Consider the following 57,671-nt stretch of genomic DNA (forward strand, 5'->3'; position numbering starts at 1 on the left):
AGTTCGTGGGCGAGGGTGTGCCACAGCTCCTCCGACAGGCCGAGCCGCGGGCGCCGGATGTCGCCGGGCAGCACGGTCACCCGGCGGCGCACCTCGGATGACCAGGGCAGGCGGTAGCTGCGCAGTTGCTCGCCGAGGCGCGCGGTGGCCGCCTCCTCGTCGGCCGCGCGGACCAGGCAGCAGACGTGCGCGTCGCTGTGCCGCAGCAGGTCGAGCAACATGTGGCTGCCGAGGAACCCGGTCGCGCCGGTGAGCAGGATCCGGCGGGGCGGCAGCGGCTCGGGGACGTCCGTGAACGGCAGGCGGTCGGCGAGGGCGAGGTCGGCGAGGATCTGGTCGAGGTCCTCCTGGCGGGCGCGGGGGACGGCAGCCTCCGGGGGAAGCACGCCGGACGCCGAAACCGGCGCGGCGCAGGCCGGGCCGCCCGCGGCCGCGCCGTGCCCCGGCCCCGCAGCGGGCCCGACAGGCCCCGGCCCCGGCCGAGCGGCGACGCCCCGGTGGGCCGCCGGAGCCGCAGCGGATGACGCGGGGCCACCCGCAGCCGTCAAGGCCTCTGCCCCGCCCTCCCCCGCCACCAGCGGCAGCCACCACCGTGCCAGGCTGACCGGGCGGGCGTCGGCGAACACGTCGTCGAGATCGACCTCGATGCCGAGCGTATCCTCCAGTTCCGCGACGAGCTCCACCGCGTGGACGGACGTACCGCCCGCGTCGAAGAAGTCGGCGCCGGGTGCCAGGTGGCCGCCGGGCAGGTGGCGGCCCGCGGCCTCGGCGATGGCCGCGGCGAGGCCGTCGACGTCCCGCACCGGGGCGGCGGCCCGCGGGGGTGTGCCGGTCGCCGCCACCTTGGCCAGCAGGTCGGTGACGCCGAGCCCACCGTCGCCCCGTTCGATCCACTCGGCGGTCGCCCGCTGTCCGGCGTCGTCGTTCAGATCACCCATGAGAGCCCTTCACCTTGTGCACTGTCCCTTCCGTCACCGCTGTTCCTCACTGCTGCCAGGACCGGAACGCCCGCAGCTGTTCCGGCACGACCACGACGTCCAGCCGCTCGTCGTCCTGGTGGCCGCCACCGAGCGCGGCCAGCAGCCGGCGGGCGGGCGCGTTGCGCGGGGTGCGCTCCGCCGTCAGCCGGACCTTGGCGCAGCCCAGTTCCTCGGCGCGCTCGGCGAGCCAGCCGAGCAGGCGTTCCTCGACGCCCCGGCCGAGCGCCCGGCAGCTCATCAGCCAAGCGAGAACGTCGAGTTGACCGGCGTCGGCGCGGACGGCGAGCAGGGCGATCTGCCCGTAGTCCCCGAACCGGTCCCGGGCCGCCGCCGTCCACACCTCGCCGCGCTCCCGCCACCGCCCGAGGTCGCCGCCGTCGGCGGAGCGGGCCCGCAGGGTGAACTGGTTGGTGCGGCGCACGAGTTGCTCGGCCCGCTGGACGTCGTCCTCGGCCAGGGCCCGGATGTCGACCTGAAGGTCCAGCTGGGCCAGGAACTCCTCGAATCCGGCCTGCTCGCGTACGGCGTCCCGCTCCCGTTCCTGCTCGTAGAACCGCGCCCGCGACGCGTCCTCGGCGGTCGCCGCCGCCGGGACCAGCGGCCACAACCGGCCGAGGAACTCCTCCAGCCCGGCCGCGGGCGGGCAGGTCACCGACAGCACCTGCGGCAGCGCCGAGCGCATCCTGGCGATCTCCGCCGGGTTGTCGTCCAGGAACAGGAAGCTGTCCGGCCCGAGGTTGAGCGTGCGCGCCGCCTCCGCGAGACGCCCCGGCTTGGGCCCCCAGGCGGCCGAGACCACGCTGAAGTGCTCGGCCTTGAGCAGGCTGTCGGGGCGGTCCAGCACGGCCCGGACGGTGGCCTCGTCGTTGTTGCTGACCAGTGCCAGCAGGGCACCGGCCTCCCGCCACCGCAGCAGCCGGCGGGCGAGCAGCGCGCGGGGGCCGGTCAGATCCACCGCGCCGGGGCCGATCTCCCCGGCCACGCCGCCCCACAGGGTCTCGTCGCCGTCGACGGCGATCACCTTGGGCGCCGGACGCAGCACCGCGCGTACCACCTCGGCCAGGCGCAGGGCCACGGCGGCCTGGAAGGGCGGCGTGAACGGCAGGTGGGCCAGCCGCTCGGTCCGCTGGTCGAAGCGGTCCTCGACGGCCTGCCGCCGGGTCCAGTCGTCGGGGCCGAGCACCGCGATGCCGGGCAGGTCGGCCAGGTCGGCGGCGACCGCCCGCTCCCAGGCGAGGCAGCGCTCCTCCTCGCGGGCGGACGGCAGGAAGCCGACGATCAGCGGCTTGCGGGTCCGCTCGGCCAGTGCTTTCAGCGCCGCAGGGTAGGCGGTGCGCAACTCGGCGAGCAGCGCGTCGTCCACCGGGCCGAACCGCTCCAGATCCGCGGCCCGCAGCAGTACCACGCTCACCGCCGTACCGGGGTCGGCGAAGACGCCGGACGGGTCCCGGAGGCCGGCGAGCACCTGGTGGTACGGCGCCTCGGCGACGGTCACGCCCTCCGCGTCCATCGCCGCCTCGCACATCACCGGCAGGTTGCCCGAAGCGAAGGTGGCGGCGAGGGCGAGGGAGCGGCGCGGTGCTTCGACTTGCCCGCCGGTCACCGGAGTTGCGTTCGCCTCCGACGTCGTACCCACCGTCCCCGTCGCGTCCTGCGCCGTCTCCGCGAGCAGCCGCAGGAACTCCTCCCCCAGCTCGCCGGCGGTCGCCGCGTCCAAGATGTCCAGGCTGTGGTCGAGCCGGACCGTGCCCGCGTCCGGGATCATGGTGATCATCAGGTCGAGGTCGGTGTAGCCGGTCCCGGCGGGGAGCACCTCCAGGCGGTGGAGACGGCCGCTGTGGCGGACGAAGTTGAAGTAGACCTCCACGAGCGGCGCGTTGGCCCGGTGCAGGCCCTGCCGTGCCAGCGTGGCCAGGACGTCGGAGAACATCGCGCCCTTCGCCAGGACCTGCCGCAGCCGCCCGTCGGTGCGGCGCAGCACCTCCTCGACCGGCTCGCCGGCCGATGCCCGGGCCGGGAACGGCACGGGGACGCCGAAGAAGCCCACCGCGTCGTAGGCGTCGACGTGGATACGGGTGTCCACCGGCACGGCGAGCACGAACCGCTCGCGCCGCCGCTTCCTGGCCAGCAGCACGGTCAGGGTACCCAGGCAGAAGGCGGCGGGCGTGACGCCGAGGTCGCTCGCGGCGGCCAGGACCCGCTCCATGAGCCCGTCCGGCAGGGTCACGGTCACGCTGCCCGCCCGGTAGGACCGGGTTTCCGGGCGCGGCCGGGCGAGGGTCAGGTCGAGGCGCTCGCTGCCCCGGAAGGCCTCCCGCCACTCGGCGCCGGCTCCCTCGCCGCCCTGCTGGGCCTCGACGAGCAGGGCGATGTCGCGGTTGGTGAGGGTGTCGCCCAGGTGGGTGCCGGACAGTTCGGCGTCGATCTCCCGGGCGACGAGCAGCAGCGACTGCAGGTCGCTCACCACATGGTGGGCGCCGAACACCAGGATCTGGCCCGTCGGCCCGCCGTCCAGCAGCTCGAACCGCCACAGCGAGGGGCTCGCCAGGTCGAAGGGCGGCTCGAGCAGTCGGCGCAGCCGGTCGGCGGGATCCGGGTCCTCGTCGACCGTCCACCGCAGCAGTGGCTCCGCCAGGTCCCGGTCCACGCGCAGGTGCCGGCCGCCTTCCGCGCCGCTGACGATCGCCGTGCGCAGGGCCGCGTGCCGTCCGGTGAGCCGCGCGAGGATGTCGGTGAGCCGCTCGCGGGTGACCGGCTCGGTCAGGCGTACGGCGAGGCCGACGCCGTGGGCCGCGTCGGGCATGTCCGGCTGGGCGCTGCGCAGCAGGCGTACGACGTCCCGGGTCGCGGGCCGCAGCTCGGTCTCCGGCACCTCCGCGGGGACGGGCGCCGACTCCTGAGGGGCGGACGCGGGGCGCTCGGGCAGGGCCTCGCCCAGCGCGCGGGCCAGGCCACGGATGTCGGCCGCGGAGAACACGTCGGCGGCCGGGAGTTCCGCGCCCAGTTCGCGGGCGAAGGCGTTGCGCAGCCGGACCAGCATCAGGGAGTCGAGGCCGAGTTCCTTCAGGGCGGTGCCGGCGAAGACGTCCACGGCCCCGCCGGAGACCTCGCCGACCCGGGCCCGTACGTACGCTTCGAGCCACTCGGCGCGGTCCTGCCGGGTGGTCGCCGCGAACACCTTCCTGACGAGGTCGTCGGTGTCCGCGCTGCCCGTGGGGACGGTGACCAGGTCGCCGAGGATCGGGCGGCCGCGCACGGCGTCGGGGTCGAGGGAGAGTAGTTCCCAGTCCAGGGCGACGGGCGCGAGCTGGCGGCGGGCGGTGGGCAGCAGGCGTTCGAACAGTTCGCCGCCGTCCTGCGGGGAGAAGGCGACCAGTCCGCTGCGGCCGGTCTCGGCCTGCCTGGTGCCGGAGCCGGCGACCATGCCGACCCCGGACCAGGCGCCCCAGTCCAGGCTCAGCGCCCGCCGGCCGGCGTGGGAGAGGTGGTGCGCCCAGGCGTCGAGGAAGGCGTTGGCGGCGGAGTACGGGCTCTGTCCGGCCGAGCCGAGGAGACCGGCCGCCGAGGCGAAGAGCACCAGGTTGCCGGCCTCCGGGGCCAGTTCGGTGAGCAGGGCGGTGCCCAGCACCTTGGGGGCGAGGACGCGCAGGACGCGTTCGTCGGTCAGGTTGGCCAGGGTGGCGTCGTCGAGGACACCGGCCGCGTGCACGACCGCGGCGATCGGGCCGCCCTCACGGCGTACGGCATCCAGGGCGGACGCGAGCCCCTCGCGGTCGGCGACGTCGGCGCGGGCGAGGTGGACGGTGACTCCGCGCTCCTCGAGGCCCCGGATCCAGGCCGCGGCCTGCGTGTCCGGTGTGCCGCGGCTCAGCAGCGCGAGCCGGCGGACGCCCCGGCGGACCAGCCGCTCGGCGACGACCCGGCCGAGGCCGCCGAGGCCGCCGGTGATCAGGTGGACGCCGTCGGTCCCGGGGTCACCGCCACCGTCGTCGGGGCGGGTACGGGCCAGGCGTGGGACGAGACGGCCCGCGGCGCGCAGCGCCACGAGCCGTTCGTCGTCGGCGTGCCACAACTGCGTCCACAGCTCCGCGTCGCCGCCGGTCGGCGGCAGGTCGACGAGCGTGGTCGCCAGCTCCGGGTACTCCTGCGCCACCGCGAGGCCGAAGCCCCAGGCGAGTGCCTGCTCCGGGTGCGTGACCCGCGTGCTGTCCCCGGCGGCCTGGCTGCCCCGGACGACCACGAACAGGCGGGGCGCCCGGCCCTTGGGGCGGTCGGCGAGGGCGCGCACCAGGTGCAGGGTGCTCAGGCAGCACAGGCGGGCGGCCTCCTCGGCGCTACGGGCGTCGCCGATCGCCGGGGCGTCGAGCGCGGACAGCTGGACCACCCGGCCGGGCAGCGCGTCCGGGAAGGCCTCGTCGAGCAGCCGGGCCAGGTGTCCGGGATCGGCCGGGTCGAGGACGTACCGTCCGGGTGCCTCGGCGGCGTACTCCGTACCCCGGCGCGCGATGACGTACGGGGCCGAGTCGCCGAGCCGGGCGGTGAGTTCGGCGGCCACTCCGCTGTCGTCGGCGAGGATCAGCCAGCCGCCCTCGGTGGGCGCGTCCTGGGCCTCGGGGCGCCGCTGCCAGCGGGTCTCGAACAGCGCGCCGTCCAGCGGGGACAGCGCGGCGAGCCGGAACTCCCTCATGTCGAGGACGAGTCGGTCGTCCTCGTCCCACAGCCGCAGGTCCAGGGTGGCGGTGTCGCCGTCCAGGGACCGCAGGGCGCAGGTCACCCAGGCGGGGGTGGTGCGCAGCCCGGTGAAGCGCACCTGTCCGGCGCCGGCGGGCACGAACGCCCGTCCCTCGGGGGCGTTCGCGGGCAGCGCGGCCGTGTGGAAGGCGGCGTCGAGGAGGGCGGGGTGCAGCAGGTGCCCGGCGGCGGGCCGGGCGGCGAGCCGGCCCAGCGCCTCCGCGTCGGTGCGGTGGCCCTCCTCCAGGCCCCGGAAGGCGGGACCGTAGTCGATGCCGAGGGCGGCGAGCCGGCCGTACACGGCGGGCACGTCGGCCCGCTCGGCGCAGCGCTCGCGCAGCGCGGCGAGACTCTCGCCCTCCTCGGTGGGTCCGGCAGCGAGGACGAGCCGTCCGGTGGCGTGCCGCTCCCACCGCCGCTCACCGGCAGCGGCCGAGGCGATGGTGAACTCGCGCACGCCGTCCCCGGCGGTCCGCACGACCAGCTGGAGCCGCACGGGCCGTTCGGCGTCCAGGCGCAGCGGACGCACGAACCGGACGTCCGCCAGCCGTACTTCACCGTGGTCCGTCAGCGCGGTCGCGGCCTCGAGCGCCATGTCCAGGAAGGCCGAACCCGGCAGCCACACCTCTCCGGTGACCCGGTGGTCGGTGAGGTAGGCGAAGCGGCTGTCACGCAGGTCGATCTCGGTCTGGAAGATGTCCCGGCCGGGCTCGTCGCTGGCCTCCACGTGCGTGCCGAGGAGCGGTGAGCCGCCGGTGGGGCCGGCCGGGGCGGGGGCGAGCCAGTGGCGTTCGCGGGCGAAGGCGTAGGTGGGCAGGTCGAGCCGGCGGCCCCGCGGGAACAGGGCGGCCCAGTCGGGCGTGTATCCGGCCGTGTACAGCTCGCCCAGCCTGGCCGGCAGGACGTCCTGCCCGTCCCGCTGCCGGCGCAGCGAGCCGACGCCGACCGCGTCAACGCCGCGCTCGGCCGCCACCGCCTCCACGGAGGAGGTGAGCGAGGGGTGCGGGCTGAGTTCGACGAAGTAGCGGTAGCCGTCGTCGAGCATCCGCCGGATCGTGTCCGCGAAGCGGACGGGCTCGCGGAGGTTGGCGAACCAGTACGCGGCGTCCAGCCGGTCCCCGGGGACCGGTCCGGCCAGCACCGACGAGTACAGGGGTGTCGGTGTCCGCGTGCCCCGGACGCCGGAGAAGCGGTCGAGGAGCTCCGTGCGCAGCGGTTCCATCAGCGGGGTGTGCGAGGCGAACGGCGTCGACAGCGGCCGGGCCGGGATCCCCCGCGCGTCGAGGTGCCGGCGCAGTTCGGCCAGCGCGTCGGCGTCGCCCGAGACGGCCGTGGCGTGGGCGCTGTTGACCGCCGCGACGAACAGCCGGTCCGTATGGGGGGCGAGCAGCTTCTCGACCTCGGCCGGGGGCAGTTCGACGGCCAGCATTCCGCCCCGTCCGACCAGCGGTACGACGGCCTGGGCGCGCCCGGTGACCACGGCCACGGCCTCGTTCAGCGTGAGGGCGCCCGCACCGTAGGCGGCGGCGATCTCGCCCAGGCTGTGCCCGACGACCGCGTCCGGGGTGACGCCGAGCTCCCGCCAGGCGGCGGTCAGGGCCGCGTTGAGCGCGAACAGCACCGGCTGGAGGTACTCCGTCCGGTCGAGCGGCGAGAACTCCTCGGGCGCCCGCAGCACGTTGAGCACCGACCAGCCGGCCTGCCGCTGGACGGCCTCGTCGATCCGGGTCAGCTCCTCCCGGAACGCCTCCGAGTGGGACATCAGCCCCAGCCCCATCCCGGTCCATTGGCCGCCGTGTCCGGCGTACACGAAGGCGACCTTGCCGGTCTGCTCCTCGCGGGGCGCGGTGAGGGGCCTGCGTCCGCTGCCCAATGCCTTGAGGGAGGCCAGCAGTTCGTCCCGGTCATCCGCGACGAGGGCGGTGCGCCACTCGAAGTGGCTGCGGTGGCGGGCCAGGGTGTGGGCGATGTCCGGGAGCGCCGTGCCGGCGGTGACGTACTGGGCGAGCCGTGCGGCCTGTCCGCGCAGCGCGGTCTCGCTGCGCCCGGAGAGGACGAACAGGTTCCTGCCCGGCGGGAGCTCGGCAGCCGCTTCGGTGTCCGGCGCGGACGGCGCCTCCTCGACGATCACATGCGCGTTGGTGCCACTGATCCCGAAGGCGCTGACGCCTGCTCGCCTGACGCGACCCGGCGTCGACGGCCAGTCCACCGCCTCCGTCAGCAGCCGTAGCCCGCTGCCCTCCCATTCGACGTGCCGGCTGGGCGTGCCGGCGTGCAGGGTGCGGGGCAGGGTCCGGTGGCGCAGGGACTCCACCACCTTGATCAGCCCGGCCACGCCGGAAGCCGCCTGCACATGCCCGATGTTGGACTTCAGGGAGCCCAGGTACAGCGGGCGGTCCTGCGGGCGCGAGCCGGCGAAGACCTCGGCGAGGGCGTTGGCCTCGATCGGGTCGCCCAGGGTGGTGCCGGTGCCGTGGGCCTCCACGTAGTCGATGTCGGCGGGCTCCAGGCCGGACAGCTCCAGCGCCCGCCGGACGACCTGTTCCTGGGCCGGGCCGTTCGGCGCGGACAGGCCCTGGCTGCGGCCGTCCTGGTTGACGGCGGTACCGCGCAGCACCGCCAGCACCTCGTCCCCGTCGCGCCGGGCGTCGCTCAGCCGCTTCAGTACGAGCATGCCGGCGCCCTCGGCCCAGATCGCGCCGTCGGCGTCGTCGGAGAAGGAGCGGCAGCGGCCGGTCGGGGACACGCCGCGCAGCCGGCTGAACTCGACGAAGGTCTGCGGGGTCACCATCAGCGTCACGCCACCGGCGAGGGCGAGATCGCACTCGCCGGAGCGCAGCGCCTGCGCGGCCAGATGGGTGGCCACCAGCGACGACGAGCAGGCCGTGTCGACGGTCATCGCCGGGCCGTGCAGGCCGAGTGCGTAGGCGAGCCGCCCGGAGGCCACGCTGAGCGCCGAGCCGGTGCCGACGTAGCCGTCGAGCTGGTCGAGCCGGGAGCCGGACAGGTAGTCGCTGCCGAACATGCCGACGTACACGCCGGTGGTGCTGCCCGCCAGCCGGGCGGGCACGATCCCGGCGCGCTCCAGCGCCTCCCAGGCCGTTTCGAGGAGCAGCCGCTGCTGCGGGTCCATGGCGGCGGCCTCCTTCGGTGTGATCCCGAAGAAGCCCGCGTCGAAGGACTCGATGTCGTCCAGGAAGCCGCCCTCGCGGGCGTACGACTTGCCCGGGGCGTCCGGGTCGGGGTCGTACAGCGCCTCCACGTCCCAGCGCTCGGCCGGGAAGGGGCCGACCGCGTCCCGGCCGTCGGCGACCAGCCGCCACAGGCCCTCCGGGTCGGTGACCGAACCGGGCAGGCGGCAGGCCATGGCGACCACGGCGATCGGCTCGTCGACGGCCGGTCCGGCGGCGCGGGCCCGCTGCGGACCGGGGGCGGCGCGCCGGGTCGTACGGCCGTCCGTCGCGAGGACGGTGGTCAGGAGATGGCCCGCCAGGCGGTCGGCGGTGGGGTGGTCGAAGAGCAGGGTGGCGGGGAGCCGGGCGCCGATGCGGGTGCCGATGCGGTTGCGCAGTTCGACCGCCGTCACGGAGTCCATGCCGAGGTCGCGCAGCGGCTGGTCGGGGCGGACGGACTCGGGCGAGCGCAGGCCGAGGGCGCGGGAGACCTCGTCGCGGACCAGGGCCAGGACACGTTCGGCGCGCTCGGGCTCCGGGAGGCGGGCCAGACGGTCGGCCAGGCGGTCGCCGGTCTGCTGGGCGTCCCTGGGGGCGGGCAGCAGGGAGCGCCACAGGGCTGCCTCGGCGGCGGGGTTCTCCCGCAGGCGGGGCAGGTCCAGGGCCCAGGCGACCAGGTGCGGTGCGCCCTGCCGCAGGGAGAGTTCCACCAGGTCGCGGCCCTGCTCGGGCGTGAGGGCGCGCTGGCCGCGGCGGGCCATCCGGTCCAGGTCGGCGTGGGCGGCGGCGAGCCCCTCCCCCGCCCACGCGCCGAAGGACACGGACAGGCCGGGAAGACCCGATGCGCGCCGGTGGTGGGCGAGTTGGTCGAGGAAGACGTTGGCCGCCGCGTAGTTGCCCTGGCCGGCGTTGCCGACGACGCCGGCGGCGGAGGAGACCAGCAGGAACAGGTCCAGGGGCGTGCCGGAGGTGAGCCGGTGCAGGTGGGCGGCGCCGTCGACCTTGGGGCGCAGCACACGCGTGAGCCGCTCGGGCGTCAGCTCGGTGACCACTCCGTCGTCCAGGACACCGGCGCAGTGCACGACACCGCGCAGCGGCGACTCCTCGCCGGCCGAGGTGAGCACAGCGGCCAGGGCTTCCGCGTCGGCGACGTCGCAGGCGGCCACCCGCACCTCGGCGCCGAGCGCGGCCAGTTCGGCGGTGACCTCGGCGGCGCGTGGGTCGCCGGGTCCCTGACGCGAGGTCAGCAGGAGGCGCTCCGCCCCGTGTTCGGCGAGGACCCGGGCGATGTGCCGGCCCACGGCTCCCAGGCCGCCGGTGATCAGGACGGTGCCGTCGGTGGGCACGAGGGCCGGGGTGCCGACGAGGTCGAGGACGACCGGGCGGTCGGACACGGCCCGGCGGCGGAGCGCCTCGCGGGCGGCGGTGACGGGGAAGACGTGGGGGCGTACGGCGTCGGCCCGGTCGGCACCGGCGGCAGCCGTGGTGAAGGGCACGTCGTCCGCGAGCACCGTGACCGCGACCGCGTCGGTGAGCACCTCGGAGCCGGGTGCGCAGTCGGCGGCGGCCACCACCCTGGCGCCGGGCGCGAGGCCCTCGACGTCGGCGGCGACCTCGGTCAGCACGCCGGCGGAAACGATCCGCCCGGACGCGTCGCCGGGTGCCGGGAGCGTGAGTGCGTGGACCTGGATCCGTACCTCGCCGGACGCCAGGTCCCGCGCCTCCGCGACGCGCAGGCTCGGGTCGGCCGGGAGGCCGGTCAGCTCCCAGCGGTCCCCGGACGGGACGCGCAGCACGTCCGTGGCGCGGGCCCGGACCAGGCGCGGGGCGAGCAGCATCCCTGACCGCAGGGCCAGTTCGGGTTCGTCGGTGTGCGCGGCGGCGGCGAGCAGCGCGTCCGCCGGATCGGAGGCGTCGAGGTCGAGCAGGGTCAGCCCGAGGTCGGGGTGTTCGGCGCGGGTGCTGCGGGCCAGGCCCCACAGCACCGACTGGGCGAAGGCGGGCACCGGGTCCTTCTCGCCCGCCGCGACCGCGCCCCGGGTCACCCAGACGGTCCGGGCGGGCGCCTCCGCTTCGGGCAGGGCGAGCAGCGCCTGCACCTCGGCCAGTGCGGTCGCCGTCAGTTCCTGGGCCACGGCGGCCGGTCCGGCGTCCTCCGCCGGGAGCGGCCAGAACCGTACGACGACGCCGGCGCCCGTGTCGCCGACCTCGGCCCCGGCGGCGGCGAGGCCGCGCAGGGCGGCCGCCACCTGCTGATCGGTGCGGTCGCCGACCACCGTCCAGACGGTGCCGGGCGCGGCGGCGGCCGGTTCGGGCACGGCCGTCCACGCCACCTCGTACAGGTGCCGCCCGTTCTCCGACCCGGCGTCGAGGCCGGCCGGGTCCGCGGCGCGCAGTCGTACGTCCTCCAGGCGGCCCGCCGGGAGGCCGTCGGCGTCCCACAGGGTGACGTCCAGCGTGAGGTCCGTGGCGGAGCCGCCGGTGCGCCGGACGGACGCGGTCAGATCGGTGGCGCCGCCGGGCGGCAGGACGCAGCGGCCCACCGCGACCGGCAGCAGCACGCGGCCGTCGGATGCGTCGAGGGCCGCGGTGACGTGCAGCGCGGCGTCCAGCAACGCCGGGTGGAGCGGGTAGGGGTCGGCCACGTCGCGGGCCACGGGCGGCAGCGACAGCCGGGCCAGCAGCTCGCCGTCGCCGGTGACGACCGCGGACCGTACACCCTGGAAGGCCGGTCCGTAGCCGAGGCCGAGCTCGGTCAGCCGCCGGTACGTCTCCGGTGCCCAGGCCTCCTCGGCCGTCTCCGGCCGGACCGGCGGCGCCCCGGCCGCCAGGGGGGCGGACTCGGCGGCCGACGCGGTGGCGTGCAGGGTCCAGCCGGGGGCGTCCTGGCCGCGCGGCCGGCTGTGCACGGTGATCTCCGGGACGGGCCCGGCGGTGACGACCTCGACGGAGACCTCGACCGTGCCGGACGGCGGCAGGACGAGGGGGACGAGCAGGAACAGGTCGGTGACGTCGGACGGGTCGTCGGGGCGGGCCACGGCGAGGGCGGCGCGGCACACTTCCATCAGGGTGGTGCCCGACACCACGGTCCTGCCGTGCACGGCGTGGTCGGGCAGCCAGTCGGCGGTGGCCGGGGACCACTCGTTGCGGAAGGTCCAGCGGGTCTCGTCGGCCGACTGGAGCTGGATGCCCAGCAGCGGGTGGGCGGCGCGGTCGAACAGGCCGGAGCCCCCGGTGGCTGACTCGGGCTCGATCCAGTGACGCCGGCCCTCCCAGGCGTACGTGGGCAGGTCCACGGGGGCCGTGCCGGTGACCAGGCGGCGCCAGTCGACGGGCCGCCCGTGGACGTGGAGTTCGGCGGTGGCCCGGTCCAGGCAGGCAGGGCCGTCCTCGGCGCGGCGCAGCGAGCCCACGGCGACGAGGTCGTGGCCGGTGTCCTCGCCGACGGTGCGCAGGGCGGTGAGGAGGGAGGGATGGGGACCGACTTCGACGAAGTGGCGGTAGCCGTCGGCCGCCATGCGCTCCACGGTGGACGCGAAGCGGACGGGTTCGCGGAGGTTGGTGTACCAGTAGCCGGCGTCGAGTTCCCCGGTGACCGGGGCGCCGGTCACGGTGGAGTACCAGGCGACGGAGGCCGGACAGGTGGTGACGCCGTCGAGTTCGTCGAGGACCGCGGCCCGGACCGGTTCGACCTGGGCGCTGTGGGAGGCGTAGTCGACGTCGAGGCGGCGGACGAAGACCTGACGGCGTTCGAGGTCGGCGAGCAGGCTCTGAAGGGGCTCCACCTCCCCGGCCAGCACGGTCGAGCGACCGCTGTTGACGGCGGCGACCGAGACCCGGCCGCCGAGTCCTTCGAGGGCGGCCTCCACCTCGGTGTGCGACAGGGCGACGACGGCCATGGCCCCGGTGCCGGACACGCCGGTCAGGGCCTGGCTGCGCAGGGCGACCACGGCCGCCGCGTCGCTGAGGCTGAGCGCCCCCGCGACACAGGCCGCGGCGACCTCGCCCTGGCTGTGCCCGATCACCGCGTCCGGCCGGACGCCCCGGGCCCGCCACACGGCGGCCAGCGACACCATCACGGCGAACAGCACCGGCTGCACGACGTCCACCCGGTCCAGGCAGGGCGCCCCCGCATCCCCGCGCAGCACGGCAGCCACCGACCACTCGGTGAAGGGGCGCAGGGCGGCGTCGCAGCGGTCCAGTTCGTCGGCGAACACCGGGTCCCGGTCGAGCAGGTCACGGGCCATGCCGGCCCACTGGGCGCCCTGACCGGGGAAGACGAAGGCCACTTTGCCGGTGGGCAGCGCCTGTTGGGGGCCGGTGGTCAGGTCCGGGTCGGGCTGCGCCTCGGCGAGTCCGCGCAGGGCGCGGAGCAGGTCGTCGCGGGTGGCCGCGTGCACGACGGCGCGCTGCTCGAAGTGGGTACGGTGCCGGGCGAGGGTCGCGGCCACCGCCGTGAGGGGGAACTCCGGCCGGGCTTCGAGGGCTTCGGCGAGGCGGGCCGCCTGGCCCTGGAGGGCGGGGAGGCTGCGGGCGGAGAGCGGGAAGAGGGCGGGGGCGGACGGTTCCGCGGTGGTGTCGTGCGGCGGCTGGTCCGGCGCCTCCTCCAGCACCACATGCGCGTTCGTCCCGCTGATCCCGAAGGCGCTCACGCCGGCCCGGCGCACCCGCCCGGCGTCGCGCGGCCAGGCCCGGGCGCTGTCCGTGACGCACAGGCCGCTGTCCGGCCAGTCGATGTGCTCGGTCGGCGTGTCGGCGTGCAGGGAGGCCGGGATCCGCTCGTGGTGGAGGGCGAGGACCGTCTTGATGACCCCGCCGATGCCCGCGGCGGCTTGGGTGTGGCCGATGTTGGACTTCAGGGAGCCGATGGCGAGCGGCCGGCCGGTGGGGCGGCCCGGCCCGAACACGGCGGACAGCGCGCGGCCCTCGATGGGGTCGCCGAGGCGGGTGCCGGTGCCGTGCGTCTCGACGTAGTCGAGGTCGTCCGGGGTCAGCCCGGCGGCGTCGAGAGCGGCGCGCAGCACCCGTTCCTGCGCGAGGCCGTTGGGGGCGCTCAGGCCCTGGCTGCGGCCGTCCTGGTTGATCGCCGAGCCCTTGACGACGGCCAGCACCCGGTCGCCGTCCCGGCGCGCGTCCGCGAGCCGCTTGAGCAGGACGAGCCCGCAGCCCTCGGCCCACACCACACCGTCCGCGCCGGCCGAGAAGGGGCTGCACCGCCCGGACGGCGACAGACCGCGCAGCCTGCTGAACTCGACGTGCCCGCGCGGCGTCACCAGCAGCGTGGCGCCTCCGGCGAGGGCGAGGTCGCATTCGCCGCTCGCCAGCGCCCGGGCGGCGAGGTGCAGTGCGACGAGCGAGGAGGAGCAGGCGGTGTCGACGGTGACCGCCGGTCCCTGCAGACCGAGGGTGTAGGCGATGCGCCCGGAGGCCACGCTGGACGCCGACCCGGTGCCGACGTGCCCGTCGAGCTGCCCCAGCGAGGCCGAGGCCAGGTAGCCGCTGTCGTACAGGCCGACGTAGACGCCCGTGGGGCTGCCGTTCAGCGACTCGGGGACGATCCCGGCGCGTTCGAGCGTCTCCCAGGCGGTCTGGAGCAGCAGCCGCTGCTGCGGGTCCATGGCCGCGGCCTCGCGCGGCGAGATTCCGAAGAAGGCCGCGTCGAAGCGGTCGATGCCGTCGAGGAAGCCGCCGCGCAGCGTGTACGCCGTGCCGGTGGTCTCCGGGTCGGGGTCGTACAGGCCGCGGGTGTCCCAACGGCCCGCGGGCACCTCGGAGATGGCGTCCTCGCCCGCGGCCAGCAGCCGCCACAGGCCCTCGGGGTCGTCCGCGCCGCCGGGGAAGCGGCAGGCCATGGAGACGATCGCGATGTCGTCGTCCGGCCGCGCGGGGGCGGGCCGGGCGGCCGGTGGCGTCAACCCCCTTGCGTCGGAGGACTGTTCGAGGACCGTCTCCGCTATCGCCGCGATCGTGGGGTGGTTGAAGACCAGCGAGGGCTCCAGAGTGCGGCCGACGCGCTCGGAGAGTTCGGCGGCCAGGGTCACCAACTGTCGTGACCCCAGGCCGAATTCGGCGATGGGCCGGTCCGGGTCGATGGCCAGCGGGTCCAGCCCGGCCGCCTCGGCGACAGCCGACGCCAGCCAGGCCCGTATGCCCTCGGCGGTCGTCGGGGACGGCTGGGGGGACTTCTTCGGCGACTCGTTCGCAGGCATGTGGGCAGGTGTCCTCGGGAACTCGGGCTCAGGCGGATTCCGTACGGCGGGTACGGCGGGTACGGCCGGACAACGGACACGGCCGGCACGGCCGCTGGATCGGCGGCGCGGAGACGGCGTGCGGGCAGGACCGACCGCCGCACGGCGGAGTACGGCTGCGGCCTGCCGCCCGGCGCCGGCGCGGACGCGCGCGGGTGGACGGGCGGTGTCATCCCGCGACGGGCGCGCCCATCACGGCGAGGGTGCCGTCGAGGTAGGCAGTCCGGGTGGCGTGGCGCTGGATCTTTCCGCTGGACGTCTTGGGGATGGTGCCTGGGTGGACCAGCACGACGTCGTGCACGGACAGGGCGTGTGCCTCGCCGATCGTGCTGCGGATCAGGTCGGTGATCTTCTCGGCCTCGCCGTCCGCGTCCGGGCCCACCTCGGCGACGACGACGGGCTGTTCGCCCTCCGCTCCGCCGTCCACGGAGAAGGCCGCGGTGCAGCCGGGGCGCAGCGCGGGGTGGCACAGTTCGGCGGAGAGTTCCAGGTCCTGGGGGTAGTGGTTGCGGCCGTCGATGACGATGAGGTCCTTCAGCCGGCCGGTGACGAAGAGTTCGCCGTCGCGCAGGAAGCCGAGGTCGCCGGTGCGCAGGAAGCGGCCCTGGCGGCCGGGCAGGGTGGCGCGGAAGGTCTCGCGGGTGGCCAACGCGTTGCGCCAGTAGCCCTTGGCGACGCTCGCGCCGGAGACCCATATCTCGCCGACCTCGCCCTCGGGCAGTTCCTCCTTGCGCTCGGGGTCGGCGATCGCCACGGTGACGCCGGGTCCGGGCCGGCCCGAGCCGACGGCCGCCGCGTCGGCGGCACCCGCGCGCGGGCCGCTCCCGTCGGTCTCCAGCAGCGTCGGCGGGGTGTCCACCGAGCCGCCGGTGACCATCAGGGTGGCCTCGGCCAGGCCGTAGCAGGGGTAGAGGGCCTCACGGTGGAAGCCTGCCGGGGCGAAGGTCTGCGCGAACCGCCGCAGCGTGGCGGCGCGTACGGGTTCGGCGCCGTTGAACGCGACCTTCCAGCCGCTCAGGTCGAGGCCGTCGAGGAGGTCGGGCGTGGCGTGCTTCAGGCACAGCTCGTAGGCGAAGTTGGGGCCGCCGCTGGTGTGCGGACGGTAGCGGGTGACGGCGGTGAGCCAGCGCGACGGCTGCTGCAGGAAGTGCAGCGGCGAGAACAGGGTGGACGTGGCGCCCAGGTGGACCGGGGTCAGGACCGGGCCGATGAGGCCCATGTCGTGGTACACGGGCAGCCAGCTGACGAACATCTCGTGTCCGTACTCCGCGATCGTGTCCGGAGTATGGCCCATCCGCTCGCTGATGACCCGTACGTTGTCCAGCAGGTTGCCGTGGGACACCATCACACCGCGCGGCGCGGCGGTGGAGCCGGAGGTGTACTGGAGGAACGCGACCGAGTCGGCGGTGAGTTCGGGCTCGCGCCAGGCCGTGGCCGCCTCGTCGGGGATGTCCTCGGTGGCGACGCGGGCGATGCCGTCCAGCTCGGGCAGGTGCTCCGCCATGGTCTCCAGCGCGCCGATCACCTCGCGGCCGCCCAGGATCACCTTGGCGTCCGCGTCGGCGATCAGGCGCTTCATCCGGGTCAGGGCGCGGTGGTTCTGCGCCCTGCCCTGCGGGGGCACCCCCGGTACGGCGACGACGCCGGCCGACAGACAGCCCAGGTAGCCGCAGATGAACTCCAGGCCGGGCGGGTACAGCAGCATGGCGCGGGAACCGGCCAGCCCGTGCTCCTGCAGCCAGGCCGCGACGGCCCGGGTGCGGGACAGAAGCCGGGCGTACGTCAGTACGTGGATCTCTCCGTCGCTGTCACCGGTGACGAGGTAGCGGTAGGCGGTCCGTTCGGGATGGTGCGTGGCGTGCGTGGCCAGTAAATCGACCAGGGAACGTGCCATTGACGAGTCTCACCTGTCTGCATGATGGGCGAGGAAACTGGAGTTCGAGAGCACCGTTGCTCGACACCCCGCCCGAGGAGTCGCAGGTCAGACGACTCCTCGTGATCCCCCCGCAGCAATTTGCTACCGATGAGTAGCACCATAGCAAGTCCTGTCGACCGAAACGCCGAACGCAGGTAAAGGCTATGTGTCCAAGGGAGTTGGCGTGCCGACGGGGTCGTCGAGCAGCCGCCGGACGGCCCGTGCGGCGGCTTCGGCGTCGGGTGCGGAGACGGCCAGCCGGGCGTAGCCGGCGGGCGGCCACAGGCCGACGAGGACGACCGGGCCGCTCTCGCGCACGGCGACGAAGTCCCGGCCCCGGGTGTGCCGCCACTCGCCGAGGCAGAACCGCCCGGGCAGCCGGCGGCCGGCGTGCCGCTCGCCGCGCAGCGCCCGCCACCAGTCCGGCTGGACCGTCACCTCCCGCACGGCCGCGAGCGGCACCCGGACCTCGCGGCGCCGCGCCAGGAGCCGCTCCCGCAGGGTGAGGCGGACGACGACATCGTCCCCGTCGACGACCAGCCGGGCCACCGGGGTCACCTCCTCGCACCACCGGACTCCATCAGGTCGATTACCCCGAATGCCCGATAAGCGAATCAGTCCTATGGTGCTGTCATGGAGCACGCACTCAGTCCAGCGACCCTTGCCGAGCTGCGCCGTCCGCGTCCCTACCCCGCGGTCTCCGTACTGACGCCGACGCACCGGCGCGAGCCCTACAACGCCCAGGATCCGGTCCGGCTGCGCAATGTGGTGGCCGAAGCCAAGAAGAAGCTGGAGGCCGACCCGGCGGTCACCCGGGAACGGCGGGCCGCCGTCGTCGATCAGCTCGACCGCGCCCTCGCCGAGGTCGACCTGGCACACGCCGAGGACGGCCTGGTGATCTTCGCCGCGCCGGGTGAGCACCAGGTGTGGTCGCTCGCCCGTGAGGTGCCCGAGCGGGTGGTGCTCTCGGACACCTTCCTGACCCGCAACCTCGTCTCCGCGCAGGCGGCCGAGCGCCCGTTCTGGGTGCTTTCGCTCTCCGCGGACCGGGTCACGCTGTGGAGCGGCGGCGCCGACCGGGTGGTGGAGGACCACTCCGGCGGCTTCCCGCTGGCCCGTGGCCGCGAGAACTTCGACGCCGAGCGGCAGGAGCGGATCGGCGACCTGCCGAGCACCTTCCGTGACGAGGGCACCCGCCAGTTCCTGCGCGAGGCGGACACCGCCATGGCCTCCCTCCTGCGCGAGCAGCCCCGCCCGCTGTACATCACCGGCGAGGAGGCCGCGCTGTCCCTGCTGGACGAGGTCGGCAACGTCGCCAAGAGTGCCGTGCACGTGCGGCACGGCGGCCTCGCGCACGCCGGCCCCGAGGCGGTCTGGCAGGCGGTGAAGCCGGTGCTCGACGCGCAGGCCAGGAGGGACACCGCCGCCGTGGCCCGGGAGCTGGACTCGGCGCGCGGTCACCGTACGTTCGCGGCCGGCGTCGACGAGGTCTGGCACAGCGCCCGGGAGGGCCGCGTGCGGCTGCTGGCCGTGGAGGAGAACTACCGCGTGTCGGTCCGCGGCGAGGTCGCCGACCACCTCGTACCGGCCGCGAGCGGCGACCTGGAGGCCCGCGAGGACATCGTGGACGAGATCGTCGAGCAGTGCCTGCAGACCGGCGCCGACGTCCGCTTCGTGCCGGACGGCACCCTGGGCGACGCGGCCGGGATCGCCGGAGTGCTGCGCTACTGACCCGCCGGCCCGCTCACGCGGCCCGCACCGGCGTCTACGCTACGGCGTGATCGTCGGCGGAATGGGAGGGCGCACGTGGGTGACCTGCTGGGCGTGGCCGTACTGGGTGCCGGGCACATGGGCGCCGACCACGTACGGCGCCTCGATCGTGTGGTCAGCGGGGCCAGGGTCGCCGCCGTGGCCGACCCGGACACCGGGCGGGCCGAGGCGGCGGTCGCGGGCCTGGACGGGGTCTCGGTGCACACGGACGTGGTGTCCGCGCTCGACGCGCCCGGCGTGGCGGCGGTCCTGATCGCCTCGCCCGGCCCGGCGCACGAGGAGGCGCTGCTCGCGGCCTTCGAGCGTGGGCTGCCGGTGCTGTGCGAGAAGCCCATGGTGCCCGGCTCCACGGGGGCGCTGCGGGTGGTGGAGGCGGAGGCACGCCTGGGGCGCCGGCTGGCCCAGATCGGGTTCATGCGCCGCTACGACGCCGAGTACCGGCGTCTTAAGGCCCTGCTGGACGAGGGCGGTCTGGGGCGGCCGCTGATGCTGCACTGCGTCCACCGCAACGTCTCCTCACCGCCCGGCTTCACCAGCGCCATGCTGATCGACAGCTCCGTCTCGCACGAGATCGACGCGGCCCGCTGGCTGCTCGGCCAGGAGCCGGCCGCGGTGACCGTGCTGCGGCCGGCCTCTTCCGCGGGCGCCCCGGCGGGTCTGATCGATCCCCAGTTCGTGCTCTTCGAGACCGACGGCGGCGTTCTGGTGGACGTGGAGGTCTTCGTCAACTGCGGCTTCGGCTACCAGGTGCGCTGCGAGGCCGTCTGCGAGGCGGGCAGCGCCCGGATAGGCGACGGGCACACCATGGTGGTCACCGCCCGGGGCAGCGCCCGCGAGGAGGTGGCGCAGGACTATCTCGTGCGGTTCGCCGACGCCTACGACCGCGAGGTGCAGGCCTGGGTCGACGCCACCCGGCGGGGCCGGGTCACCGGCCCGAGCGCCTGGGACGGCTATGCCGCGTCCGTCGCGGCCGAGGCCGGGGTCCGGGCGCTGGAGAACGGCCGCCGGGTGCCCGTCGAGCTCGCCCCGCGCCCGGACCTGTACGCCGACGTCAGCCGCTGACGCCCGGCAGGTCGTGAACTTCACGGGCCGCAGCCGGTCAGACGCCGCCGAAGAGGGCGCTCAGCCCGCGCTCCACCACCGCTGCGACGTCCTCCTGCCCGGCGGCCACCACGGTGTAGGTGCGCAGCAGGAACCGGCGCAGGTCGAGCGTGCCGAACTGCAGCAGGGCCACGCCGTACGGCGAGTGGAACTCCAGGACCGTGCGCCCCCGCCCGCCCGGCCATATCTGCACGTCCCCGCGTCCGGCCGGCGCGCCGAGGCCCTCGTCCAGCAGGGAGCGCGCGAAGGTCCAGGTGGCGCGTTCCCCGTCGAGCGTCGCCTCGGGCGGGAAGTCGACGAAGACGGCGAGCGGATCCTCGGTCGTGTACCGGAGGGAGGCGGACACGGTGACCTCTCGGTCCCCGTCGGTGATCAGCCGGGCGTGGGCGGGCTGCGTGAAGGTGAAGTCCATGCCTGTAGGACCTCGCAGGGGCCGTCGGCATTACGGAAAACAGGGACCGATTCGGTGTGAGCTGCGTCACCCTATGGGCGGGCGCGGGAGAATTTCCGCCACGGTCCCCCAGGGTCCCGCGCCCTGCCGCGACCGGCGACTCCGCCGCCCATCGACATCCCGCCGCGTCATCCCCACCCTCATGGGCCCCACCGGCATCCGCCACCGGTGGCCGGGTCCGGTCGACACCGATGCGGCACCATAGAACACAGGCACGTCGAACACCCACCCGAGCGCTACACCAATGGGCTCCCCGATCGGTCAAGTCACGTACCTCATCTACGACTTGCCCACCCGGCCGCCTACGTCATCCAGGCCGGTCAATCGCGCCTTGAAGACTCTGGCATATGCCGTAAGCACCACCGTATCGTGTGTTGCCAAATCCCTTACAGCGCGTCGCGGGCTGTGCCACAGTCGTAACGGCCTTCCCCCGGCCCTGGCCGTACCGTCCCCGCATCGGAGTGCGTCATGCCGTCCCCTCTCTCTGCGGACCGCCCCGCCGCTCAACCGTCCGGCCGCGGCTCGGTCGACGCGCTGATCTCGCAGGCCCGGCGGCTCAAGAGCGACGTGGACGCGGTGCGGAGGGACGCGCAGGGCGACGGCTCGGACCCGCAGGAGCGGTGGCAGCGCGCCCTGTGCGACCTCGCGCTCCACCAACTGAGCGACCTCGACGAGCACTTGGCCCAGCTGCGGGACGGCCCGGCGCCCGCACCGGAAGAGGCCGCGCCAGCCGTCCACCCGGCACCGGGCGACACCCCGTCCGGCTCGCTGCTGAGCCGGGTCGGCAGTGCGGAGTGGAACCTGCTGACCGACGAGGCGAGTTGGTCCGGTGAGCTCTACCAGATCCTCGGCCGGGACCCCGCGGGCCCCGCGCTCACCCTCGACGAACTGCCGTCGCTGATCCTCGAAGAGGACCGTCCGAAGCTGACGGCGATGGTGACGGACTGCCTCGTCGACGCCAAACCCATCGACGGGGAGTTCCGCGTCGTACGGCCGGACGGATCGGTCCGGACCGTGCACATGATGGGCGAGCCCGTGCTCGACGCCGACGGCAGCACCGCCTCGATGTGGGCCGTGCTGCGCGACGTCAGCGAACTGCGCCGCCACCGGCGGACGGTGCGCGAGACCGGTGACTCGCTGCACCGCCACCAGCAGCGGGCACAGAGCGAGCACCGGCTCGCGGTCGAGCTGCAGGAAGCCGTGCTGCCGCCGTGGCGCGGCTCCCTGCGGCTCCCGCACCGGGGACCTCGGACCCTGGACCTGGCGGCCCACTACCTGCCGTCCGCGACGAGCTCGCTGATCGGCGGCAACTGGTACGACGCGCTCGAACTGTCCGACGGCGAAACGCTGCTCAGCGTCGGCGACCTCACCGGGCACGGCGTCGCCGCCACCTCGGGCATGGCGATGCTGCTGGGCGCCCTGCGCGGCATGGCGATGGCGGGCACCCAGCCCGGACAGCTGATGGCGTGGCTCAACCAGTTACTCGACGCCACCGTGCAGCCGGCCCTCGGCAGCGCCGTCTGCTGCCGCTACCGGCCCGCCACCCGCACCCTGGTGTGGGCGCAGGCAGGCCACCCCGCCCCGCTGCTGTTCCGCGACGGGACGGGGCACGCACTGCACGCACCCGCCGGCGTCCTGCTCGGCGCGACCACCGGAGCCACCTACGGGCAGGCCGAAGTGACCCTTGAGCCCGGCGACCTGCTCCTGCTGCACACCGACGGACTGGTGCCGGGGCATGAGGGACGGGCAGCCGTGGACCGCCTCCTGGACCGGGCCCCGCGCTTCGGCACGGCCCGCACCGCGCAGGACTGCCTGCGCTTGGTCGTGGAGGAGTGCGGCGAGACCGAGCGGCAGGACGACGCCTGCGTGCTCATCGCCAAGGTGAATAGTTGAAGGTAACGGTCTGAGAGAAACCAGGCACTATGCCGGTGCGCTGTCGATGCCCCGGCCCTTGGTCTTCGGCAGGGCGAGCCTGATCTCCTCCCGCAGCTCGTTGATCTTCGGGTAGCTCGCGTACTCGGCCGTGAGCCGGTACATCTGGCGCAGCCGGTCCCAGGTGCGGTGGGAGGAGTTCGAGCCCATCGACATCAGGGCCAGCCGTGCGTACCGGTCCGCCTGTTCGGGGTCGTCGGCGATGAAGCAGGCGGAGGCCATGGACAGGAAGTCGAAGATCTTCGACCGCTGGCGTCCGTCGACCCGCAGGGCCAGGGCCTTCTCCGCGTAGTGCTGGGCGTGCACGGCCGCGCTCGGGTCGTGCTCCGCCAGCGTGCGGTAGGCCAGGGCCTGCATGCCGTACAGGTCCTCCTCCTTGAACATCTGCATCCAGCTCGGCGGCGGCACGTCGCCCTTGTCGGAGACGAAGAGGTCCTCCGCCTGGCCGAGGGTGCGGCGCATCGCCTGGCCCCTGCCCATGGAGGCCTGTGCCCAGGCCTCGATGGTGTGGAGCATCGCCTTGGTGCGGGGCAGCACCTCGTCGCCCGAGCCGGACTGGGCGAGCTTCATCAGGTCGAGGGCGTCGTCGGGCCGGCCGAGGTGCACCATCTGGCGAGCCGCCCGGGAGAGCGCCTCCCCGGCGCGCGGCCGGTCACCGCCCTCTCGCGCGGCGTGGGCGGCGATGACGAAGTACTTCTGGGCCGTGGGTTCCAGGCCGACGTCGTGCGACATCCAGCCCGCGAGGACGGCGAGGTTGGCGGCGACGCCCCACAGGCGCCGCTGGAGGTGGTCGGGGTGGCGGTAGGCGAGCATGCCGCCCACCTCGTTGAGCTGGCCGACCACCGCCTTGCGCTGGAGCCCGCCACCGCGGGCGGCGTCCCAGGCTCGGAACACCTCCACCGAGCGCTCCAGCTCCTCGATCTCCTGCGACCCGATGGGGGCGGCCTCATAGCGGTCGTACCCAGCGGGGTCGGCGTGCAGGGGGTCGTCGAGGACAGGGGCGTCTGCCTTCAGGGTCGGATCGGTGTGCAGCCAGTCGTGCATGGCGCTGCTGAGTGCGGATCCCGCGGCGAGCGCGGCGCCCGCGCCCACCAAGCCGCGTCGGTTGAGCATGAGGTCCATTCCCGTGAATTCGGTGAGGACCGCGGCGGTCCGTTCGGGCGCCCACGGCACTCCGTCGGGATGTTCCACATTCCCGCCGCCCGGCCGTCTCCCCGTACGCCCGTGCCGCACCAGACCGAGGTCCTCGATGGTCACGACACGGCCGAGACGCTCGGTGAACAGGGCCGCCAGCACCCGCGGCACCGGATCGCGCGGGATCTCTCCCGTGTCGATCCACCGCCGCACCCGGGAGGTGTCGGTCGCCAGCTGGGGGTGGCCCATGGCCGCCGCCTGCTTGTTGACCAGCCTCGCGAGTTCGCCTTTGGACCAGCCGGCCAGGCCGAACAGGTCCGCCAGACGGGTGTTGGGTTGTCCGCTCACGCAAGCCCCCAGGTTCTCGGCTGAGTTGACAGTAGCCCGGTGGAGGTTGCCGGGCGACTATTCGCCAGGGTTCGCCAGGGTGCGCCAGATGGTGTGCCACTGGTCACCGGGTGTCAGGTAGGAACGCGCCACCCCGACCCGGTCGCCGCTTTGTACGACGGGTGCATTCCCCAGGGTGCACCCGGGCTTCCGGGCCGGGTTGTGCGCGACGACTTACCAAGGCAGGCACCGCAGGCACACGAAGGGATCTGTATCTCCCATGTACGCAGCATCGTCCTCCGTGTCCGCCCCGCCCCGGCCGCTGCGTCCCCGCCCGGCGGGCAGCGGCCCCTATCTGGATCCCGCGGCGCGTCAGGGGCCTCCCGTACTGGGTGCGGGCCGGCCACGGCGCACCGGGGGGCCAGGCACCCAACCGCTCAGCGGGAGACTCGACTTGTCCGGCCCTCAGGGCGCGCAGTTGCGCACCGCGATCGCGTCGGTGCACCGGATCTGTCCGGAGTTCGCTCCGGTGCAGGTGCTGCGCCGCAGCGGACGGTCCGTCCTCCTCGTCGGGACGACGGGGCGCAACACGGCCGTCGCGAAGTGTCTACTGGACCTCTCCCCCGCCTGGGCGGAGCGGATCAGGCACGAAATAGCCGCATACCGCTCGTTCGTCCGGCACCGGCCGCCGATCCGGGTGCCGAGACTGATCGCGGCGGATCCGGACAACTGCACCCTGGTCATCGAGCGGATGCCGGGCCGGGTGGCGGCGCTCCAGCGGCATCCGGCGGAGGCCCCGCCCCGGGCGGACATCCGGGCGGCCCTCGGCGCGATCTGCCGGCTGAACGCCTGGCGGCCCCCGGCGGGCACCTTCGACGCCCCCCTGGACTACGCCGCCCGTATCTCCCGGTACCACGAGCTGGGACTGCTCACCGACCGGGACCTGGGGGACCTGCAGAAGCTGCTGCACGGCATCGCGCACGCGGCGGGCCGGCAGGGCATGGGCCAGTTCTGCCACGGCGACGCACTGCTCGCGAACATCCTGCTCTCACCGGCCGGTCCAGTGCTGGTGGACTGGGAGCACGCGGGCTGGTACCTGCCGGGGTACGACCTGGCGGTGCTGTGGTCGGTCCTCGGGGACGCGCCGGCCGCCCGGCGGCAGATCAGCCAGATCGCCCAGTCCGCGGGACCGGCCTCACGGGACGCCTTCCTGGTGAACCTGATGCTCGTCCTCACCCGGGAGATCCGTACGTACGAGACCGCCGTGCAGCGCTCGATGTACGACACGGCCCCGGCGGCACCGGGGACGGCCCATCCGGGCGCTGCGCCGTCCGGCGAGGAACAGCGGCTGCTGCTCCGGCGGCTGCACGACGACTGCCAGCTGGCCCGCAGGGCCGTGCGCGCGGCAGTGGGCACTCGCTGACGGGGACGCGAGGTCCGCGGGGCGCCAAGAGCGGCGGCGCACCGCGGACCTTCGTGTGTCCGGCCCCGCGGGACGGTCGGGCATTGGTGTAGTCCACTGACGCTCCGCAGGCCCGCCGCGGCTCCGCCGCGAAACTCCGCAATCCCCACGTGACATGGGAAATCGCCTGCCTCCCGGCATCATTGACGGATCGTCGGCCAGCCGATACCACTGACCCACGCTCGGCCCGGCACGCCCCGCCACGCTCGCCCGTCCCAGGAGGCCGCATTGCGAGGATCCGCCACCGCCCCCAGACCCGTACCCCGCAGCAGACGCACGCGCAGGACGGCCGTGGCCGTCACCTCCGCCGCTGTGCTGTTCCCGCTGCTGGGCGCGGCCCCTTCCCAGAGCGCCACCGAGTCCTCCGCCGGCCGGCTGCAGCACGCGTTCGCCTCCGCCGCCGCCGAGTACCACGTGCCGCAGAGCGTGCTGCTGGCCGTCTCCTATCTCCAGTCCCGCTGGGACGCGCACGCCGGAGTGCCGAGCGTCACGGGCGGCTACGGCCCGATGCATCTCACCGACGCGCGCACCGCGCTCGCCACCGTGCCGCACCACAGCGAGGGCACCGAGGACGCACGCGGCGACGGCGCCCGCGCGGCCCTGCACCCCGGCACTCGGATCCCGGTGGATGCCGCGCTGCCCGCCCGCCTGAAGACGCTGCCGAAGGCGGCCGAGCTGACCGGGATCCCCGCCGGGGAACTGCGCACCGACCCGGAGGCCAATGTGGCCGGCGGTGCCGCCCTGCTCGCCGCCGCCCAGAGGGACCTGGGCGAGCCCCTGAGCGCCGACCCGGCCGCCTGGTACGGCGCGGTGGCCCGCTTCTCCGGCGCGGACGACACGGCGACGGCGGCGGCGTACGCGAACGACGTGTACGACGTGCTGCGCACCGGCGAGGAGCGCGCCACGGACGGCGGGCAGTTGGTCGCCCTGGCCGCCCAGCCGGACCTGAACCCGGACACCGCCCAACTGAAGCGCGCGGGGCTGCGCACGGTCTCCGACGACGGCACGGAGTGCCCGAAGACGGTGTCCTGCGAGTGGATCCCGGCGCCGTACGCGGAGTTCGGGGACAACGACTACGGCAACCACGACCTGGGCGACCGCCCGGTGTCGCAGAGCATCAAGTACATCGTCATCCATGACACGGAGGGCACCTGGGACGGGGTCCTGAAGCTGGTCCAGGACCCGACCTACGTGTCCTGGAACTACACCGTCCGCTCCACCGACGGTCTGATCGCCCAGCATGTGAAGGCGAAGGACGTGGCGTGGCACGCGGGCAACTGGTACGTCAACGCCAAGTCGGTCGGCATCGAGCACGAGGGCTTCCTCGCCCAGCCGGACGCCTGGTACACGGAGGCGATGTACCGGTCCTCGGCACGGCTGGTGAGGTACCTCTCGAAGCGGTACGGCGTCCCACTGGACCGGCAGCACATTCTCGGCCACGACACCGTGCCGGGCCCGACCACCTCCACCATCCCGGGCATGCACACCGACCCGGGCCCGTACTGGGACTGGCGGCACTACTTCGAGCTGCTGGGCCGCCCCTTCGAGCGCACCGCGGGCAAGAAGGGCGGGCTGGTGACGATCCGGCCGGACTACGGGGCGAACCAACCGATGTACACGGGCTGCACCGCCAAGGGCGAGCCGTGCGCCGCGCACGGCTCCGGCGAGGTGCGGCTGTACTCCGACCACGACGAGAACTCGGCCCTGATCACGGACGTCGGCCTGGGCACGGCCCCGACCACCGGTGTGAACGACCTGTCCTCACGGGTGTCGACCGGCCAGCAGTACGCGGTGGCCGACCGCTGGGGCGACTGGACGGCGATCTGGTACCTGGGCCAGAAGGCCTGGTTCCGCAACCCGGAGGGCGAGCCGTCGGCGGTGAACGCCTTCGGCCTGGTCGTCACGCCGAAGGACGGTCTGAGCGGTGTTCCGGTGTACGGCCGCGCGTACCCGGAGAAGGAGGCGTACCCGGCCGGGGTGCCCGCCCAGTCGGTGTCACCACTGCCGTACACGCTGTCTGCGGGCCAGCGGTACGTGGTCGGTGACGTGGTGCCGGGCGAGTACTACTACGCGGTCACCTTCACCACCGACTCGCACCGGGTCGTGGTCGGCAAGGACCTGTACTACGAGATCCAGTTCGGCCACCGGGTGGCGTTCGTGCGCGCCGCGGACGTGACGGTGAGGCCGTCGGCCGGCTAGCCGGGTCAGCCCTGCTGGAAAAGCTCCGCGGGGAGCGGCTTCAGCAGGGCGTACAGGTCGTCGGTGATGGGACGGTCCCAGGCGGCGATGGTGACCAGGACGCCGTCGCTGCGGTCGAACTGCACGCAGGAGATCCGGCTCTCGGACAGCTTCAGCCGACGCACGACCAGGAGGTTGTCGCCCTGGAGCACCGGCATGTCCTCGGTGTCGGTGACGGTCACCTCCTCGTCGTTCTCCAGCGCCAGCAGCAGCTGGGCCACCTCGAAGGGGATCTCGCCCTCGGCGACCTCGCGGGCCGGGGAGCCCTCGGGCAGGTTGCCGATGATCATGGCGGGGCCGCGGCCGCCGAACAGGTCGTAGCGCAGGAAGACGCCCTGGCAGCTGCCGTCGGGGGCGGGCAGCAGTCCGGCGCCCAGATTGCCGGGCCAGTCGCCCGGGTCCATGGCCAGCACGTCGAAGTCGGGCCCGGCGGGAGTGGCACTGCGGCGGCGGAGGAACGACATGCGGCCATGGTACGTGCCCGGGCGTGTTCGGTGTCGTCCGGGCGCCGGCCTTCCGCAAGGAAGGAAGCGAGGTCTCGGACTTGCCGGCGGTGAGGCGGGGCGGGGGCCGCCGAGTGAAGGCTCCCGCTCCGACCAGCGCTTCAGCGCGGGGCGGCCGGGTGTGGTGCGGGGGTTCGCAGGCCGGGTCGGGTCCGGCACGGAGTCGACGGGGCCGCGCCGGATGCGTCCCCCCGGTCACTCGGCCGGCGGCGCCGGTGGCGGCCCACCGACCGGTTCGGCCTCCTTCGGTGCCGCGACGAGATGGCCGGCCGCGTCTCCCGGCAGCGCGTACACCTCGGCCCCTGCCTCGGGATGCCGTGTGCGGTGCGAGGGGAAGCCCTCGGCAAGGGTGCGGGTCTCGTTCTCCACGGCATCCCGGTCGACGGGGGCGGGACCAGCACGCCGGACGCCGGTCAGGTCAGCTACGGCCAGGGGCAGGCGGCGACCACCCGGGGCCCGGGCCCGTCCAGGCCCCCGTACACCTCGCGGCCGGGCCGGGGTACGACGGCCACGGAGCATTCGGCATCGTGGGCGGCGGCCGGGCCGCTGCTCCCGAGGAGCGGGCCGACGAAGCCGCCGCACCCCCGGGAGCCGAGCACCGACATCTGGGCGGTGGCGCCCGGTTCGGGCAGCGGAGCGCCGGTCACCCCTGCCGGGACGGCGTACTGCACGGCCTGGTCCTGCGTGCGTCCCCGCAGGTGGACGCGCACCTCGTCGAGGACGGGATCGCGCCCCTGCCTTCCTCCACCGTGATCGGCCGGACAGGGACCTAGGTGAGGTCGAACTCCCCTTCCCGCGCGCCCGACACGAACGCACCCCACTCGGCGGGCGTGAAGATCAGGGAAGGGCTCTCCGGACGGCCGCTGTTGCGCATCGCGATGAACCCCTCGACAAAGGCGATCTGCACGTCCCCAAGGCCTCGGCTGCTGGACTGCCACTCGGCCTTGCTCAGGTCCAGCTCCGGCTTGTCCCAGCCCATGAGCGGCTTCTGCTGGGTGATGCTCTCGGCCACGTCCGTGCTCCTCCCGGTTCGTCGTCCGCGGCCAGCCTAGCGATCGGTCCGGACGGCCGACAGGCCACGTGAGGGGGACCTTTCAGGAGTCGGGCGGTTCGGAGCCGACGAGCCACATGGAGAAGAACTGCGACCCGCCGCCGTAGGCGTGCCCGAGGACCTTGCGGGCCCGCTCCACCTGGTGATCTCCGGCCTGTCCGCGCACTTGGAGGGCGGCCTCCGCGAAGCGGATCATGCCGGAGGCGCCGATGGGGTTGGTGGACAGGACACCGCCCGACATGTTGACGGGCAGATCCCCGTCGAGCTCGGTCACCCCGGACTCGGTGAGCTTCCAGCCCTCGCCCTCCTCGGCGAAGCCCAGGTTCTCCAGCCACATGGGCTCGTACCAGGAGAACGGCACGTACATCTCGACGGCGTCGATGTCCCGGCGCGGGTCGGCGACGCCCGCCTGCCGGTAGACGTCGGCGGCGCAGTCCTTGCCGGCCTGCGGGGAGACGAAGTCCTTCCCGGCGAACAGCGTCGGCTCGCTGCGCATGGCACCGCCGAGCATCCAGGCGGGCGGCCGGGGCGCGCGGGCGGCTCCGGCGCGGTCGGTGAGGACCATCGCGCAGGCGCCGTCGGAGGACGGGCAGGTCTCCGAGTAGCGGATCGGGTCCCACAGCATCGGGGAGGCCTGGACCTTCTCCAGGGTGATGTCGTGCTCGTGAAGGTGGGCGTAGGGGTTCTTCAGGGCGTTGCGCCGGTCCTTGTAGGCGACCAGGGAACCGACCGTGTCGGGGGCCCCGCTGCGCCGCATGTACGCGCGCACGTGCGGGGCGAAGAAGCCGCCCGCGCCGGCCAGCAGCGGCTGCTGGAAGGGAATGGGCAGGGACAGTCCCCACATGGCGTTCGACTCGGACTGCTTCTCGAAGGCCAGGGTGAGGACGGTGCCGTGGACGCGGGCGGCGACGAGGTTCGCGGCGACGAGGGCGGTGGATCCGCCGACGGATCCGGCGGTGTGCACCCGCAGCATGGGCTTGCCGACCGCGCCGAGCGCGTCGGCGAGGTACAGCTCGGGCATCATCACGCCCTCGAAGAAGTCGGGCGCCTTGCCGATGACCACGGCGTCGACGTCGGCCCACGTCAACCCGGCGTCGTCCAGGGCCCGTCGGGCCGCCTCCCGGACGAGCCCGGCGATCGACACGTCCCGGCGGGCCGCCACGTGCTTGGTCTGGCCGATCCCTGTGACGGCCACGGGCTCCTTGCTCATCGGGGATCCCCCTCGAGTACGGCGACCAGGTTCTGTTGCAGGCAGGGGCCGGAGGTGGCGTGCGCGAGCGCCCGGTCGGAGTCCCCGCGGTGGACGCGGGCGGCGGCCTCACCGATGCGGAGGAGTCCGGCGGCCATGACCGGGTTTGCGGCGAGGGCCCCACCGGAGGGGTTGACCGCGACGTTGTCGTCGAGTCGCAGGACCTTGCGCAGCACGACCTCCTGCGAGGTGAACGGCGCGTGCAACTCCGCGGTGTCGACGGGACGTTCGAAGGCACCGGCCTGCTCGGCGGCCAGCCGGGTGGACGGCGAGTCGGTCAGGTCGCGCACGCCGAGGCCGTGGGCCTCGATGCGGTGGTCGATGCCCCGGATCCAGGCGGGCCGCGCACACAGCCGGCGGGCCCGGTCCCCGGCCGCGAGGATCACGGCGGCGGCACCGTCCCCGATGGGCGGGCAGTCGCCGCTGCGCAGGGGCCGTACGAGGTAGTCGCCCCGCGGCACCGAACCCCGCAGCTGTGCGTGGGGGTTGCTGGCGGCGCTCGCCCGGTTGCGGGCCCCGATGGCGGCGAGCGCGGGCTCGTCGGTCTCCCCCGCGTCGATCAGCGCCTGCGCCTGGAGCGCGGCCAGGGCCACGGAGTCGGGCCAGAGCGGGGCGACGTAGTACGGGTCGAGCTGCCGGGTGAGTACGTCACGCACCGAGCCGGGCGAGGACTTGCCGTACGAGTAGACGAGCGCGGTGTCGGCGTCCCCGGTGAGCAGCTTGGTCCATGCCTCGTACAGCGCCCACGCGCCGTCCATCTCCACGTGTGACTCGGAGATCGGCGGCCAGGCGCCCACGCCGTCGAGAGCGAGGGTGAAGGAGAAGGCGCGGCCGGCGAGGTAGTCGCTGGATCCGGAGCAGGTGAAGCCGATGTCGGCGGTCTTCAGGCCGGCCTGGTGGAGTACGTCGTGCAGCACCGGCATGAGCATCTCCACCTCGGAGTGCTCGTCGCTGGTGCGCCGGTGGTCGGTCTGCGCGAAGGCGACGACCGCGATGTCCCGCGTCACAGCAGCTCCTTGTACGTCTCGTAGTCCGCGTCGGGTTCGCCGGTGGGCCGGTAGTGGTCGGGGTAGCGGGCCCCCTCGGTCCACACCGGTTCGACGCGCAGGCCCATGCGCACCTGGTCGTAGGGGATGCCGCCGATGCGGGCGTGCAGGGCGAGGTCGGCGCCGTCGAGGGCGATGTGCGCGTAGACGTACGGCACCTCGATGTCGAGGTTCTTCGCCTTGATGTTGACGATGCAGAAGGTGGTGACCGTGCCGCGCGGGCCGACCTCGACCTGTTCGGAGGTGGCGACACCACAGGTGGGGCAGGCACCCCTGGGCGGGACGTACACCTTGCGGCAGGTCGGGCAGCGCTCCCCGAAGGTCCGCCGGCCGGACAGGGCGGTGATGTAGGCGGACTGGGCGCGGCCGGGCGAGTAGGTGTAGTCGAGGCGGGCGGGGGCGACGATGCCGGTGACCGGGTCCGCGAACTCGCCCGTACGCACGGTGGCTTGGGCTTCGTCACCGTCGTACGGCTCGAAGCACGCGATGTCGGTGATGGCGCCGGAGCGTTCCTCGGCCCAGCGGATCCGGACCCGCATACCGGTGTGCACGGCGTCGGGGCCGGGGGCGTCGAGGGCGTGCAGCAGGGCGGTGTCGGCGCCGTCGGGCCGGACCAGGACCCAGGCGAACGGGGTGTCGAGGGGCTGGCCGCGGCGGGGTTCGTGGTTCCAGGCCCAGGTGGTGACCGTGCCGGTGGGGGCGACCTCGACGAGGTCGCGTATCTCCTCGGCGGTCACGGGGTCGTACTCGACGGGCGGGACCAGGGTGCGTCCGTCACCGGTCTTCACCCCGAGGACGACGCGTTCGCGCAGTCCGGTGAGGAAGGCGCTCTGGACCGGGCCGAGGGAGCGGGTGAAAGGGAACTCCACGACGAGTGGCGCTTTGAGGACTGCTGGCATCGAAGGCTCTCCTCGAAGGTCAGGCGCGCTTGTAGACGGGGGGCCGCTTCTCCGCGAAGGCGCGGGCGCCCTCCTTGGCGTCGGCGGTGTCGAAGACCGGCCAGCCGCGCGTGAGTTCCGCGGCCAGGCCGTCGGACTCGGTCATCTCGGCGGTCTCGTACACCGACGCCTTGACGGCCTCGACGGCCAGCGGCCCGCAGGCGTTGATCTGCTCGGCGATCTCCAGCGCCTTGGCGAGTGCCGTGCCGTCGGGGACGACGTGCCCGACCAGGCCGATGCCGGCGGCCTCGCGGGCGGTGTACGGCCGTCCGGTGAGCAGCATCTCCAGGGCGTGGGTGCGCGGGATCTGGCGGTGCAGACGGACCGTGGAGCCGCCGATCGGGAACAGTCCGCGTCTGACCTCGAACAGGCCGAAGGTCGCGGACTCGCCCGCGACCCGGATGTCGGTTCCCTGCAGGATCTCCGTGCCGCCCGCGACGCAGGGGCCCTCGACGGCGGCGATCACCGGCTTGCGCGGGCGGTGGTGCCGCAGCATCGCCTTCCAGTGCAGGTCCGGGTCGGCCTTGAGCCGGTCCCGGTGGTGCTGCCCCTCCATGCCCTTCCCGGCCAGCGCCTTGAGGTCCATCCCGGCGCAGAAGGCGCCTCCGGCTCCGGTGAGCACGATGGAGCGGACCGCGTCGTCCTCGTCGGCCTCCAGCCAGCCGTCGTACAGCCCGACGAGCATCGGCAGCGAGAGCGCGTTCCTGGCCTCGGGCCGGTTGAGCGTGAGCACCAGCGTGGCGCCTTCGCGCTGCGCGGTCAGGTGTTCGGTTCCACCCATCGCCCATCTCCCCTCTGACAGAACGAGAACAGGTTGCAGTAGCGGAGGAGGCACTTCAAGGGTTTTCTGACAGACAGTCAGATTCTTTCGGCACGGGGCCTTCACAGTTGGCGCGCCCTTTGCTCTGATGACCGGCGAACCGACGGATGCGCCTTTCTTCGCGAGTGTCGCCGGGTCGCCGGGGTCAGGAGGAGCGGTGGAGTACAACCTTGCCGACCTGTTCGAGTCGGTCGTCGACGTGGTCCCGGACCGCGAGGCGCTCGTGTACGTCGACCACCCCGGCTCCGGCGAGGAACGCCGGCTGACGTACGCGGAGCTGGACGCGGCCGCGAACCGCGTGGCCCACCATCTGATCGACAGCGGGATACGCACCGGCGAGCACCTCGGGCTCCACCTCTACAACGGCGTCGAGTACCTGCAGACGGTGCTCGGCTGCCTGAAGGCGCGGATCGTGCCCGTCAACGTCAACTATCGTTATTCGGAAGAGGAGTTGGTCTACCTCTACCGGGACGCGGACCTCGCCGCGCTGGTCTTCGACGGGGAGTTCACCGACCGGGTGGCGGCGGCGGTGCCGCGTGCGCCGAAGCTGCGGCACCTGCTGCGGGTGGGGTCGCCGGTCTCCGGGACGGCCGGGGTGGCCGTGGTGGCGTTCCCGGAGGCCGAGGCGGCCGGGTCGCCCGGGCGGGGCTTTCCGGCGCGTTCGGGTGACGACCAGTTCATCATCTGCACCGGCGGGACGACCGGCATGCCCAAGGGTGTGATGTGGCGTCAGGAAGACCTGTTCTTCGCCGGGCTGGGCGGCGGTGCCCCGACCGGCGAGCCCGTGAAGAAGCCCGAGGAACTCGCCGAGCGGGTCGCGGCGGGCGGCTCCGGGATCACCTTCTTCCCCACTCCCCCGCTGATGCACGGCACCTCCACCCTCACCGCGTTCATCGGCTTCAACTTCGGCCAGCGGGTGGTCATCCACCGCAAGTTCGTACCCGAGGAGGTGCTGCGGACCATCGAGAAGGAGCGGGTCACCAGCATGTCCCTGGTCGGCGACGCCATGCTGCGGCCGCTGATCGACGCACTGAACGGGCCGATGAAGGGCGCCGACTGCTCCTCCCTGTTCAGCGTGTCCTCCTCGGGCGCGATCATGTCGGAGACGGTGCGCCGGCAGTTCCGTGAGCTGGTCCCGAAGGCCATGCTGCTGAACAACTTCGGCTCCTCCGAGTCCGGCTTCAACGGCACGGCGACGGACGACTCCGGCCCCGAGCGCGGCTTCCGCATCCGCGTCAATTCCCGTACGCGCGTGGTGGATCCGGCCACCCACGAGCCGGTCGCGCCGGGCGAGACCGGCCGGGTCGCCCAGTGCGGCCACGTACCGCTCGGCTACTACAACGACCCGGGGAAAACCGCCGAGACCTTCTTCGAGAAGGACGGCCGGCGCTGGGTGCTGCTCGGTGACATGGCGACCGTCGACGAGGAGGGCGTCGTCACCGTCCTCGGGCGCGGCTCCCAGTGCATCAACACCGGCGGCGAGAAGGTCTATCCGGAGGAGGTCGAGCAGGCGCTCAAGTCGCACCCGGACGTGTACGACGCGCTGGTGGCGGGGGTGCCGGACGCGACCTGGGGCAACCACGTGGCGGCGGTGGTGCAGTTGCGCGAGGGTGCGGCGCGGCCGTCCCTGGCCGACATCCAGGCCCACTGCCGTACCCGTCTGGCCGGGTACAAGGTTCCCCGCCAGTTGGTGATCACCCAGTCCATCCAGCGGTCGCCGAGCGGCAAGGCGGACTACCGGTGGGCCCGGGAGGTGGCGGTGGCGGCGGATCCGTAGCCGGCCAGGTGCCGGCGTAGTCTTTGCGGACGGTTGGCCTCGGCTCTGAACGGCAGGTGCCGAGCCACGGACGGAAAGGCCTTCGGGTGTCGCACCCCACTCCTCCAGGCTGGTTCGCCTGGCGGCGGAAGTATCCGCGCGTCACCCGCGGGGTCACCGTCGGCACCACCGTCCTGGCCGCCGCCCTCGTCCTCGGCGCGCTGCTGCTGCCGAACCAGCTCGACCGGCTCACCCTCACCGCGTTCCTGCGCATCCCGGCGGAGGGGATCCTGCTGGCGGGCCTGCTGCTCGCGCTGCCGCCGCGGGCGAGGCGGGGCACGGCGGTGGTCACGGGCGTGCTGCTCGGGCTGCTCACCGTTCTCAAGTGCGTCGACATGGGCTTCTACTCGGTGCTGGTGCGCCCCTTCGACCTGGTGCTCGACTGGATCCTGCTCGGGTCCGCCGTGGAGTGGGTGCGGGAGTCGTTCGGCCGGACCGGAGAGGTACTCGCGGTGACCGCGGTCCTCGTCCTCGTCGTGGCGGTCCTCGTCCTCACGACGCTCGCGACGGTCCGTCTGTCCGACCTGATGGCCCGCCACCGCCCGGCGGCCACCCGGACCACGCTGATCCTGGGCACGGCCTGGATCACCTGTGTCACGCTCGGGGTGCGGCTCGGGGACACCCCGGTCGCCTCGAAGATCGACGCCGAGCTCGTCGACAACCGGGTCCAGCAGGTACGGGCGGGCCTGAAGGACGCCCGGGTCTTCCAGCGGCAGGCCGCCGTCGACGCGTTCGCGAACACGCCGCCGGACCAGCTGCTGACCGGGCTGCACGGCAAGGACGTGCTGTTCACCTTCATCGAGAGCTACGGCCGTACGGCGATCGAGGATCCGGCGATGGCCCCGCGGATCGACGAGGTCCTCGAGGACGGCACCGCCGGCCTGGAGGCGGCCGGGTTCAAGGCGCGCAGCGGCTGGCTGCGGTCGCCGGTGACCGGAGCCGGCAGCTGGCTGTGCCACTCCACGTTCCTCTCCGGTCTGTGGATCAAGAACCAGCAGCGCTACCGCAGCCTCACCTCCAGCGACCGCATGACCCTCACCCGCTACTTCCAGAAGACCGGCGCCTGGCGCACGGTCGGCGTCGTGCCGGGGGTGCGCCGGGCCTGGCCGGAGGGCAGGTTCTTCGGACTCGACCACATCTACGACTCCGAGCACCTCGGCTACCAGGGCCCGTACTTCAGCTGGACTCCCGTGCCCGACCAGTTCAGCCTGGAGGCCTTCCACCGGCTGGAGTTCGGCAAGCGGGACCGGGGCCCGATGATGGCCGAGATCATCCTCGCCTCCAGCCACAACCCCTGGGCGCCCGTCGCCCACATGATCGAATGGAATGGCCTCGGCGACGGCTCGGTCTTCCACCAGATCAAGAAGGAGGGCAAGAACCCCAAGGAGGTCTGGAAGAACCCGGAGAGCGTACGGACCGAGTACCGGGGCGCCATCGAGTACTCGCTGCGCAGCCTCACCGAGTTCCTCCAGCGCTACGGCGACGAGAACACGGTCCTGGTCTTCCTCGGAGACCACCAGCCGGTACCGACCGTCACCGCGGGCAGCACCAGCAGGGACGTGCCGGTCACGATCGTCGCCCACGACACGAAGGTCCTGGAGCGGGTCTCCGGCTGGGGCTGGACGGCGGGCCTGAAGCCGGCCCCGAACGCTCCGGTCTGGGGGATGGACCGGTTCCGGGACCGGTTCATGACGGCGTACGGGCCGAACGGGGGCTGAGCGCGGCCGCCGACGCGGTCACCTGCCGTCGACGAAGGCGGCGACCCGGCGCACGAACCACCGCGGGTCGTCCAGCCAGGGATAGTGACCGGCGCCGGGCTGGACCGCAAGTTCGGCGTGCGGGAAGGCGTCGGCCGTGCGACGGGCCAGGTCGGGGTCGGGGCCGCCGTCGAGTCCGCCGGCGAGGACGAGGGGGCCGCCCGCAACGGAGTTCCCTCGATGCGGTCAGACCTCTTGCCCAGGCGGACCCGGCCTGCATTTACTGATCCCCGAACATCTCGACCGAACGATCGGTCGACCGGCTGGACGTGGTCGGCGAAGGAGAAGGCCCATGGCGGACGCGAGGGATCTGCTCGACGCGGGAGAACGGCTCGACGCGCAGGAGTTGCGGGCGCTGCAGCTGCAGCGGCTCCAGGCGTCACTTCTGCACGCCTACACCCATGTGCCCTTCTACCGGGAGGCCTTCGACAAGGCCGGGGTGCACCCGGAGGACTGCCGCTCACTGGCCGACCTGGCGCGCTTCCCCTTCACCACCAAGGCCGACCTGCGGGAGAACTACCCGTACGGGATGTTCGCCGTGCCCCGCGACCGGATCCGCCGCATCCACGCCTCCAGCGGCACCACCGGACGCCCCACGGTGGTCGGCTACACGGAGAAAGACCTGTCCATGTGGGCCGACATGGTGGCCCGTTCGATCCGGGCGGCGGGCGGCCGGCCCGGCGACACGGTCCATGTGGCGTATGGCTACGGGCTGTTCACCGGTGGCCTTGGAGCCCACTACGGCGCCGAGCGCCTGGGTTGTACGGTCGTCCCGGCATCCGGTGGCATGACGGCCCGGCAGGTCCAGCTGATCCAGGACCTCCGGCCGGGGATCATCATGGTCACGCCCTCGTACATGCTCACGCTGCTCGACGAGTTCGAGCGGCAGGGCGTGGACCCGCGCTCGACCTCCCTGCGGGTCGGCGTGTTCGGGGCCGAGCCGTGGACCGAGGAGATGCGGCGCGAGATCGAGGAGCGGTTCGCGATCGACGCGGTGGACATCTACGGGCTGTCCGAGGTGATCGGCCCGGGCGTGGCCCAGGAGTGCGTGGAGACCAAGGACGGCCTCCACATCTGGGAGGACCACTTCTTCCCGGAGGTCGTCGATCCGATCACGGGCGAGGTGCTGCCGGAGGGCAAGGAGGGCGAACTGGTGTTCACCTCGCTCACCAAGGAGGCCATGCCGGTGATCCGCTACCGGACGCGGGACCTGACGCGGCTGCTGCCGGGCACGGTGCGCGTCTTCCGGCGGATGGAGAAGATCACCGGCCGCAGCGACGACATGGTGATCCTGCGCGGAGTGAACCTCTTCCCGACGCAGATCGAGGAAATCGTGCTGCGCACACCGGGCGTGGCCCCCCACTTCCAGCTCCGCCTCACCCGCGAGGGCCGCCTCGACGTCCTCACGGTCCGTGCCGAGGCCCGCCCCGACGCCGGCCCGGAGTCACGGGCGGCGGCCGCACGGGCCATCGCGGCGGCCGTGAAGGACGGCATCGGCGTCTCGGTCGCGGTGGAGATCGTCGATCCGGAGTCGCTGGAGAGATCGGTGGGCAAGATCAGGCGGATCGTGGACCTGCGGTCGCGTTAGCAGGAACTCCGTCAGGTTGCTCTGGCTCTTGGGTTTGGGCTGGTGGTGGACGTTGGGGCAGGGGGCGGTGGCAGGTGGTGCAGGTGCCGGTCCAGCGAAGAAGGGCTCGGTTGCCGAGCGCCGACGGGAGAGCACGGCTAGGATGCACGGCGTCCCGAGGCTGTGCTCGTCACCGCTCGGAGAGCGAAGCAGGCAGTGGCCGAGGGGGGCTCATGTCGGATGAGATGCCGACTCGGGAGTACCGGGCGTCTACGTCCACTACCAGAACGGTGTTTCTCCTCATGGGTCTCAGCCTCGCCGGCGCGGCGGCGGGGCTCGCGACCGTCGACGGAATGCCGGGCCGGCTCAAGGTGGCGATCATTGTCTGTCTGACGGCTCTGCTCGTCCCTCTGCTGGCGTGGAGTTCGCGGAGCGCGACCGTAATCTCCCGTGAGTGTGTGACGGTCAAAGGACTCAGACGTGCGGAACGGACGGCCTGGCGGGACATTCAGGGCATCGAGATCGAGCCCGGCCCGGGGAGCCGTCCGAGAATGCTCACGGTGATGTACGACCGGCAGGGGCGCCGCACGGCGCTGCCGCACCTCGACGACCGGAACGTGGCATCGCTGGAGGACGAAGTACTCGTCCTGCGTGCCCAGTGGGAAGGGCTGCGCGGTGAGGACTGGCAGCCGGTCCAGCGGGTGGTCACCGCGCAGGGGCTTTTTCTCGACCTGGCCGGTGCGGTGATGGTCGGTCTGACGGCCGCGCTGACGGCGATCATGTGGTCGGTTGGTGTTTTCGTCGTCCTGCTCATCAGCGGCGTGCTGGAGGACGCGGAGGACTACGGCCCGCCTCTGTCGGTCCTCCTCTCGGCCGAGATGCTGCTGATCGTGCCCGCCCTGGCGTTCGCGGTCACCACGATCCGGGCGATGCTGCGCCGGGAGCGCTGAGCCCGACTCCCTCAGGCGCGCACCGCGGGCCCCGCCTCCTGCGGCAACGGGGCCTGAGTGCGTGTTCACCCGAGTGAGGAGGGCGGACTGGCGGTCAGGGCCGCCGCCGTGTCGCAGCGGGCGGCTGGGGATGGGGTGCCCGGTGCTCGTGTGGCCAGGCTGGGGGTGCTCGGGGCGTACTGCGAGGTGTGCGATGCCCCGGACGATCTGTTAAAGATCAAGCCAGTTCCCTCCGCGTTCGCGGAACCGGTCCCTCAGGTCCCGTTTCAGGATCTTCCCACTGGCGTTGCGCGGCAGTTCGTCCACGAACACCACCCGCTTGGGCGCCTTGAAGTGGGCGAGTTTCCCGCGGGCGTGGGCGATCAGGTCGTCCTCGGTGACCTCGCCGCGCGCGACGACGAACGCCGTGACCGCCTCGATCCACCGATCGTCGGGAAGGCCCACGACCGCGACCTCGGCCACCTCGGGATGCGTGTACAGCGCGTCCTCGACCTGGCGCGAAGCGACCAGTACACCCCCGGAGTTGATGACGTCCTTCACCCGGTCCACGACCGTGTAGTAACCGTGGGCGTCACGCACCGCGAGATCGCCGGAGTGGAACCAGCCGTCGCGGAAGGCCTCGGCAGTCTCCTCCGGCTTGTCCCAGTAGCCCTCGCACAACTGCGGGGAACGGTAGACGACTTCGCCGGGCATGCCGTCCGGCACGTCCTTGCCCTCCTCGTCGACCACCCGCGCGTCCACGAAGAGCACCGGCCGCCCGCAGGAGTCCATCCGCCCCTTGTGCTCGTCGGGGCCCAGGACCATGGCCAGGGGGCCGATCTCGCTCTGGCCGAAGCAGTTGTGGAACGCCAGCTCCGGCAGGCGCTCCCGAAGCCTTTCCAGAACCGGCCCCGGCATGATCGACGCCCCGTAATAGGCCTTGCGCAGCCCGCCGAGGTCGCGGGTGGCGAAGTCGGGGCGGTTGGCCAGCCCGATCCACACTGTGGGCGGCGCGAAGAGACTGTCCACCCGCCCGGCCTCGATCAGGTCGAACAGCTCGTCGCCGTCGGGTGCGTCGAGGATGATGTTCGTCGCACCGACGGCCAGGTACGGCAGCAGGAAGGCGTGCATCTGGGCCGAGTGGTACAGCGGCAGTGAGTGCACGGGCCGGTCGCCCGCGCTGAGGTCGAGCGCGGTGATGGCGCTGAGGTACTCGTGGACCAGTGCCCGGTGGGTCATCATCGCGCCCTTGGGGAGCGCGGTCGTACCGGAGGTGTACAGCAGCTGCACCAGGTCCTCGGTGCGCGGCTCGGGGCCGTCGTGCGGCGGTGTGTCCGCCAGCCGGGCCAGCAGCGAGTCGTCGGTGTCGCGCAGGGGTAGCGACCTTGCGTTACGCGGAAGTCGTCCGGCGAGATCCGGGTCGGTGAGGACCAGCGCGCTGCCGGACTGACCGACGATGTAGCAAAGGTCGTCGCCGGTGAGGTTCTGATTGACCGGGACGTGCACCAGGCCGGCCCGGGCGCAGGCGAGAAAGGCGATGAGGTAGGCGTCGGAGTTGTGGCCGTAGGCGCCGACCCGGTCTCCGGGGGCCAGGCCCTGGCCGAGCAGGGCGCTCGCCGCGCGGGAGACGGCGTCGTCGAGTTCCTCGTAGGTCCACGAGCGTTCGCGGTACTCCACCGCGACGCGCGCCGGGGTACGCCGGGCGCTGCGCCGCAGCACCCCGTCGACCGTGCTGCCGTGTCCGGGCGTCATGACACATGATCCTCGGCTCGCCGCACGACAAGGTCAAGCGCCGAGCCAGGTACCGCGACGGCGAAAGCGGCCGGCAAGGGCGATGCGACCTCCTTCGGATGACGAATTCCGGGGCATTCCCCCGAGTGCCGGAAGTGCTCCGCATATCGGTTCGCGCCCTCGGGCCCGACGGCTGAGGATGTGAAGGGAGGCAGCCGACCGCACGCTGTGCGGTTGCGCCACCGGCGCGTCAAATGCTTGCTTGAAAAGAGATCGGAGAACGGCTCGTCCGACCACCGTCACGTCTGTGCCGCGGCATCACCAAGGGAGTCCTCGATGCAGCCATCCATGTCCGAAGCAGTCATCGCCGGAGCCGACCCCGCGGACCTGGAGTCCCTGCCTGTACCGGATTATTTCCCCGCGGCCACCGTTCGGGAGGAAGACGTAGGTATCTTCCAGTCCGTACACGACAAGGACGTACGGAAATCCCTGTACGTCGACCGGGTGCCCATGCCCGAGTTGGCTCCCGACGAGGCGCTCATCGCGGTGATGGCGAGTTCCATCAATTACAACACCGTATGGACCGCCATGTTCGAGCCTGTCCCCACCTTTCAGTTCCTCAAGCAGATGGGCCGGAGTGGCGGCTGGGAGGCACGCCATGACCTGCCTTACCACATCGTGGGATCGGACGCGTCGGGCGTCATCGTCCGGACGGGGTCGTCGGTACGGAAGTGGAAGGTGGGCGACCACGTCGTCATCTCGCCCGCCTATGTGGACGAACAGGACCAGGACACCCACCGTGACGGAATGCTCGGCGAGGGACAGAAGGCCTGGGGTTTCGAGACGAACTTCGGCGGACTGGCCCACTACGCCGTCGTGCGCGCCAGCCAACTGATGCCCAAGCCCGCCGCCCTGACCTGGGAGGAAGCAGCAGTCAACCCGTTGTGCGCGAGCACTGCCTACCGCATGCTCGTCAGTGAGCGCGGAGCGCAGATGAAGCAGGGGGACGTCGTCCTCGTGTGGGGAGCAACCGGCGGCCTCGGCGCCTACGCCGTCCAACTCGTCCTCAATGGAGGCGGCATCCCCGTCGGCGTGGTCAACTCCGAGGAAAAGGCCCGCGTTCTCGCAACCTTGGGGTGCGAAGCCGTCATCAACCGCGCCGACATCGAGAACGGAGATCCCGCACTTCTCCAGCGGCCCGACGGATGGAAGAAGATGGGGAAGGCCATTCGCGCCGCCGTGGGAGAGGATCCGCACATCGTATTCGAACATGTCGGACGGACGACCTTCGCCGCGTCCGTCTTCCTCGCCCGGCGGGGAGGTACCGTCGTCACGTGCGGGTCCAGCACGGGTTACGATCACGTTTACGACAACAGGTACCTGTGGATGCGCTTGAAGCGGATCATCGGCAGCCATGGTGCCAATCTGCACGAGCAGTGTGCGGTCAACCGGCTCATCGCCCTGGGACATGTGGTTCCGACCCTGTCCCGCACATATCCGCTGGACGAAGTGGGCGCGGCGGCGAGGAGCGTCCAGACCAACGAGCACATCGGCAAGGTAGGGGTGCTGTGTCTCGCCCCCCGCACAGGCCTGGGAATCACTGATCCACAGGCCCGGACCCGGATCGACGAGCGGCGCCTGAACGCATTCCGCAGGTGAGTCACGGCGTCCCGTGGCCCGGCCGACGGCCGGGCCACGGCCATGTCCGCATGCGTGTCAACACAAACCACGGAAAAGCATCCCATTGTGGAGCGCGTGGAGGCATTGCGACCATCCGACTAACTACACCGAGACCCCCACGCCTCCGAATACACCCTGTTTCCCACCGTCTTTTCCGCCTCCCCTGGGTACGGTTGCAGCGCCCTCATCGGTGTCGAGAACCCACGGACGCACCGCAGAAATGCCGGACGACCACCAGGAATCCGAATGGAAGAGAAGAACCGTCCTGCCTGCCACTTGATCGAAGGAGCATTCCGTGGCCCGGATTACGGTTGCCCGCTGCCGGACGCCTGCGGGCAGTGGCCTGCCTCGTTAGCCGAGGAGGCGGCTGGAGCGATAATCCTCAGGCTGCCGTGCGTGCCCAGATCGGTCTCCCCGTCACGGCGGCACGCACGCGAGGTACTGACGTCCTGGCAGGTCGATCCGTCCGTGGCGGACACCCTGGTCCTGGTGGTCTCCGAGCTGGTCACCAATGCCGTACAGCATGCCGCGCCGCCGACGGCGCCGCACCGGACCGTCACCCAGCGCTTCTTCGAACTGGCCCTGTACGCGCTGGCCGACCACGTCCGGGTGGAAGTGCGGGACAAGGACCGGAGCCTCCCGGTCCACGCGGCCGCGAGTGACTACGCCGAGGGGGGAAGGGGCATGGAGATCGTCCAGTGCTGCACATGCCGCTGGGGCGCCTACAGAGTGTGCACCGGCGGAAAGGTCGTCTGGTGCGATGTCGGCCTGGACGGCTCGCCCTGCCGCAGCGAGAGGCCCGTCCCCGCGGCACGGCCGGGTACGCCACCGCATGAAGACGGGGACCCGACCGTAAGCACCTGGCCGGGCCTGTCTGTTTGACCCGAGTGGAGCAGTGACCGGGGGCGCGCGGCTTCGTTCCTCAGGTCGTGAGCTCCCCTCTTACGGCCGGCCCGACACACGCCCAGTGGTTCACGGCACCGGCCCCATGGCCCGACACATCAACCGGCGAGGCCCAGTCGGCACACGTCGACGCCGAGCCGGGCACGCCCCTTCACTGGGGCGCCCAGGACGCGGCAGCAGCCCGCGCGAGAGCCGAGCCGCCCGCGGCCGCTCGGCAGGCTCAGAATCCGGCGCAGACGCCCATGCCGTCTCTGCCGCGACGACGGCCCGCCGCACCTCGCCACGCGCTCCCCCGCCCCGCCCACGACTTGCGGTCCACGCCGCTGTATGCGGCCCTGGTCCGCGAGTGGCGGGACCGAGGAGCGGTGCTTCCGGGCGTGGCGGACCAGGAGTGGCACCGGCTCGTCTCCTGGCAGGCCATGGAAGCGGACGTGCGCCGGACTCTGCGGAGCCTGCGCCTGCAGCGAACACTGCCCGAGTGACAGCACCGCGCCCGCGACCACGGCGGTGTCCGAGCGCCCGTCAACCGATGCAGCTGCCGGACGGGCCGGGCGAGCGACCGCGAGGGGGGGCTGTGGGTGTCATGCCGTGAGGCACCGTCCGAGGTGGCGTGCGATCACGGTGACGTGCGGCGGATCGATGAGGGAGAGGTGGTCGCCCTCGACGGGAACCACTTCCAGGCGGGGGCACAAGGGTGCCCAGCCGAGGTCGGTTTCCGTCCTCAGGTAGCGCGGGTCGAGCGCGGTCGTCAGTCGTTGCGCCTGCTGGGCGCGGTAGAGCACCACGTGGCCGGGATAGGGACGAGGTCTGTAGCGCTCGCCGACTCGGGCGTCGATGTACGAGGTCCGCTGGTGTTCCATGATGCTCGGGCTCATGTCGATGCCCGCCTCGGCCACCAGGCGCATGACGACGTCGATCTGCTGGTCGTCGGGGGTGGCCGCGAGCTCGTCGTAGGGCAGTCGCAGGTGATGGCCGTAGGTCTTGCCGATGTATTCGGCCAGTCGGCCGAAGCGCTCCAGCAGCAGTCGCGGTGAGTCCAGACCCGGAAGGGCAGCGGGAAGAATGGTGTCGATGAGCCCGAGGAAGTCGACCCTCTCCCCCGCGTCGGTCAGCTGTTGTGCCGTCTCGTAGGCGAGACAACCGCCGAAGGACCAGCCCAGCAGCCGGTAGGGGCCCCGGGGCTGGAGGTCCTTGATGAGGGTGATGTAGTGCGCGGCCTTGTCTTCCATCGTGCTCAGCGCGTCCAGCCGTTCCATCCCGTACACGGCCTGGTCGGCCGGCAGGAGTTGGGTCAGGGGCTGGTAGACGGACGTGGGGCCGCCGGCGGGATGGAAGGTGAACAGCGGTGGCCCGGAAGACTCCGTCGAAGGCCGGCGCAGCACGTTGACCACGCTGTCGCCGGTCGCATTGACGGCCGGCCTGATCAGTTCCGCGACGGCGGCGACCGTGCCCTGTGCGAGCACGTCCTCGGCGGTGAGACCCACCTCGGTGTCGCCCAGACGGCGGCGGATGACGCCGACAAGGTCTTCGGCAGTGCGCCGGTCGCCGCCGGCCGAGACGAAGTCGGCGCGGACGTCGGCCGGGTTCTGCCGAAGGACCTCGGCCCAGGCACCGGCCACCAGGCGCTCGGCGGCATCGCGAGGCTGGACGGCGGACGGCAGCGGTGGGGGCGCGGGAGCCGTTGAAGGGGCGTCGTCGGCTGTGGGGGACGGAGAGGGTGGTGCGTCCGTGCCTGCCGTGGCGAGCGGCAGTCCGAGGGCTTGCAGCACCGTGTCGCCGACCTCGCGCAGCGTCGCGCCGCGCAGCATGAGGTTTCCGGGCACGTCGACGCCGAAGTCCTGCTGGGCGGCGTTGCGGATACGCACCGCCATCAGCGAGTCCAGGCCGAGCTCCGGCAGCGGCACGGATTCGTCGAGGTCCGGCCCGCTGCGGCCCATGATGGCGGCTGTGCGTGCGAGGAGGCGCTGATAGACCAGGTCCGCGGCGCCGTCACCGAGGGCTTCGATGCCGGCGGGGCCGGGCCAGCCGTCCGTGGCCAGGTCGTCACCGCTGAGACTTCGGGAGAAGAAGGGGATCTCCGGCAAGCCGGCAAAGGTCTCCAGCAGGCGCGGTGTGTCGAGATGCAGGACACCGGTGTGTGTGCGCTGGTGGACGACGAGGGTGTGCAGGGCATCCAGCCCCTCGGGCACGCTGAGGGAGTCCACAGGCAGCGCCCGGTCGGTCGGGGCGGCGCCGGTGTCGCTCCAGGGGCCCCACGCGATGGACGTGGCGGGCCGGCCTTCCGCTCTGCGGCGCTGTGCCAACGCGTCCAGCCAGGCGTTGGCGGCCGCGTAGGCGGCTTGTCCGGGTGAGCCGAGCAGGGCCGCCGCCGAACTGTAGAACACCCACCAGTCGATGTCGTGGGAGGTCAGGGCGGCCTCGAGGTTGAGTGCGCCGGTGACCTTCGGACGCAGCACGGTGTCGAGGTCCGCGGTGTCCAGGTCGGTGATCATGCGATCGTGCAGGACACCCGCGCAGTGGGCGACTCCGCGCAGGGTGTGTCCCTGGCTGAGTGCGGCCTGCACCAGCCGCGGTGCCACGTCCGGGTCGGCGATGTCTCCCCGCACCACGGCGACGGAGGTGCCGAGGGCGCTGAGCCGGGCGATGACCGCCTGGGCCTCGGCGGTGGAAGGCCGCCTGCCGTTGAGAACGAGGCGGCCGGCGCCCTGCTCGGCCAGACGGCGGGCCGTCTGCAGACCGAGACCCGTCAGACCGCCGGTGACGATGTACGCGCCGCCGCCACGGACGAACGGCGCCTCGTACTGCTGTGCCGACAGGTCGGCGCGGACCAGGCGGGCGACGAGGCGGCTGCCGGCTCTCCAGACGACTTCGTCCTCGGCACTGTCGCCGAGCAGTTCCCGTACGAGGTTGTCCACGGCCTCGGGCTGGGTGTCGGTGTCGATCAGGCAGGCCCGCAGGGCGGGTTCCTCGATGGCGAGTGTGCGCACCAGACCGCGCAGGCAGGCCAGGTCCGGCCGGCCGGCTTCGCCCGGTGCCGCGGCGCGGCCTCGTACGGTCACCAGCCAGAGCCGGGGCGGACGCGCTCCGCGGGGACGGGAGGCGAGGTGCCGCGCGAGCCGTGTGGCGGTGTACAGGGCCTGGACGTTGTGGGACCGGGCTGGGTGGTCCAGCAGCAGTACGACCGCCCGGGGATCCTCCGGGTTGGTGTTCTCCAGCCAGTGATCGACCGGCTCGCCGATGTGCGCCGACGCGATGGCGGTGGTCGTGTGCACGTTCTTGGCTTCCAGCGCCGCGACGAGGGCGGCGGCCGGGGTGCTGTCCGCTCCGGTCGCGGGCTCGTCGGTCAGGAGCAGGGCGCTGCCGAGCCGGCCGGGGAGCGGAAGGGGTGCCTTCTCCCACTCGATCTCGTAGGCGAGCGCTTCCGTGGGCTTGGGCACCTCGCGGCACTCGACGGGCCGCAGCCGCAGTCCCGTTGCGGTGATGCGCGCCGGTGCCGTGCCGGCCACGACCTTCCAGCTCACACCGTGATCGCCGCTGCGGGTACCGGGGGCGCGGGCGGGTTCCGCAGCCGCGACGGTGTGGGGGAACGCCTCGATGGCGCAGGGCCCCGAGTCCGCCGCGAGGTCCTCCAGGCACAGGCTCCGCAGCGCGGTGGGGACGATCTCGGTGGAGGAGCTGCCGGCCGCGGTGTCCCTTGCGTCGGTGTCCGTGCCGGTTGCCACCGGTGCGTACAGCATCGCGGTGAGGAGCTCTTCGTAGGGGAGCTGGGCCGTTTCCTCCGGCGTGGCAGGAATCCAGTGAGTGGCCAGGGCGGGTGGAGTGCCGACGGTGTCGTCCTGCGCCGGCGCGGGATCGGTGCGCGCCCGTGCCGATGCGTAGCAGTGCCATGTGCCTTCCGCGGTCCGGGCGTTGACGGCGACGTTCGCGTGGGCACCGGCGGGTTCCCAGGTGAGGGTGACGGGTGTGCTGCCGGACAGCGGCAGCCAGCGGTGGATGGCGAGGTCCTCGATGCACAGGCCTTGGACGCCGTCCCGGCCGTGGACCTCCTGGGCGGCCGCGATCATGAGCGCGGCGGCTGCGGGCAGGGTGAGGGCCGGGCGGCCGTGCAGGCGGCGTCCGAAGGCGGCTGCCTCGGACGTGTCGAGGCCGGTCTGCCACAGCGCGGTGCCCGAGCGGGGGTCGACGACGCGACGGCCCAGCACGGCGTGGGAGGGGCCGATGACGCCGCCTGCCGGGCCGCGACGACCGAACCAGTGGCGCTCGTGGCGCCAGACGGGGCTGGGCAGCGGGGTCCGGGTGCCCCGGGGCCAGAGGCGGTCCTCGTCCACCCGCACTCCGGCGAAGTGCAGTCGGGTCAGTGCGGTACGCAGATCGGCGGCTTCGTCACCCCGCTTGTGCAGGAGGGGGAGGGCGACCGGCTCGGGGGTGGTTGCCGCGGTCCGCAGGATCTCGCCGAGGGGGATCAGGGCGACGGGATGGGGCGAGATCTCCAGAAAGAGATCGTTGCCGTCCGCCGCGGCCGCGGCCACCGCCTGGTGCAGGCGTACCGGGCGCCGCAGATTGGCGCACCAGTATCCGGCGTCCGCGGCCGCGGCGGCTCGTGGGTCGTCCAGCACGGTGTTGTACCAGGCGACGTCGGCCGGGCGGGGGCGCAGCCCGCTCAGCGCATGCCGCAGCTCGGGCACGATGGGGTCCACCGCGGGGGAATGTCCCGCGCCACCGACGTCCAGAAGCCGCGCGAGGCGGCCGTGGGCGGCGAGTTCGTCGACGAGCCGGCGCACGGGGTCCGCGGGTCCGGCGACCGTGCACCGGCGCGGGGAGGAATGCACGGCGATCTCCACGCCGGGAAAGCGCGACAGAACCCGCGTACGGTCCTCGACGGCCAGCTCGACGGCGGCCATGGCACCGGCACCTTCGGTGTCGAGGGCGGCCAGCCGCGCCGAACGGCTCAGGACGACGCGCAGGCCGTCGGACGGGTCGAGTGCTCCGGCGATGACCGCGGCGCCGACCTCTCCCACCGACTGGCCGATGACGGCGGCCGGATGCACGCCGTAGGCCCGCAGCGTCCGGGCCAGCGCGATGTGCATCCCGAACAGCGCGGGCTGGATGTGCTCCACGCCGCTGCCCGATTCCAGCCGGGTGAGCATGTGCCGCAGCCGGACGCCTGCCTGCTCCTGGTAGACGGAGTCCAGCTCGTCCACGGCGGCGGCGAAGAAGGGTTCGTCCTCGATCAGGCGCAGGCCCATGCCCTGCCACTGCGAGCCGTGCCCGGGGAAGACGAACACCGGGCGGCGGCCGGAGGACCGGTCCGCGGGGTTGTCGGTGCAGGGCGGCAGGATGCCGGGGGCTTCCTCTCCGCGTGCCAGGGCGGCGAGCCGGTCGGCCGCCTCCTGGTGGGTGCGTGCGACGACGGCAGCGCATGCCGGGCCCCTGCGGAAACGGGCCAGGGTGTGGGCGAGGTCTTTCAGCGCCGGCGCGTCGTCGGCCGCCGTCCGGTGGGCCAGGCCGGCGGCGGCGTCGGCGACGCGTTGCCGGGAGCGGGCCGTAACGACCAGCACGTGTGGCCCGGCCGCGTGGCCGCCGCCCTGTTCCCGCGGCACGGATGTGCTGTCGGCGGGGGTGGTCGCGGGCGCCTGTTCGAGGACGACATGCGCGTTGGTTCCGCCGAAGCCGAACGCGGAGACGCCGGCTCGGGGCGGGTGGTCGCGCTTGGGCCAGGTGGTGGGCGCTGTGACGACGCTCAGCCGCAGGCCGGTGAAGTCGATGTGGGGGTTGGGCGTGTGGAAGTGCAGATTGGGCGGGATGCGCCGATGGTGCAGGGCCAGGACCGTTTTGATCAGGCCGACGATGCCTGCGGCGCCCTCCAGATGGCCCAGGTTGCTCTTCACGGAACCGATGAGGAGGGGCTGGTCGTCCGGTCTGTCACTGCCGATGACGGCGCCCAGGGAGCCCGCCTCCATGGGGTCTCCCAGCAGGGTTCCGGTCCCGTGCGTCTCGACGTAGTCGATGCTGTCGGCGTCGACCCGCGCGTTGCGGAGCGCGCTGCGCAGCAGGCTTTCCTGGGCGGCGGGGTTGGGGGCCATCAATCCGGCCGAGCGGCCGTCCGAGTTGACCGCCGTGCCTTTGATCACGGCCAGGATCCGGTCGCCGTCGCGCTCGGCGTCGGTGAGTCGTTTGAGGACGACGACACCGCAGCCCTCTCCTCGGGTGATGCCGTCGGCGGCGGCGTCGAAAGGCTTGCAGCGTCCGTCCGCGGCCAGTGCCCCCGCCTGCTCGAACGACGCCGTGATCGCGGGTGACAGCAGGAGGTTGACGCCTGCCGCCAACGCGGTGTCGCACTCGCCGCCGCCCAGGCTCCGGCAGGCCTGGTGCACCGCCACCAGGGACGCGGAGCAGGCCGTGTCGATGGTCAGGCTCGGACCGTGCAGGTCGAACAGATAGGACAGCCGGTTGGCGGCGATGCTGCCTGCGGCCCCCGTGCTGGTCCACGGCGTCAGGCGGGTGGGGTCCGAGGTGGTCAGGTGTCCGTATTCCAGCGCGCTGAGGCCGACGAACACGCCGGTGTCGCTGCCCTCGAGGCTGTGCGCGGGACGTCCGGCATGGTCCAGGGCCTCGCAGCTGACTTCCAGCAGCAGGCGCTGCTGGGGGTCCATGACCTTGGCCTCGCGCGGGGTGATGCCGAAGTGGTCGGCGTCGAAGGCCTCGATGTCGTCGAGGAAGGCGCCCCGGCGGGTGGTCCGTTCCAACAGCGCGTCGGCGCCGGGACCGGTGGCGAAGTCGCGCCAGCGCCGGTCGGGAACGTGACCGACGAGGTCGCTGCCCGCGAGGAGGTGCTTGAAGAAGGCCCGGGGTCCGTTGATGCCCCCGGGCAGGCGGCAGCCGACACCGATGACGGCGATGGGACAGAACACCGGGGACGAGCCGCCGCGGTCGTCGTCGGAGGCCGTCGTCGTGGCGGACGCGGGGGACGCGCGGCGCTCCCGGATCTCCGGCTCGCCCTCCGGCGCGGGCCGCTGAACGCCGCCCAGGTGCTCCACGAGGCGTTCGACGGTCGGGTTCTCCCACAGCAGGGTGGCCGGCAACGGCTTGTTCAGCAGGCGTTCCAGACGTCCGGACAGGCTGACGGCGGCACGGGAGGTCAGGCCGTAGTCCACCAGGGGCCGGCGATCGTCGAGTTCGTCCTCTGGCACGCCGCAGGTTTCGGTGATGAGCGTACGCAGGGCTGCCCGTAGTTCGGCGGCGGACGGCGCCCGCCCGGGTTCCGCGGCCGATTCCCTGCCTGGTTCCATCTGTCTCTCCCTGCGTGCGCCCTGGTGCGGTGCCGTCTTGTGGCGTTGTCAGGTGCCGGCGTCCGTCCTCCAGGCGCCCGCCAGGTACCGCTCACGGCACGCGCCGCGGGCGACCTTGCCGCTGGTCGTGTGCGGCACGCTGCCGGGCGGCACCAGGACGAAGTCGTGTACGGCGATGCCGTGCCGGGTGGCGACCGCCGCCCGCACCGCGTGTGTCACGTCCGGCCCGGAGATGTCGCCGGTGCTCGCGTCGCGGCCGTGCTCGGCCACGACGACGAGGCGTTCCCCGTCACCGCCGGCCACGGCGAAGGCGGCGATGCGGTGGGGGCGGATGGCCGGATGGGCGTCCTGGACGGTCCCTTCGATGTCGTGCGGATAGTGGTTGGTCCCGTCGATGATCACCAGGTCCTTCAGCCGGCCGGTCACATACAGCTGCTTGTCGTGCCACACGCCCAGGTCTCCGGTGCGCAGCCAGGGGCCGCTGTGTGCCTCTCCCCGGAGCACCGCGCGGAAGGTGGCTTCGCTCTGCTCGGTTCGCCCCCAGTAACCCCGTCCGGTGTTGGGGCCGCACAGCCAGATCTCACCGACCTGGCCGTCCTCTCGACGCTCACACGTGACCGGATCGACGATCGCGATCTCCTGACCGGTCGGCCGGCCGCATGCCACCAGTTCGACCACCGCTCGCTCGGCGGCCATGTCCACGGGACGGGCGGTGCCCTGGCCCAGCGCCTCCCGGTCGAAGGCGGTGACGGCCGGCTCCTCGCCGGCGGGAGAGGCGCTCACGAACACGGTCGCCTCGGCCAGTCCGTAGGAGGGACGCATGGTCGTACGCCGCATGCCGGCTGGGGAGAAGGCGGCCTGGAAACGTTCGAGGGTGGCCGGGGAGACGGGTTCACTGCCGTTGGCCATGGCTGCGACAGAGCCCAGCGAGAGCCCGGCACGCTCGTCGGGGTCCAACCGGCGGGCGCAGTAGTCGTAGGCGAAGTTGGGCGCCGCGGTCATCGCCCCGGTGTGCTCGCTCAGCAGGCGCAGCCAGCGCCCCGGTTGCTGGACGAAGGCCAGCGGGTCCATCAGCACCGAGGGCATGTGACCGACGACCGGCAGGACGGCCTGCACCACGAGTCCCATGTCGTGGTACAGCGGCAGCCATCCCACGGTGCGGTTGCGGCCTCGGCGGAGGTCGTAGGCCTCAAGGATCTGCCGCGCGTTGGCACACACCTGGGCGTGCGTGATCTCCACACCGGACGGAACGCGGGTGGAGCCCGAGGTGTACTGCAGGTACGCCACGTCGTCGGGCCGCGGTTCGCCGGGTGCGGCATCGCGGTGCGCCGTCTCCTCGCTCAGCTCCCGCTCGGTGAGGACGTGGCAGCCGGAGGCCAGACCGTGGGTCGCGCGGAAGTCCGTGAGCAACGGGCGCTGGCTCTCGACGGTGAGCAGCACCTTGGGGGTGGCGTCCTTGAGCACCGCGACGAGCTTGTCCCCGTGTCCCGGAAGGGACGGGGAGAACAAGGGGACGGCGATCGCTCCGGCACGCATGGCGGCGAAGAAGGCCACGACGTATTCCAGGCCCTGTGGCGCGACGACGGCGACCCGTTCACCTGCTGCCCCCGTCCGGCGCAGTCCGGCGGCGGCAGCACGTACCCGGCCCTCGAGCTGCCCCCAGCTCAGCGAGGAGACCGTTCCCTCCGTGTGCACGCTGTGGTCGACGAAGCTGAAGGCCGTTTCGTCGGGTGTGGAAGCGGCGACGCGGGCGAGGTGGTGGCTGAGTGTGTCTGTCACCGATGAGGGCACTGGCTCACCGAACCTTCTTTTCAGCATGCTGCGGACCGGTCGGCAATTCGCCGCCAGAAAAACACGCGGTGATCATCCTTTTTGGTCCGACACGCCGACACGGTCCGGCCACTGGGGGAGCCTGGTGACACTGAAGGACTTAGAGTTCGCATACGAATATCCGTGAATTCCTCGCCCGGAGACGGGAGGACGGTGCTGCATTCGTTCGGCCGGCTGCGTCTGTGGAGTGTCATCGCGGCCGTCGTCGGGTCCACGTTTCTGACGGCTCTGGACAACACGGTGGTGAATGTCGCCCTGCCGGATATGCGCACCCGGCTCGGACTGACCGAGACCGATGTGAAGTGGGTGGCGACCGCGTACCCGCTGGCACTGGCCGGATGTCTGCTGGGGGCCGGGCAGTTGACCGACAGCAAGGGACGGCGCTGGGCCCTGCTCACCGGGGTGGCGCTGTTCACGACGTCGTCGGCGTGCTGTGCCTTGTCGACCACGGGGATGATGCTGGTCTGTTGCCGCGGTCTGCAAGGTGCCGGCGCCGCGTTCGTCCTGCCGGCGTCCTTGGCGGTGATGACGCACGATCTGCCACCGGGGCTGCGCACGGTCACCTGCAGCGCGGTGACTTCCGCGCTGGCCTGTGCGCTGGCTTTCGGACCTGTGATCTCCGGTGTGGTGACGCAGCATCTGGGTTGGGAATGGCTTTTCCTCATCAACACACCTCTGGGGGTGTCCACCTTTGTTGTGGTCGCCGCGGCCGTTCCCGGCCTTTCCAGGCGCGGGAACCCCTCGGGTCCGCGTATGGGAGCGGCCATTCCGAACCGGCAGATCACGTGGGCGTGCGTTTTTCTGGCTGCCTTCGTCTACTGCCTGATCCAGGGTCCCGCCGACGGATTCACCGAGCCGCCCGTCGTGCTGTGCGGAGGCGTTGCCGCGATGAGCGCCACCGTGCTGTGCCGAGGAAAACCGTGCGGCCATCCGGTCCTGGGCGTACTCCTGCGGCAGCGGCCCTACAGCGGTGGGCTTGTCACCCAGTTGCTGTGGGGTCTTGGGGTGAGCGGCGTTTACTTCTACACCTGCCAGTTTCTGCAGAGCGGTTTGCGGCTCAGCCCAGCACAGGCGGGCCTGGCGTTCACTCCCGTCTTCTCGGCTCTCTTCCTCACAGCTCCGTTCGTGACCGCTCTGGCCAGGCGCTGGGGAGAGGCCCGGGTCTCCGCCGCGGGCCTGCTCCTGGTCGCCGTGGGACTACTGCTGCTCGCGCTGGGAAGCGGCCGCGGCGGGCTTGCCGGTCTGGTTCCCGGCTTGGCTGCGGTCGGCGTGGGCTCTGCGCTGGCCCTTCCCCTGACCACGCGGGCGCTGGCGTCCTCTCCCGGTCGTCTCGCCGGCTTCGCGGCCGGACTGTTCAGTGCCACACGCGAGGTGTCCGGGGTGTTCGGCATCGTGCTCGTAGGCGCCGTGGTGACGTTCGTGCAGCGCCTGTGTCTGTCCTGGCACCTCTCGCCCGGGGCCGCCTTGCTGACCGGCTATCAAGCAGGGCTGTGCGTGGCGGCGGCTCTGGTGGCGGCGGGAGTCCCCGTCGCCGTGTGGGCCCTGCGTCGCCACCACGAACCCGTCGGGGAGGTTGCCTGCCAGGTCCCTGATCCGTCGCCGGACCCGAAGCGGTGACCCGGGCGGAGCCAGAAGCTTTCCGGCGCCATCATGGGGGCGACGAGGCGCCACCCTTCTTACCGGCAGGACCCGGGCCGGTGCCCCTCCCGCGAGGCCGGCGGCTCGTCGGTGTCGGCCGGTGTCGCCAAGGAGGTGAAGATCATGCGCAGGATGTCCGCGGTGGTCGCCTCGTCGAAGAGGCTCGGCGGGCGTCCGCCTTCGCCGGCCGCGCCGTTGTGACGGCCCGAGGGGCGAGCGGAGGCCCGAGCAGCCATGTCCACGAGCGCTTCGGTCCTTTCGTGCACCACGCCTGCGGCTCGACGGGTGCCCTCCCGTGACCGGAGCCCACCCTCACCTGCGGCACCGGTCACAGCCGGTGTCCCGGCGCCCTCACCCCCTCGATGGTGCGCGACGTCCCGCGATCCGCCCTGCCGCGCCACGGCAAGAAGAGGTCAAGGATGTACGCGATGGCGGTCCCCCGCAGGGTCCGGGCGGCCTGTCGTGGTCGAACAGCCGCTCACGGGTCACACGGGCCGGGTACGGCCCTCCCAGTACGGCTCGCGCAGTCGGCGCTTGTACAGCTTGCCGTTGGGATCGCGGGGCATTTCGGTGATGAAGTCGACGCTCTTGGGGCGCTTGTAGCCGGCGAGCCCCTCGGCGCAGTGGTCGAGGAGGGCGGCGGCAAGGGCGGGTCCCGGTGTGTGGCCGGGGGCGGGTTCGACGACGGCCTTGACCTCCTCGCCCCAGTCGTCGTGCGGGATGCCGAAGACGGCGGCGTCGGCGACGGCGGGGTGGGCGAGCAGCACGGACTCGATTTCGGCGGGATAGACGTTGACCCCGCCCGAGATGATCATGTCGATCTTGCGGTCGCGCAGGAAGAGAAAGCCGTCCTCGTCGAGGTAGCCGAGGTCGCCGACGGTGAAGAAGTCACCGATGCGGTTCTTCCGCGTCTTGTGCTCGTCCTTGTGGTAGCTGAAGCCGCCGGTGCTCATCTTCATGTACACGGTGCCGAGTTCGCCGGGCGGCAGCCGGTTGCCGTCGTCGTCGAAGACCGCGAGTTCGCTGATGGGCCAGGCCTTGCCGACGGTGCCGGGTTTCTTCAGCCAGTCCTCGGCGGTGGCGAAGGCCCCACCGCCCTCGCTGGCGGCGTAGTACTCCTCCACGCAGTCGCCCCACCAGTCGATCATGGCCCGTTTCACGTGGTCGGGGCAGGGTGCGGCGCCGTGGATGGCGTGCCGCACGGAGGAGACGTCGTAGCGCGCCTTCACCTCGTCGGGGAGGGCGAGCAGGCGGTGGAACTGGGTGGGGACCATGTGCGTGTGCGTGCACCGCCGGGTGTCGATGAGGCGGAGCATCTCCTCGGGCGTCCACTTGTCCATCAGCACCAGGCGGTGCCCGAGGTGCAGGGACGCGCCCGCGAACTGCAGGACAGCCGTGTGGTACAGCGGCGAGCAGACCAGGTGGACGTTGTCGTCGAAGGGCCTGATGCCGAAGATGCCGAGGAACCCGCCGAGATATGCCTCCTCGGGCCGCTTGCCGGGCAGCGGGCGGCGGATGCCGCGAGGGCGTCCGGTGGTGCCCGAGGTGTAGTTCATGACCCAGCCGAGCTCGCGGTCGGCGGGCGCCGACTGCGGTTGCCCGTCGAGGAGTTCGGCGTACGGGCGGAAGCCGTCGACCGCGCCGGCCGCGTACCGGTGGGTGGCGGGCAGGCCCGCCTCGTCGGCGGCGTGGCGGGCTGGAGCGGCGAACCGTTCGTGGGCGATGAGTACTTTCGCGCCGGAGTCGGAGACGATCCAGGCGATCTCGGGTCCGACGAGGTGGTGGTTGACGGGGACGAGGTAGAACCCGGCCTGGGTGGCGGCCAGGTACGCGGTGACGAACTCGACGCCGTTCGGCAGGACGACCGCGAAGGCGTCGCCGCGTTGCAGGCCGGCGGCGCGCAGGCCGTGGACGAGCCGGTTGGCGGCGGCGTGCAGGCGTCCGGCGGTCCACTCCGTGCCGTCGGGGGCGACGAGGACCGTGCGGTCGGGGTCGGCGGTGGCCTGGGCCCAGAAGCCCGTAGGGGGTGTGCTCACGACTGGCCGCTCCTTCCGGCGATGCGGTCGAGACGGTCGACGGCCTGCTCGAAGCCGCGGGTGAGGTCGTCGAAGACGGCCTGCACGCCGCGTTCACTGTTCATCCGGCCGACGATCTGGCCGACGGGGGTGCCGAGCAGCGGGTCGACCTCGTACTTCTGGATGCGGGAGACCGCCTCGGCGACCAGCAGGCCCTGCAACGGCATGGGCAGGGTGCCGGGGCCCGCGGGGTCGTCCCAGGCGTCGGTCCATTCGGTACGGAGCTGGCGTGCGGGCTTCCCGGTCAGGGCGCGGGAGCGGACGGTGTCGCCGGAGCCGGCGGCGAGGAGCTTTCGGGTCAGGGCGGGCGAGTGCAGGTCCGCCTCCGTGGTGGTCAGCCATATGGAGCCCAGCCACACACCCTGGGCGCCGAGTGTGAGGGCTGCCGCCACCTGCTGTCCGCTGCCGATGCCACCCGCGGCCAGCACGGGCAGCGGGGCCACGGCCTCGACCACCTCGGGCGTGAGCACCATGGAGGCGATCTCGCCGGTGTGGCCGCCCGCCTCGTAGCCCTGCGCCACGACGATGTCGATCCCCGCGTCCTTGTGCTTGCGGGCGTGCCGGGCGCTGCCCGCGAGCGCGGCGACCAGTACGTTCCGGTCGTGGGCGCGGGTGACGACGTCGGCGGGTGGTGAGCCGAGGGCGTTGGCGAGGAGTCTGATCGGGTAGTCGAAGGCGACGTCGAGCTGGGCGCGGGCGACCTGCTCCATCCAACCGGTGATCCGCCACCCGGACGCCCCGCCCTCGGCGAGTTCGGGCACGCCGTACTTGGCGAGGGTGTCCTGGACGAACTGCCGGTGCCCCTCGGGGATCATCGCCTCGGCGTCGGCCTCGGTCACGCCCTCGACCTTCTTGGCGGGCATGACGACGTCCAGCCCGTAGGGCCTGCCGTCCACGTGTGCCTCGATCCAGTCGAGGTCGCGCTTGAGGTCGTCGGGGGCCGTGTAGCGGACCGCGCCGAGCACTCCGAAGCCGCCGGCCCGGCTGATGGCCGCGGCGACGGCGGGGAACGGCGTGAAGCCGAAGACGGCGTGCTCGACTCCCAGTTTCTTGCTCAGCTCCGTCTGCATGGGGCGCAGGATGCCGCAGTCCCCCGAAGGACGGAAGGCTCTTTCTGATGCTACGTCAGATTTTCCGGGGCAGATTCCCGTCACGCCTGCTCCCCAGGACCGCCATGGCCGCGTTGTGCCCCGGCACCCCGCTCACTCCTCCCCCGCGCACGGCGCCCGCTCCGCACAGCAGGACGTTGGCGTGCCGCGTCTCCACGCCCCAGCGGCCGGTGTCCTCCTGGGCGTACGGCCAGGCGACGGCGCGGTGGAAGATGTTGCCGCCGGGCAGGCGCAGGTCCCCTTCCAGGTCCAGCGGGGTCTTCGCCTCGATGCAGGGG

Annotated in this window: 34 protein-coding genes and 1 pseudogene (2 of these 35 cut by a window edge); 13 read left to right on the top strand and 22 right to left on the bottom strand. The window is 72.6% G+C overall.

Annotated features, from left to right (window positions below; translation table 11 throughout):
• The 4 genes from ACIBBH_RS15565 to ACIBBH_RS15580 all read right to left on the bottom strand — a co-directional run.
• Positions 1–938: the beginning of a thioester reductase domain-containing protein gene (locus ACIBBH_RS15565; RefSeq protein WP_399404764.1), read on the bottom strand. 1,474 nt of this gene lie to the left of the window's left edge; only the first 938 of its 2,412 coding nucleotides appear in the window; the start codon lies at positions 936–938; its stop codon lies beyond the left edge, outside the window.
• Between the two features lie 46 nt (positions 939–984).
• Positions 985–15,093, bottom strand: coding sequence for an SDR family NAD(P)-dependent oxidoreductase (locus ACIBBH_RS15570; protein ID WP_399404765.1), 14,109 nt, complete (start codon positions 15,091–15,093; stop codon positions 985–987).
• Between the two features lie 208 nt (positions 15,094–15,301).
• Complete coding sequence (locus tag ACIBBH_RS15575; protein WP_399404766.1) at positions 15,302–17,026, bottom strand: fatty acyl-AMP ligase; 1,725 nt, start codon at positions 17,024–17,026, stop codon at positions 15,302–15,304.
• Positions 17,027–17,209: 183 nt separating this feature from the next.
• Positions 17,210–17,605, bottom strand: a complete 396-nt coding sequence (locus tag ACIBBH_RS15580; protein ID WP_399404767.1) for a hypothetical protein — start codon at positions 17,603–17,605, stop codon at positions 17,210–17,212.
• 75 nt (positions 17,606–17,680) lie between these two features.
• Between ACIBBH_RS15580 and ACIBBH_RS15585 the strand changes: the two genes are divergently transcribed.
• Together ACIBBH_RS15585 and ACIBBH_RS15590 are read left to right on the top strand one after the other, a co-directional pair.
• Complete coding sequence (locus ACIBBH_RS15585; protein ID WP_399404768.1) at positions 17,681–18,778, top strand: chemotaxis protein; 1,098 nt, start codon at positions 17,681–17,683, stop codon at positions 18,776–18,778.
• A 75-nt stretch (positions 18,779–18,853) separates the two neighbouring features.
• Complete coding sequence (locus ACIBBH_RS15590) at positions 18,854–19,879, top strand: Gfo/Idh/MocA family protein (protein ID WP_399404769.1); 1,026 nt, start codon at positions 18,854–18,856, stop codon at positions 19,877–19,879.
• 37 nt (positions 19,880–19,916) lie between these two features.
• Here the strand turns inward: ACIBBH_RS15590 and ACIBBH_RS15595 are convergent, their stop codons facing one another.
• A complete protein-coding gene (locus tag ACIBBH_RS15595) occupies positions 19,917–20,330 on the bottom strand; it encodes an SsgA family sporulation/cell division regulator (RefSeq protein ID WP_399404770.1) in 414 nt (137 codons plus the stop codon).
• 507 nt (positions 20,331–20,837) lie between these two features.
• Here ACIBBH_RS15595 and ACIBBH_RS15600 point away from each other — a divergent pair.
• A complete protein-coding gene (locus tag ACIBBH_RS15600; RefSeq protein WP_399404771.1) occupies positions 20,838–22,262 on the top strand; it encodes a PP2C family protein-serine/threonine phosphatase in 1,425 nt (474 codons plus the stop codon).
• A 27-nt stretch (positions 22,263–22,289) separates the two neighbouring features.
• Here the strand turns inward: ACIBBH_RS15600 and ACIBBH_RS15605 are convergent, their stop codons facing one another.
• Positions 22,290–23,783 (bottom strand): hypothetical protein, encoded by a 1,494-nt coding sequence (locus ACIBBH_RS15605; protein WP_399404772.1) that lies wholly within the window; start codon positions 23,781–23,783, stop codon positions 22,290–22,292.
• A gap of 259 nt (positions 23,784–24,042) precedes the next feature.
• Here ACIBBH_RS15605 and ACIBBH_RS15610 point away from each other — a divergent pair, with 259 nt between their 5' ends.
• Together ACIBBH_RS15610 and ACIBBH_RS15615 are read left to right on the top strand one after the other, a co-directional pair.
• On the top strand, positions 24,043–25,185 hold the full coding sequence (locus ACIBBH_RS15610; protein WP_399404773.1) for an aminoglycoside phosphotransferase family protein: 1,143 nt from the start codon (positions 24,043–24,045) through the stop codon (positions 25,183–25,185).
• 267 nt (positions 25,186–25,452) lie between these two features.
• Complete coding sequence (locus tag ACIBBH_RS15615; RefSeq protein WP_399404774.1) at positions 25,453–27,423, top strand: N-acetylmuramoyl-L-alanine amidase; 1,971 nt, start codon at positions 25,453–25,455, stop codon at positions 27,421–27,423.
• A gap of 5 nt (positions 27,424–27,428) precedes the next feature.
• On the opposite strand, the gene ACIBBH_RS15620 is transcribed toward ACIBBH_RS15615, so the two are convergent.
• The 8 genes from ACIBBH_RS15620 to ACIBBH_RS15655 form a co-directional block, all read right to left on the bottom strand.
• Positions 27,429–27,926: a hypothetical protein gene (locus tag ACIBBH_RS15620; RefSeq protein WP_399404775.1), complete on the bottom strand. Its 498-nt coding sequence runs from the start codon at positions 27,924–27,926 to the stop codon at positions 27,429–27,431.
• Positions 27,927–28,160: 234 nt separating this feature from the next.
• Positions 28,161–28,334, bottom strand: coding sequence for a hypothetical protein (locus ACIBBH_RS15625; RefSeq protein WP_399404776.1), 174 nt, complete (start codon positions 28,332–28,334; stop codon positions 28,161–28,163).
• Between the two features lie 53 nt (positions 28,335–28,387).
• Positions 28,388–28,675, bottom strand: a complete 288-nt coding sequence (locus ACIBBH_RS15630) for a hypothetical protein (RefSeq protein WP_399404777.1) — start codon at positions 28,673–28,675, stop codon at positions 28,388–28,390.
• A 59-nt stretch (positions 28,676–28,734) separates the two neighbouring features.
• Complete coding sequence (locus tag ACIBBH_RS15635) at positions 28,735–28,977, bottom strand: DUF397 domain-containing protein (RefSeq protein WP_399404778.1); 243 nt, start codon at positions 28,975–28,977, stop codon at positions 28,735–28,737.
• Between the two features lie 82 nt (positions 28,978–29,059).
• Entirely contained in the window at positions 29,060–30,226 is a 1,167-nt protein-coding gene (locus ACIBBH_RS15640; RefSeq protein WP_399404779.1) for a thiolase domain-containing protein, read from the bottom strand.
• On the bottom strand, positions 30,223–31,272 hold the full coding sequence (locus ACIBBH_RS15645) for a thiolase domain-containing protein (RefSeq protein ID WP_399404780.1): 1,050 nt from the start codon (positions 31,270–31,272) through the stop codon (positions 30,223–30,225). Before ACIBBH_RS15645 ends, ACIBBH_RS15640 begins: the two co-directional genes overlap by 4 nt.
• Positions 31,269–32,210: a Zn-ribbon domain-containing OB-fold protein gene (locus ACIBBH_RS15650; protein ID WP_399404781.1), complete on the bottom strand. Its 942-nt coding sequence runs from the start codon at positions 32,208–32,210 to the stop codon at positions 31,269–31,271. The genes ACIBBH_RS15645 and ACIBBH_RS15650 overlap by 4 nt, the downstream gene beginning before the upstream one ends.
• A 19-nt stretch (positions 32,211–32,229) precedes the next feature.
• Positions 32,230–33,030: a crotonase/enoyl-CoA hydratase family protein gene (locus ACIBBH_RS15655; RefSeq protein WP_399404782.1), complete on the bottom strand. Its 801-nt coding sequence runs from the start codon at positions 33,028–33,030 to the stop codon at positions 32,230–32,232.
• A 196-nt stretch (positions 33,031–33,226) separates the two neighbouring features.
• Here ACIBBH_RS15655 and ACIBBH_RS15660 point away from each other — a divergent pair, with 196 nt between their 5' ends.
• Together ACIBBH_RS15660 and ACIBBH_RS15665 are read left to right on the top strand one after the other, a co-directional pair.
• Complete coding sequence (locus ACIBBH_RS15660) at positions 33,227–34,846, top strand: acyl-CoA synthetase (protein ID WP_399404783.1); 1,620 nt, start codon at positions 33,227–33,229, stop codon at positions 34,844–34,846.
• Between the two features lie 86 nt (positions 34,847–34,932).
• Positions 34,933–36,603 (top strand): sulfatase, encoded by a 1,671-nt coding sequence (locus ACIBBH_RS15665; RefSeq protein ID WP_399404784.1) that lies wholly within the window; start codon positions 34,933–34,935, stop codon positions 36,601–36,603.
• Between the two features lie 18 nt (positions 36,604–36,621).
• Here the strand turns inward: ACIBBH_RS15665 and ACIBBH_RS15670 are convergent.
• Positions 36,622–36,795: pseudogene (locus ACIBBH_RS15670) on the bottom strand (alpha/beta fold hydrolase); the annotation flags it as partial.
• 139 nt (positions 36,796–36,934) lie between these two features.
• Between ACIBBH_RS15670 and paaK the strand changes: the two are divergent.
• Both paaK and ACIBBH_RS15680 read left to right on the top strand, forming a co-directional pair.
• The gene (gene paaK / locus ACIBBH_RS15675) at positions 36,935–38,230 is read left to right on the top strand and encodes a phenylacetate--CoA ligase PaaK (protein WP_399404785.1); all 1,296 of its coding nucleotides are present in this window, start codon (positions 36,935–36,937) and stop codon (positions 38,228–38,230) included.
• Positions 38,231–38,511: 281 nt separating this feature from the next.
• Complete coding sequence (locus ACIBBH_RS15680; RefSeq protein ID WP_399404786.1) at positions 38,512–39,159, top strand: hypothetical protein; 648 nt, start codon at positions 38,512–38,514, stop codon at positions 39,157–39,159.
• Between the two features lie 210 nt (positions 39,160–39,369).
• Here the strand turns inward: ACIBBH_RS15680 and ACIBBH_RS15685 are convergent, their stop codons facing one another.
• The gene (locus ACIBBH_RS15685) at positions 39,370–40,890 is read right to left on the bottom strand and encodes an acyl-CoA synthetase (protein WP_399404787.1); all 1,521 of its coding nucleotides are present in this window, start codon (positions 40,888–40,890) and stop codon (positions 39,370–39,372) included.
• A gap of 315 nt (positions 40,891–41,205) precedes the next feature.
• On the opposite strand from ACIBBH_RS15685, the gene ccrA reads away from it, so the two are divergent.
• The 3 genes from ccrA (at position 41,206) to ACIBBH_RS15700 (ending at position 43,934) form a co-directional block, all read left to right on the top strand.
• The gene (ccrA, locus tag ACIBBH_RS15690) at positions 41,206–42,528 is read left to right on the top strand and encodes a crotonyl-CoA carboxylase/reductase (RefSeq protein ID WP_399405110.1); all 1,323 of its coding nucleotides are present in this window, start codon (positions 41,206–41,208) and stop codon (positions 42,526–42,528) included.
• 417 nt (positions 42,529–42,945) lie between these two features.
• A complete protein-coding gene (locus ACIBBH_RS15695) occupies positions 42,946–43,431 on the top strand; it encodes an ATP-binding protein (protein WP_399404788.1) in 486 nt (161 codons plus the stop codon).
• Between the two features lie 263 nt (positions 43,432–43,694).
• Positions 43,695–43,934, top strand: a complete 240-nt coding sequence (locus tag ACIBBH_RS15700; protein ID WP_399404789.1) for a hypothetical protein — start codon at positions 43,695–43,697, stop codon at positions 43,932–43,934.
• Positions 43,935–44,033: 99 nt separating this feature from the next.
• Here ACIBBH_RS15700 and ACIBBH_RS15705 read toward each other — a convergent pair whose 3' ends face one another.
• Entirely contained in the window at positions 44,034–50,741 is a 6,708-nt protein-coding gene (locus tag ACIBBH_RS15705; RefSeq protein WP_399404790.1) for an SDR family NAD(P)-dependent oxidoreductase, read from the bottom strand.
• 48 nt (positions 50,742–50,789) lie between these two features.
• On the bottom strand, positions 50,790–52,520 hold the full coding sequence (locus tag ACIBBH_RS15710) for a fatty acyl-AMP ligase (protein WP_399404791.1): 1,731 nt from the start codon (positions 52,518–52,520) through the stop codon (positions 50,790–50,792).
• 204 nt (positions 52,521–52,724) lie between these two features.
• Here ACIBBH_RS15710 and ACIBBH_RS15715 point away from each other — a divergent pair, with 204 nt between their 5' ends.
• Positions 52,725–54,188, top strand: a complete 1,464-nt coding sequence (locus tag ACIBBH_RS15715; protein WP_399404792.1) for an MFS transporter — start codon at positions 52,725–52,727, stop codon at positions 54,186–54,188.
• Positions 54,189–54,247: 59 nt separating this feature from the next.
• Here the strand turns inward: ACIBBH_RS15715 and ACIBBH_RS15720 are convergent, their stop codons facing one another.
• The 4 genes from ACIBBH_RS15720 to ACIBBH_RS15735 all read right to left on the bottom strand — a co-directional run.
• A complete protein-coding gene (locus ACIBBH_RS15720; RefSeq protein WP_399404793.1) occupies positions 54,248–54,451 on the bottom strand; it encodes a hypothetical protein in 204 nt (67 codons plus the stop codon).
• A gap of 243 nt (positions 54,452–54,694) precedes the next feature.
• Positions 54,695–56,245 carry an acyl-CoA synthetase gene (locus ACIBBH_RS15725; protein ID WP_399404794.1) on the bottom strand — a complete coding sequence of 517 codons (1,551 nt, stop codon included), beginning with the start codon at positions 56,243–56,245 and terminating at the stop codon, positions 54,695–54,697.
• Positions 56,242–57,354: a nitronate monooxygenase gene (locus ACIBBH_RS15730; RefSeq protein WP_399404795.1), complete on the bottom strand. Its 1,113-nt coding sequence runs from the start codon at positions 57,352–57,354 to the stop codon at positions 56,242–56,244. The genes ACIBBH_RS15725 and ACIBBH_RS15730 overlap by 4 nt, the downstream gene beginning before the upstream one ends.
• A gap of 55 nt (positions 57,355–57,409) precedes the next feature.
• A protein-coding gene (locus tag ACIBBH_RS15735; protein WP_399404796.1) for a phytoene desaturase family protein crosses the window boundary here: on the bottom strand, positions 57,410–57,671 show its 3' portion. It continues 1,328 nt past the right edge of the window; the window shows 262 of its 1,590 coding nt (coding positions 1,329–1,590); its start codon lies beyond the right edge, outside the window; its stop codon occupies positions 57,410–57,412.

This window comes from Streptomyces sp. NPDC051636, from assembly GCF_044453765.1.
Lineage (GTDB): Bacteria > Actinomycetota > Actinomycetes > Streptomycetales > Streptomycetaceae > Streptomyces.

What these genes read in the sequence shown, in the direction of transcription:
- ACIBBH_RS15570 (WP_399404765.1), bottom strand. Translation starts at nt 15,093, where the DNA reads ATGCCTGCGAACGAGTCGCCGAAGAAGTCCCCCCAGCCGTCCCCGACG.
- ACIBBH_RS15575 (WP_399404766.1), bottom strand. Translation starts at nt 17,026, where the DNA reads ATGGCACGTTCCCTGGTCGATTTACTGGCCACGCACGCCACGCACCAT.
- ACIBBH_RS15585 (WP_399404768.1), top strand. Translation starts at nt 17,681, where the DNA reads ATGGAGCACGCACTCAGTCCAGCGACCCTTGCCGAGCTGCGCCGTCCG.
- ACIBBH_RS15595 (WP_399404770.1), bottom strand. Translation starts at nt 20,330, where the DNA reads ATGGACTTCACCTTCACGCAGCCCGCCCACGCCCGGCTGATCACCGAC.
- ACIBBH_RS15600 (WP_399404771.1), top strand. Translation starts at nt 20,838, where the DNA reads ATGCCGTCCCCTCTCTCTGCGGACCGCCCCGCCGCTCAACCGTCCGGC.
- ACIBBH_RS15610 (WP_399404773.1), top strand. Translation starts at nt 24,043, where the DNA reads ATGTACGCAGCATCGTCCTCCGTGTCCGCCCCGCCCCGGCCGCTGCGT.
- ACIBBH_RS15620 (WP_399404775.1), bottom strand. Translation starts at nt 27,926, where the DNA reads ATGTCGTTCCTCCGCCGCCGCAGTGCCACTCCCGCCGGGCCCGACTTC.
- ACIBBH_RS15640 (WP_399404779.1), bottom strand. Translation starts at nt 30,226, where the DNA reads ATGAGCAAGGAGCCCGTGGCCGTCACAGGGATCGGCCAGACCAAGCAC.
- ACIBBH_RS15650 (WP_399404781.1), bottom strand. Translation starts at nt 32,210, where the DNA reads ATGCCAGCAGTCCTCAAAGCGCCACTCGTCGTGGAGTTCCCTTTCACC.
- ACIBBH_RS15655 (WP_399404782.1), bottom strand. Translation starts at nt 33,030, where the DNA reads ATGGGTGGAACCGAACACCTGACCGCGCAGCGCGAAGGCGCCACGCTG.
- paaK (WP_399404785.1), top strand. Translation starts at nt 36,935, where the DNA reads ATGGCGGACGCGAGGGATCTGCTCGACGCGGGAGAACGGCTCGACGCG.
- ACIBBH_RS15680 (WP_399404786.1), top strand. Translation starts at nt 38,512, where the DNA reads ATGGGTCTCAGCCTCGCCGGCGCGGCGGCGGGGCTCGCGACCGTCGAC.
- ACIBBH_RS15685 (WP_399404787.1), bottom strand. Translation starts at nt 40,890, where the DNA reads ATGACGCCCGGACACGGCAGCACGGTCGACGGGGTGCTGCGGCGCAGC.
- ccrA (WP_399405110.1), top strand. Translation starts at nt 41,206, where the DNA reads ATGCAGCCATCCATGTCCGAAGCAGTCATCGCCGGAGCCGACCCCGCG.
- ACIBBH_RS15700 (WP_399404789.1), top strand. Translation starts at nt 43,695, where the DNA reads ATGCCGTCTCTGCCGCGACGACGGCCCGCCGCACCTCGCCACGCGCTC.
- ACIBBH_RS15705 (WP_399404790.1), bottom strand. Translation starts at nt 50,741, where the DNA reads ATGGAACCAGGCAGGGAATCGGCCGCGGAACCCGGGCGGGCGCCGTCC.
- ACIBBH_RS15730 (WP_399404795.1), bottom strand. Translation starts at nt 57,354, where the DNA reads ATGCAGACGGAGCTGAGCAAGAAACTGGGAGTCGAGCACGCCGTCTTC.